General features: G+C 36.6%; 49 protein-coding genes (2 of these 49 cut by a window edge). 29 read left to right on the top strand and 20 right to left on the bottom strand.

Translation table 11 applies throughout. The annotated features are described in order from the left end of the window. Positions 1-540: the 3' portion of a phosphatase PAP2 family protein gene (locus GSB9_01023; GenBank protein ID UKM64475.1), read on the top strand. 30 nt of this gene lie to the left of the window's left edge; the window shows 540 of its 570 coding nt (coding positions 31-570); its start codon lies beyond the left edge, outside the window; its stop codon occupies positions 538-540. Here the strand turns inward: GSB9_01023 and meaB are convergent. Together meaB and GSB9_01021 are read right to left on the bottom strand one after the other, a co-directional pair. Then, entirely contained in the window at positions 517-1,608 is a 1,092-nt protein-coding gene (gene meaB, locus GSB9_01022; protein ID UKM64474.1) for a methylmalonyl Co-A mutase-associated GTPase MeaB, read from the bottom strand. The two genes, GSB9_01023 and meaB, sit on opposite strands and share 24 nt — an antisense overlap. Positions 1,609-1,685: 77 nt before the next feature. Next, positions 1,686-2,240 carry a DUF2911 domain-containing protein gene (locus tag GSB9_01021; protein UKM64473.1) on the bottom strand — a complete coding sequence of 185 codons (555 nt, stop codon included), beginning with the start codon at positions 2,238-2,240 and terminating at the stop codon, positions 1,686-1,688. Positions 2,241-2,415: 175 nt separating this feature from the next. Between GSB9_01021 and GSB9_01020 the strand changes: the two genes are divergently transcribed. Genes GSB9_01020 through GSB9_01018 form a run of 3 tightly spaced genes read left to right on the top strand, consistent with a single transcriptional unit; the run spans position 2,416 to position 5,095 of the window. Beyond that, entirely contained in the window at positions 2,416-2,967 is a 552-nt protein-coding gene (locus tag GSB9_01020; protein ID UKM64472.1) for an RNA polymerase sigma factor, read from the top strand. Further along, a complete protein-coding gene (locus GSB9_01019) occupies positions 2,951-3,523 on the top strand; it encodes a hypothetical protein (protein UKM64471.1) in 573 nt (190 codons plus the stop codon). Before GSB9_01020 ends, GSB9_01019 begins: the two co-directional genes overlap by 17 nt. 12 nt (positions 3,524-3,535) lie before the next feature. After that, complete coding sequence (locus tag GSB9_01018) at positions 3,536-5,095, top strand: hypothetical protein (protein UKM64470.1); 1,560 nt, start codon at positions 3,536-3,538, stop codon at positions 5,093-5,095. A gap of 2 nt (positions 5,096-5,097) precedes the next feature. On the opposite strand, the gene miaA is transcribed toward GSB9_01018, so the two are convergent. The 8 genes from miaA to GSB9_01009 all read right to left on the bottom strand — a co-directional run bounded on the left by miaA (position 5,098) and on the right by GSB9_01009 (position 14,726). Beyond that, positions 5,098-6,036, bottom strand: coding sequence for a tRNA (adenosine(37)-N6)-dimethylallyltransferase MiaA (gene miaA / locus GSB9_01017; protein UKM64469.2), 939 nt, complete (start codon positions 6,034-6,036; stop codon positions 5,098-5,100). A gap of 124 nt (positions 6,037-6,160) precedes the next feature. Continuing rightward, positions 6,161-7,003 carry an ion transporter gene (locus GSB9_01016; GenBank protein UKM64468.1) on the bottom strand — a complete coding sequence of 281 codons (843 nt, stop codon included), beginning with the start codon at positions 7,001-7,003 and terminating at the stop codon, positions 6,161-6,163. 21 nt (positions 7,004-7,024) lie between these two features. After that, complete coding sequence (locus GSB9_01015; protein UKM64467.1) at positions 7,025-8,989, bottom strand: DUF3857 and transglutaminase domain-containing protein; 1,965 nt, start codon at positions 8,987-8,989, stop codon at positions 7,025-7,027. A 2-nt stretch (positions 8,990-8,991) separates the two neighbouring features. Continuing rightward, positions 8,992-10,356, bottom strand: a complete 1,365-nt coding sequence (locus GSB9_01014; GenBank protein UKM64466.1) for a GIY-YIG nuclease family protein — start codon at positions 10,354-10,356, stop codon at positions 8,992-8,994. A gap of 33 nt (positions 10,357-10,389) precedes the next feature. After that, positions 10,390-11,055 carry a YggS family pyridoxal phosphate-dependent enzyme gene (locus tag GSB9_01013; protein UKM64465.1) on the bottom strand — a complete coding sequence of 222 codons (666 nt, stop codon included), beginning with the start codon at positions 11,053-11,055 and terminating at the stop codon, positions 10,390-10,392. A 12-nt stretch (positions 11,056-11,067) separates the two neighbouring features. After that, positions 11,068-12,306: a DUF1015 domain-containing protein gene (locus GSB9_01012; protein UKM64464.1), complete on the bottom strand. Its 1,239-nt coding sequence runs from the start codon at positions 12,304-12,306 to the stop codon at positions 11,068-11,070. 462 nt (positions 12,307-12,768) lie between these two features. Continuing rightward, positions 12,769-13,659 carry a 3-hydroxybutyryl-CoA dehydrogenase gene (locus tag GSB9_01010; protein UKM64462.1) on the bottom strand — a complete coding sequence of 297 codons (891 nt, stop codon included), beginning with the start codon at positions 13,657-13,659 and terminating at the stop codon, positions 12,769-12,771. Between the two features lie 107 nt (positions 13,660-13,766). After that, on the bottom strand, positions 13,767-14,726 hold the full coding sequence (locus tag GSB9_01009) for a Gfo/Idh/MocA family oxidoreductase (GenBank protein ID UKM64461.1): 960 nt from the start codon (positions 14,724-14,726) through the stop codon (positions 13,767-13,769). A 159-nt stretch (positions 14,727-14,885) separates the two neighbouring features. Here GSB9_01009 and GSB9_01008 point away from each other — a divergent pair, with 159 nt between their 5' ends. Next, a complete protein-coding gene (locus GSB9_01008; GenBank protein UKM64460.1) occupies positions 14,886-15,527 on the top strand; it encodes a protein-L-isoaspartate(D-aspartate) O-methyltransferase in 642 nt (213 codons plus the stop codon). A 70-nt stretch (positions 15,528-15,597) separates the two neighbouring features. Here GSB9_01008 and GSB9_01007 read toward each other — a convergent pair whose 3' ends face one another. Genes GSB9_01007 through GSB9_01005 form a run of 3 tightly spaced genes read right to left on the bottom strand, consistent with a single transcriptional unit; the run spans position 15,598 to position 16,936 of the window. Continuing rightward, the gene (locus GSB9_01007; GenBank protein ID UKM64459.1) at positions 15,598-16,185 is read right to left on the bottom strand and encodes a hypothetical protein; all 588 of its coding nucleotides are present in this window, start codon (positions 16,183-16,185) and stop codon (positions 15,598-15,600) included. Between the two features lie 33 nt (positions 16,186-16,218). Beyond that, the gene (gene smpB / locus GSB9_01006) at positions 16,219-16,677 is read right to left on the bottom strand and encodes an SsrA-binding protein SmpB (protein UKM64458.1); all 459 of its coding nucleotides are present in this window, start codon (positions 16,675-16,677) and stop codon (positions 16,219-16,221) included. A gap of 49 nt (positions 16,678-16,726) precedes the next feature. Further along, positions 16,727-16,936: a dodecin family protein gene (locus tag GSB9_01005; GenBank protein UKM64457.1), complete on the bottom strand. Its 210-nt coding sequence runs from the start codon at positions 16,934-16,936 to the stop codon at positions 16,727-16,729. Between the two features lie 302 nt (positions 16,937-17,238). On the opposite strand from GSB9_01005, the gene lpdA reads away from it, so the two are divergent. From lpdA to GSB9_00998, 7 genes are all read left to right on the top strand, one after another. Continuing rightward, positions 17,239-18,639: a dihydrolipoyl dehydrogenase gene (gene lpdA, locus GSB9_01004; protein UKM64456.1), complete on the top strand. Its 1,401-nt coding sequence runs from the start codon at positions 17,239-17,241 to the stop codon at positions 18,637-18,639. A 192-nt stretch (positions 18,640-18,831) separates the two neighbouring features. Continuing rightward, positions 18,832-20,469 carry a T9SS type A sorting domain-containing protein gene (locus GSB9_01003; protein UKM64455.1) on the top strand — a complete coding sequence of 546 codons (1,638 nt, stop codon included), beginning with the start codon at positions 18,832-18,834 and terminating at the stop codon, positions 20,467-20,469. Positions 20,470-20,768: 299 nt separating this feature from the next. Beyond that, positions 20,769-21,344, top strand: a complete 576-nt coding sequence (locus tag GSB9_01002) for an RNA polymerase sigma factor (protein ID UKM64454.1) — start codon at positions 20,769-20,771, stop codon at positions 21,342-21,344. Next, positions 21,344-21,523, top strand: a complete 180-nt coding sequence (locus GSB9_01001) for a hypothetical protein (protein ID UKM64453.1) — start codon at positions 21,344-21,346, stop codon at positions 21,521-21,523. Before GSB9_01002 ends, GSB9_01001 begins: the two co-directional genes overlap by 1 nt. 19 nt (positions 21,524-21,542) lie before the next feature. Beyond that, positions 21,543-22,370: a mechanosensitive ion channel gene (locus tag GSB9_01000; protein ID UKM64452.1), complete on the top strand. Its 828-nt coding sequence runs from the start codon at positions 21,543-21,545 to the stop codon at positions 22,368-22,370. 362 nt (positions 22,371-22,732) lie between these two features. Then, positions 22,733-25,354 carry a glucosidase gene (locus GSB9_00999; GenBank protein ID UKM64451.1) on the top strand — a complete coding sequence of 874 codons (2,622 nt, stop codon included), beginning with the start codon at positions 22,733-22,735 and terminating at the stop codon, positions 25,352-25,354. A gap of 192 nt (positions 25,355-25,546) precedes the next feature. Continuing rightward, the gene (locus GSB9_00998; GenBank protein UKM64450.1) at positions 25,547-26,206 is read left to right on the top strand and encodes an outer membrane beta-barrel protein; all 660 of its coding nucleotides are present in this window, start codon (positions 25,547-25,549) and stop codon (positions 26,204-26,206) included. A gap of 85 nt (positions 26,207-26,291) precedes the next feature. Here the strand turns inward: GSB9_00998 and GSB9_00997 are convergent, their stop codons facing one another. Genes GSB9_00997 through GSB9_00995 form a run of 3 tightly spaced genes read right to left on the bottom strand, consistent with a single transcriptional unit; the run spans position 26,292 to position 29,363 of the window. Continuing rightward, on the bottom strand, positions 26,292-27,071 hold the full coding sequence (locus GSB9_00997) for a S1/P1 nuclease (protein UKM64449.1): 780 nt from the start codon (positions 27,069-27,071) through the stop codon (positions 26,292-26,294). 6 nt (positions 27,072-27,077) lie between these two features. Further along, positions 27,078-28,433, bottom strand: coding sequence for a DEAD/DEAH box helicase (locus tag GSB9_00996; protein UKM64448.1), 1,356 nt, complete (start codon positions 28,431-28,433; stop codon positions 27,078-27,080). Between the two features lie 39 nt (positions 28,434-28,472). Then, entirely contained in the window at positions 28,473-29,363 is an 891-nt protein-coding gene (locus GSB9_00995; GenBank protein ID UKM64447.1) for an aldose 1-epimerase family protein, read from the bottom strand. An 81-nt stretch (positions 29,364-29,444) separates the two neighbouring features. Here GSB9_00995 and GSB9_00994 point away from each other — a divergent pair, with 81 nt between their 5' ends. Further along, a complete protein-coding gene (locus GSB9_00994; protein UKM64446.1) occupies positions 29,445-30,734 on the top strand; it encodes an anthranilate synthase component I family protein in 1,290 nt (429 codons plus the stop codon). Here GSB9_00994 and GSB9_00993 read toward each other — a convergent pair. Beyond that, positions 30,731-31,423 (bottom strand): hypothetical protein, encoded by a 693-nt coding sequence (locus tag GSB9_00993; GenBank protein ID UKM64445.1) that lies wholly within the window; start codon positions 31,421-31,423, stop codon positions 30,731-30,733. The genes GSB9_00994 and GSB9_00993 overlap by 4 nt on opposite strands. 124 nt (positions 31,424-31,547) lie before the next feature. On the opposite strand from GSB9_00993, the gene tilS reads away from it, so the two are divergent. The 16 genes from tilS (at position 31,548) to GSB9_00976 (ending at position 55,538) form a co-directional block, all read left to right on the top strand. Then, on the top strand, positions 31,548-32,861 hold the full coding sequence (gene tilS / locus GSB9_00992; protein ID UKM64444.1) for a tRNA lysidine(34) synthetase TilS: 1,314 nt from the start codon (positions 31,548-31,550) through the stop codon (positions 32,859-32,861). Positions 32,862-32,900: 39 nt separating this feature from the next. Beyond that, positions 32,901-34,523 carry an adenine deaminase gene (ade, locus tag GSB9_00991; protein UKM64443.1) on the top strand — a complete coding sequence of 541 codons (1,623 nt, stop codon included), beginning with the start codon at positions 32,901-32,903 and terminating at the stop codon, positions 34,521-34,523. 3 nt (positions 34,524-34,526) lie between these two features. Next, positions 34,527-35,483: an alpha/beta fold hydrolase gene (locus tag GSB9_00990; protein UKM64442.1), complete on the top strand. Its 957-nt coding sequence runs from the start codon at positions 34,527-34,529 to the stop codon at positions 35,481-35,483. A gap of 105 nt (positions 35,484-35,588) precedes the next feature. Beyond that, entirely contained in the window at positions 35,589-36,044 is a 456-nt protein-coding gene (locus GSB9_00989; protein ID UKM64441.1) for a (2Fe-2S)-binding protein, read from the top strand. Positions 36,045-36,057: 13 nt separating this feature from the next. Then, on the top strand, positions 36,058-38,253 hold the full coding sequence (locus GSB9_00988) for a molybdopterin-dependent oxidoreductase (protein UKM64440.1): 2,196 nt from the start codon (positions 36,058-36,060) through the stop codon (positions 38,251-38,253). Between the two features lie 14 nt (positions 38,254-38,267). After that, positions 38,268-39,290: an XdhC family protein gene (locus GSB9_00987; protein ID UKM64439.1), complete on the top strand. Its 1,023-nt coding sequence runs from the start codon at positions 38,268-38,270 to the stop codon at positions 39,288-39,290. A gap of 10 nt (positions 39,291-39,300) precedes the next feature. Beyond that, on the top strand, positions 39,301-39,927 hold the full coding sequence (locus tag GSB9_00986) for a nucleotidyltransferase family protein (protein ID UKM64438.2): 627 nt from the start codon (positions 39,301-39,303) through the stop codon (positions 39,925-39,927). Next, positions 39,924-42,218, top strand: a complete 2,295-nt coding sequence (locus GSB9_00985; GenBank protein ID UKM64437.1) for an FdhF/YdeP family oxidoreductase — start codon at positions 39,924-39,926, stop codon at positions 42,216-42,218. Before GSB9_00986 ends, GSB9_00985 begins: the two co-directional genes overlap by 4 nt. A 159-nt stretch (positions 42,219-42,377) precedes the next feature. Continuing rightward, on the top strand, positions 42,378-44,897 hold the full coding sequence (gene nirB, locus GSB9_00984) for a nitrite reductase large subunit NirB (protein ID UKM64436.1): 2,520 nt from the start codon (positions 42,378-42,380) through the stop codon (positions 44,895-44,897). Between the two features lie 62 nt (positions 44,898-44,959). Then, positions 44,960-45,337: a nitrite reductase small subunit NirD gene (gene nirD / locus GSB9_00983; protein ID UKM64435.1), complete on the top strand. Its 378-nt coding sequence runs from the start codon at positions 44,960-44,962 to the stop codon at positions 45,335-45,337. A gap of 23 nt (positions 45,338-45,360) precedes the next feature. Continuing rightward, entirely contained in the window at positions 45,361-45,945 is a 585-nt protein-coding gene (locus tag GSB9_00982) for a DUF4202 domain-containing protein (protein UKM64434.1), read from the top strand. 12 nt (positions 45,946-45,957) lie between these two features. Continuing rightward, on the top strand, positions 45,958-47,772 hold the full coding sequence (locus GSB9_00981; GenBank protein UKM64433.1) for a type IV pili methyl-accepting chemotaxis transducer N-terminal domain-containing protein: 1,815 nt from the start codon (positions 45,958-45,960) through the stop codon (positions 47,770-47,772). A gap of 97 nt (positions 47,773-47,869) precedes the next feature. Beyond that, the gene (locus GSB9_00980; GenBank protein UKM64432.1) at positions 47,870-48,544 is read left to right on the top strand and encodes a response regulator transcription factor; all 675 of its coding nucleotides are present in this window, start codon (positions 47,870-47,872) and stop codon (positions 48,542-48,544) included. A gap of 294 nt (positions 48,545-48,838) precedes the next feature. After that, entirely contained in the window at positions 48,839-50,329 is a 1,491-nt protein-coding gene (locus GSB9_00979) for an MFS transporter (GenBank protein ID UKM64431.1), read from the top strand. Positions 50,330-50,580: 251 nt separating this feature from the next. Then, positions 50,581-54,102, top strand: coding sequence for a molybdopterin-dependent oxidoreductase (locus GSB9_00977; protein UKM64429.1), 3,522 nt, complete (start codon positions 50,581-50,583; stop codon positions 54,100-54,102). After that, positions 54,102-55,538, top strand: coding sequence for a rubredoxin (locus GSB9_00976; protein ID UKM64428.1), 1,437 nt, complete (start codon positions 54,102-54,104; stop codon positions 55,536-55,538). The genes GSB9_00977 and GSB9_00976 overlap by 1 nt, the downstream gene beginning before the upstream one ends. Here GSB9_00976 and moaA read toward each other — a convergent pair whose 3' ends face one another. The 3 genes in view from moaA to GSB9_00973 are tightly spaced (at most 39 nt apart) and all read right to left on the bottom strand, a layout consistent with a single transcriptional unit that may run on beyond the window. Further along, positions 55,539-56,546, bottom strand: coding sequence for a GTP 3',8-cyclase MoaA (gene moaA, locus GSB9_00975; GenBank protein ID UKM64427.1), 1,008 nt, complete (start codon positions 56,544-56,546; stop codon positions 55,539-55,541). It lies immediately after the preceding gene. Between the two features lie 39 nt (positions 56,547-56,585). Beyond that, entirely contained in the window at positions 56,586-57,497 is a 912-nt protein-coding gene (moaCB, locus tag GSB9_00974) for a bifunctional molybdenum cofactor biosynthesis protein MoaC/MoaB (protein ID UKM64426.1), read from the bottom strand. A 24-nt stretch (positions 57,498-57,521) separates the two neighbouring features. Further along, positions 57,522-57,671: the 3' end of a four helix bundle protein gene (locus tag GSB9_00973; GenBank protein UKM64425.1), read on the bottom strand. The gene runs 216 nt beyond the window's last position; 150 of the gene's 366 nt are visible here — the last part of the coding sequence; the start codon falls outside the window, past its right edge; it ends in the stop codon at positions 57,522-57,524.

Raw genomic sequence — 57,671 nt, 5'->3', positions numbered from 1 at the left:
AAATTGTTTTTATTTTTAAATAATTTAGGTAACCCAGCCTGGGATAATTTTTGGCTAATTGTAACCGATAAGCTCACTTTTATCCCATTATATGTGGTATTGTTATATTTACTTTACAAAAAATACGGTTTAAAATCGTTATTGGTTTTTGTTATCGTAGTGGCTTTAATGATTACGTTTACCGATCAAATCACTAATGTTTTTAAGCGGGGTTTTGAGCGACCGAGACCTTGTGGAAATACCGATATTATAGACCAGTTAAGGTTTATTGCGGTACGCTGTGGTAAATATGGGTTTTTCTCAGGGCATTCGTCAAACACCATGGCTGTAGCTGTTTTCACGGGTTTGATGCTCCGTCCTTATTTTAAAAACCTAATTTTTATTCTACTTTTTTGGAGTGCTACCGTGGCTTACAGTAGAGTTTATGTTGGTGTGCACTATCCGTTGGATATTGTATGCGGAATGACTTTTGGGGCTATTTCTGGATTTTTGTTTTATAAGTTAACCCAGTATCTTTTAAGAAGGTTTGTTAAAGTCTAAGTTTAAAAGGTAATCGGCTGCCGCAAATGGGGTGATTTTGTTATCGGCCAAGAGCTTTAGTTGGGCTTTTAGTTCGCTTTTCATTTTTGGATTGTTAAAGAATTGTGATTTTAACTGTTCTTCTATGGTTTGTGTGAGCCAATACTCATTTTGTTTTTTTCTTTTTAACTCAAAAAAACCATTGGAAGTTGTGGTTTCAAAGTAATCTAAAATCAAATCCCAAACCTTGTCAATGCCTTCGTTATTGATGGCACTGCATCGTAAAACCTTGGGTTGCCATTTTGAAGCTTTTTCTGGGTAAAGCTGTAAAGCACGTTTAAACTCGCTTACGGCAATCTTAGCCGGTTTTAAATTTTCTCCATCTGCCTTATTGATAATTATGGCGTCTGCCATTTCAATGATACCACGTTTAATGCCTTGTAACTCATCGCCGGCGCCCGCCAATTTTAAAAGCAAAAAGAAATCTACCATACTGTGTACGGTGGTTTCACTTTGACCAACACCAACAGTTTCAATAAGAATAATGTCAAAACCAGCGGCCTCACATAGAATAATGGTTTCACGTGTTTTTCGGGCAACACCACCTAAAGATGTACCGGATGCCGAAGGGCGGATATAAGCATTTTCGTTTTTAGCCAAGTTTTCCATGCGGGTTTTGTCGCCTAAAATACTGCCTTTAGTAATGGTGCTGCTGGGGTCTATAGCTAAAACGGCAACCCGTTTTCCTTTCTTGGTGAGTTGTTGCCCCAAAGCTTCTATAAAGGTACTCTTTCCAACTCCGGGCACTCCAGTTATACCAATACGAATGGAGTCGTTGGCATGGGGCAAGCAGTTTTCCAGAATGTCTTTTGCTTGTTTGGTATGTTTAGGGTTTTTGCTTTCAACTAACGTGATGGCCCGGCTTAAAGCGGCCACATCTTGTTTTAAGATTTTTTCGACTAATATAGAACTATTAGGCTCAACCTTTCGTTTGTTTTGAATTGATTGTATTGAAGCCAGATTCGTAATTTCTGAAACGGAACTGTCCTTTTTTTCTTCGTTAATATCGGGTTTTTTTTTCTTGGTCACGAATGCATCAATGTTTTTCTAATTTACAAAATTATTCAATTGGATTGAAAAACATTTATCGAACTATAATGCCAGGGTTATTTGAGGGGTACGGCAATTTTAACATCGTCCCAAGCCATGGTTAACGATAGGTTATCAGTTGAATTATCGAACGCAATGGTAAACTGCTCAACCACGTGGTTTAAATGTTTCACCGGAACTTCAACGTTTAAAACATCGTAGTTGGGGTCCCACATGGGTTTCATTTCGGCATTAACGCCCCAAGAATATTGTTTGGAGTTGAACATAACCGTCCAAGTAGAATCTTTAGGTACCGTCCACAACGTGTATTTCCCTGCTTCCAATGGTAGGCCATTAATTTTTAGGGGTTGGTTGGTTTCAAAAGTGGTCGCTTCATTGGCTCCTGTGCGCCATACTTGGTTGTACGGTACCAGACCTCCAAAAATTTCACGGCCTTTTTTGTATGGTCGGTTATAAAACACCTTCATTTTTAAATCATTCAGTTTAAATTCTACAGTATCTTTTGGGCTTAAGCGGTGTTCAAAAATATTTTCAACAATAGAAGAGTATAAAAATAAGCCTAAAGCTATTATAGATAAAAGGATTAATAGTCGCTTTAAAAAGGTGTTCATATAGAGCAATTTATAGAGGCACAAAGATAATTTAAAAGGAATAACTACTAAAATGCAAACGTATATTTATTTAGCTTTGTTATGTACCTTCTAAAAAAAATAAAACTTTTTGCAACACCTTATTTTTTTTATCGTCTTTTAATTGAACTAACCAAAAACCATAAGTAAACCCAGCATGTTTCAAGTTGACATTATAGAACAATGTAAACAGAACAACCGAAAAGCACAACTGCAGTTATACAACCAGTACTGCGATGGTATGTATATTGTTGCCAAACGGTTTTTGAAAGATGCTGCCGAAGCCGAAGATGCCGTACAAGAAGGGTTTATAAAGGCCTTTGCTAAACTACATCAATATAAAGGAGAAGTTACTTTTGGTGCTTGGTTGAAACGTATTGTTGTAAATAAGTGTATAGACGTGCTAAAATCAAAGAAACACCAGCTTGTTGAGTTGGAAGAGGTGCACCTTAAAGTAGTCGATACACCAAAAGACGACAAATGGTTGGTAGAAGATGCAATAACAATAACCGATGTTAAATCAGCCATAGATAAACTGCCAGACAAGTACCGCTATGTTGTTATGCTGTATTTAGTTGAAGGTTATGACCATCAAGAAATTTCAGGTATTCTTGGAATTTCACAAGTAGCATCGCGCACGCAATTATCTAGAGGTAAATCAAAATTGCAAACCCTTTTAACACTTAAAAAAAATGGCACAAGATATTAGAGCTTTGTTTGAAAACGACAACCAACCGAACGAAAAAATGCCCAAGAACCATCAGGAGCGATTTTTGAAAAAGCTGGATAAAAGTATGCCAGTCGCTAAAAAGAAATCATTTAATTGGCTATATCTAGCGGCAAGTCTTGTTTTTCTTTTTGGGTTGAGTTTTGGTGCGTTTAAGGTTTTCAATCCGCCTGTAGGAAATGGACAGGTTGAGGTTGCCAATACGCAAAGTACAGAAACTAAATCTTTGGGGGATATCTCTCCCGGATTAAAAAAAGTTGAAGACTATTATTTGGCCAGTATCAATTTAGAGTTGTCAAAAATTGAATACACGCCAGAAACCAAAGAACTCTTTGATGGCTATTTGGCACAATTAAGCGAGTTGGACAAAGAGTACAAGCGCTTATCTTTGGAGCTTACTGAATCTGGGCCAAGCGAGTTAACCGTCAATGCATTAATTGACAACCTGAAACTTCGCTTAAACCTGTTGTACCGATTAAGGGCTCAAATTAAAACATTAAAAACTTCAGAAATAGATGAAGTTGCAAAATCAATCTAAAAAAATCAAAAAATGAATAGTAAAATTATAAAAATCAATCTTTTGGCAATCTGCTTTTTATTAACAGGAAGCATGTTGGCCCAAAACAAGTTAACCAAAGTTTTACAATCTATAAAAGTAGATAAAGATGTGGTTGTAGATTTAAGAACCAGCAATTGCAATATTGTTTTTGATACCTGGAATAAAGACGTTGTTGAGGTTGAAGCCTACATAGAGGGTGAAAAGCTCAGTAATGAAGAGCTCCAGGACGCTTTAAAATCATGGAAAGTAGATGTTGATGCCACGCAAAACAATGTGTCGATAAATGCTGCTGGAGGGGGTTCTAGAAACTGGGTGGTACATGCCAATGGCGATGACGATGTAAAAGTGATTTTAAAGGAATTGAAGTATGAATTAGCTGAAATGCCAGAAATGCCCAATATGGATTTAAACTTGCATGTTCTTGAAGTTCCAAACATCCCAGAGTTGCCAGAACTTCCAGAGTTACCTGAGTTGCCGGAAGGAATCCATAACTTAAATTTTGATTACGATGCCTATAAAAAAGACGGAGAGAAATATTTAAAGGAATACACCGAAAAATTTGAATCGAAATTTGGTAAGGATTTTGAAGAAAAAATGGAGGCTTGGGGCGAAAAGTTTGGAAAACAATGGGGTGAAAAATATGGCAAGCAAATGGAAGCATGGGCCAAACAGTTTGAAAAACAATTTGACGAAGAAGCATTTGCAGAAAAAATGGCCGAGTGGGGCGAACGTTATGCAGAACAGATGGAAAGGCATGCCGAACGTATGGAGGCACAAGCTGAAATGCATGCCGAGCGCTCAGAACGTATGGCTGAAGCCCATAAAGCTCGTGAAGAAGCCCATGAAGAACGTATGGAGGCTCACAAAGAGCGACTGGAAGCTCATAAAGAGCGTATTAAAGAACGGGCAAAATTAGAAAAGGCACGTGAGAAAAAGGTAATTGAGATTATAAAGAGCAATCCAGATGTAGAGGTTAAACGGACTATTAAAATAAAAATGCCTAAAAAGGCAAAGTTAAAGGTAGATGTAAGGCATGGAGAAATAGAGTTTGCTGCAAATGTGGAAAATTTAGAAGCTAATTTAGCCTACACCAAATTTAAGGCACAACGTATTGATGGAAGTTTAACTTCCATCAATGCTTCGTATTCTCCGGTACATGTGGTGGATTGGAACTTAGGTGAACTTAATTTAAACTATGTTAAGAATGCTGAATTGAACAACGTAAAACATTTAGTTTTAAATGCGATATCATCTAATGTTGATGTTAACAAACTTTCTGGAAGCGCCGTTATTGATGGGAATATAGGTAATTTGACCATTGCTGCGATTGACGGTTCCTTTACCAATTTAAATGTTTTATTGCAAAATAGCGATGCGGTAATTATGCTTCCTAACGTAGAATGCAGTGTTAAGTTTAAGGGTACACATTCTCAGTTTTCGCACCCCGAAAAAACATCCAAAGACCATGCCTCTAATTTTTCATCAGGTAGTATGGCCAGTGGAAAAAGTATAGTGGTTAATGCTAAGTACAGTAATGTGGTTATGCAGTAAAATTACTCTTCCTTTAAATCTTCTTTAATTTGCCAGGTCCCGTTTATGGTTTGTATAATAAGCTTCGGGTCGCTTAAATAATCAAACCACAAAGTATCTTCTTTTTTTCTAAACCATGTAAGTTGTCGCTTAGCAAAGCGTCGTGTGTTTTTCTTGATTTCCGATACGGCAAAATCCAGTGTCCATTCGCCTTCAAAATATTTAAATAGCTCTTTGTAGCCTACCGTATTTAAAGCGTTTAAATGCTTTTGAGTAAGTAATGTTTTAGTTTCTTCCAAAAGACCGTCTTCCATCATTATATCCACCCTTTGTTCAATGCGGTTGTAAATGGTCTGTCTATCGGCGGAAAGCCCAATGGTTATAGTGTTGAAGTCGCGTTTTTCTTTGTTTTTTTTTAGGAATGAGGAGTAGGGCTGCCCAGAACCTATACAAACCTCTAAAGCACGGATAACACGATGGGGATTGTCAATGGTAATAGTATTGTAAGCAACGGTATCTAATATTTTTAGTTGTTCCTGTAAATAAGAGAGCCCTTTGTTTTGTAAATCGGCATTTAAGGATTCGCGAATTTCGCTGTCAACTTCCGGAAAATAATCTAATCCCTTTACAACAGCATCAACATATAAACCAGAACCACCAACCATAATAATAACATCGTGCTTTTTAAACAGTTTTTTTAAAAGGCTTAGAGCGTCTTTTTCAAATGCACCGACATTGTAATTATCGTGTATGGATTTGTGATGAATAAAATGGTGCTTGGCCTCTTGGAGTTCGTCTTGTGTTGGTGCTGCGGTGCCGATTTGCATTTCTTTGAAAAACTGGCGCGAATCGGCCGAAATGATTTCAGTATTATAATATTGCGCCAATTTTATGCTTAAGGCCGTTTTGCCAATGGCAGTTGGGCCTATTACAGAAATAAGATATTTTTTGTTGAGGTTGATAACTTTGGTGTATTTTAAGCAGTAAAGTTAGTTGTTAAAAGTGATTATGTCAACATTGCAAAAAAAAAATCTCGCACTGGATTTTATTCTGTATCTCAGTACTACTTTATTTATCAGACTGTTTTTAAAGTTTATCACCGCACTTGTGGCAAAATTGGGCATTGTCTTGGTGGTCTTCAGCCGAACAGTTGGTACAGGACTGAGTGTTTAGGTGTATTTTTGGTGTTGGTTCGGGGTTGGTTTTTTTACTTTGGCTTGTATATTCGGCAGAAACTATCCCTGTTGGAACAGCAATAATACCATAACCAAGTATCATTACTAAAGAGGCAATAAACTGGCCTAAAGGTGTTTGTGGGGCAATATCACCAAAACCTACAGTAGTGAGTGTCACAATACACCAATACACACTTTTTGGAATGTTGGTAAAGCCATTTTCTTCACCTTCTACTAAATACATAATAGTGCCTAGAATTATAGCGACAATTAAAACCGCAAACAGAAAAACCGATATTTTGGCCCTACTGGCCTTTATAGCGTTAACCAAAAGTTGTGAGGCACCTAAGTATCTTGCTAATTTTAAAATCCTAAATACTCTTAATAACCGCAAGGCGCGTAAGGCTGCTAGGGCATGTATTCCACCAAAAATAAGTGAAATGTATTTGGGAATAGTTGATAAAAAATCAACAATGCCATAAAAACTGAAAATGTATTTAAACGGTTTTTTAACGGTAACAATACGGGCAATATACTCGATGCTGAAGAGTATTGTAATTATCCACTCAGAAATATTTAAAATACCATGATATTTGGCATCTATACTATTAACACTTTCCAGCATAACTAATAGTATACTGGCAATAATAACAACAAAAAGCACGACATCAAAAAGCTTTCCCGATGGGGTATCGGCTTCATAAATTATTTCATGAAGCTTTTCTTTCCAGTTCTTTTTTTGATGTCTTTTCATTGAACCTAAAATAATAAAATATTAGCTATTGGTTTTCAATAAAATTAAGGAGTTGTTTTGTTTGTCTATTATCTTGGCCATAAATTCTTTAAGGTATGGATAATACTCGGGAGCATAAAAAGCTTCTTTGAAGCTAAATTTAAGCATTACTGTTACATTATCGCCAATTTGTTTTGAAGAAAAACTAAGCTGCCCAGTATTGTTTGGTAACCTTAAAATATAGTCTTTTGGCAACTCGGCAACCGAATAGTTTTCGTCGAGCTTTAAAGAAAACATATAAAAGTAAGTGTCTTTATATCCAAAATCGATAGGATAGGTCCTCTCTTGTAGTTTGAAGGGGTTAGAACTGAAAAATTTTGTTAAAATAGGATTTAAGTATATGGTTTCGCCAGTAGGGTCGAGGTTGTACTCCACATTGTATTTTTCAGAAAATGTTGGATCGTTTTTGTCCTTTGATTGACTTTCGTGATCTGAAATTTCGATAAATGGCGCATCGTTTTGTAGCTTTTCAATATAGGTTTGTTTATTTGAAAAATACCGTTTTTTAGTGCTTAAGGCATGATACCCTGAAAATTTAGCCATAATGCTTCCCGTTATATTTTGGTTGGCATCAATATTTAAATCGGCTTTATAAAATGTGTTCGATGGTTTTTTAGGAGCAATATCAATCCATTTGCTGCCTATGTCAAAATCCAACAAACGCCCGTATTGGTTCAAACATCTAAAGGGCAGTTCGCCAAAACTTAAATAGTTGTCGGTAGCATCGAGTAAATATGTTTTTTCGTTAATGGTTGCCTGTACAATAAGGTAATTAAAATCGGTTATTACTGGGTATAGCTTTGTTGCAAATCCATTCGCTCTGGTTGATAGCAAAACAGGCCTGGACTTTATACCACTTTCTCTCAATAAATTGTTGAGTAAAATATTTACCGATGATACGTTACCCGATTTGTTCTTAATTAAATCTTTTACAGAGACATCTTTGAAAATTTTAAAATCACCATTCCATGTATAATACTTTTGTACATGTTTGTATATAGCTTTAGCTTTTTCTAAAGGGGCTTTTAGGTTTCTTATGTCTTCTGGTAGTAGTTCTTCTATATCTAAGGTTTTTTTGAGTTGTTTGCCAATGTCTTTTTCCTTTTTTATTTCTTTATCAACGTCCTCCCAAGTTTTCGTGTAATGGTGAACACGTCCATCCATCGATTTAAAGGTTTCAAGCTCATACTCTAACCGCGCTAAATAATTTTTTCTTGTGGTCATGTAGTCTTCTTCAATAAAAGCAGGAATATCTTTCATGGCATAAACCATTTCTGAGCAATCAGCACTTCCTCCACCTGCTTCAATACATTTCTCTTTAACATCACCTTTATGTGTAGCTAGTTTTTGCCCGCCCACTAATTTTATATTGTAAACCCAATTGGCGGGAATACTGGTTCTGTATTCGCTGTATAATTTTGGAATGTCGCCTTGAAATTCCCAACCATGATATTTTCTCATATACGGAGACCTTATTTTGTAGCTGTACGTAATAACCGACCCTTCCTTTACATTTGGGAGCGTAAACTTTACCATGGTTATATTTTCGTTGTATTCTTCCCTATAAATATTGTTTTTGTCAAGTTTGGTTTTTACAACGTTGTCGCCTTCTAAATTATATGTGGTGCCAACGATGTCTTTTACCTGTTCAAAATGATTGCCATCGGTTTTGTAAAGGTAGAGAGTTACCGTAGCATGGTCAAAGCCATCTTTGTTGAAGATTTTTACTTTATGTTTTTCCTCTGTTCTTAAATCATATTCGCGCCCATCAACATGGCTGCTGCCATATTCATATAAAACCAAAGCATGGGCAGTTGAATCTTTAGGATAGGTGTTCATTTTTAAATCCTGTAGAGAAACTCTAAAAACGGGATTGTTTTCTGAAGCTTGTGAAAATGAAAGTAACGAAAAGGCTAATAGTAGGAATAGAAAAGTGATTTTGTTCATGTTTAATCTAATGTTATAATTTTTAGTCGTTTGTTTTTTCTGAGGTAGCTTTGAATGATGTGCTGCACATCCCTGTTGTTTTGCATAGGGGTTATGATGGATTCCAAAATATCAATATTGTTTATTTGATAGTTCAGATTGAAATAGCCTATACCTTGGAAAACACCATTTTTAATAAGTATGGCACTGCGTTCGTCAACAGATCTGCCACGGTCAATAACAACCATATTTTTGTTAGAGTAGCTATTTTTTTCAATGAGCTGTTTTACTCTAACATTGTAAGTTTCGGCAGGCTCTTTTTGAATACAGGCCCCTTTACATTGTTTTATGTCGTAATTGAAACAACTGGTTTTTGTTTTGTACAATCCTGCCAGCTTTTGGCAAAGGTTATAATCTTCTACAGCTTTGCTAATAAAACTTTTGCCGCTTTGCCGATTGCTGAATGTTGTGATGGGTTTTTTGCGTCCGTCAGCAATATCTATTTTTAGGTTTATATAATTGTTGTCGTCTACAAAACTATATAAAGCATGAGTGAATATTGAACGACGTAATGCTCGATTATATATAGGTTTATTCTTTTTTATTTCTTCACTCTCTTTTAAAAGAGCGACCAATTCGCTACCAGTAGATTCATAGGTTACAGCACTTACTTGAGCTTGGATTTTTTTAGATTTGGCATTCGTACCCGTAAAATGCTGGTTGATTCTTTTTTTGATATTTTTACTTTTCCCGATGTAGATAATTTCGCCATCCGATTTATGGATGTAATATACCCCAGTGGTTGAAGGCAGTTCGTCAAGAATATCTAAATGTTTTGGCTCTAATTGATACTTTGGCTTAGATTTAACCGATTGTTTTACAATATTTTTGTTAGTGTCTTTATCAAGCAGGATTTTAAATAATTTAACCGTTGCCAGTGCGTCGCCCGAAGCCCGGTGGCGGTCGGTAACGGGTATGCCCAACGAACGAACGAGTTTGCCTAAGCTATACGATGGCTGCCCGGGTATTAAACTTTTTGAAAGTTCAACCGTACAAAGGGATTGTCGTTCATATTCAAAACCTAATCTTCTAAATTCCGTTCTTAAAATTCTGTAGTCAAACTGGGCATTGTGAGCTACTAAAATGCATTCGTCTGTGATTTCTACTATCCGTTTGGCCACTTCGTAAAACTTGGGTGCGTTGCGAAGCATATTGCTATTTATGCCCGTTAGATTAACGACAAAGGGTTGTATGTCGCGTTCTGGGTTTATTAGGCTTATAAATTGATCGACCACCTCATGGCCATCATATTTATAAATAGCAATTTCGGTTATGCCTTCTTCGTTATACTTTCCACCGGTAGTTTCTATGTCGAGTATTGCGTACAAATAATAAATTTATAGTAGGTTAATATATGGGTTTTAATAGTTCCTTTCTCCAAATATACTACTTCCAATTCTAACCATGGTACTGCCACATTCTATGGCCAATTTGTAATCGCCACTCATCCCCATGCTTACTATTTTTAATTGGCAGTTTTCAGTGGCGATAGTTTTTAATTGGTCAAACGTAGACTTTAAATTGTTGAACTCTTGTTTAATTTGGGTTTTATTTTCTGTAAAGGTGGCCATGCCCATTAGGCCAGTAATTCTTATATTTTTTAATTCTGAAAAGGATTCAGACTTTAATATTTCAGAAGCTTCACTTGCTGGCATTCCAAATTTAGAATCTTCTTCGGCAATTTTTATTTGAAGCAGGCAATCAATAACACGGTCGTTCTTTTTTGCCTGTTTGTTTATTTCCTTTAGTAATTTAAAATTGTCAATGCCGTGAATTAATGATACAAAGGGAGCCATATACTTTACTTTGTTGCGTTGCACGTGGCCTATCATGTGCCACTCAATATCTTTTGGCATGGCCTCGTATTTTTCAACCATGTCTTGTATTTTGTTTTCGCCAAAAATGTGGTGCCCCGCTTCATAGGCTTCCATAATGTCGCTTACGGGTTTTGTTTTCGAAACAGCGACAAGTGTAACGTGCTCGGGGAGCAATGCTTTTATTTCGTTTAGGTTTTTAGAAATGCTCATTTAAATTTACTTTTAAAATTCATAAATGGTTACACCGCTTCTTAATTTAGGTTCAATAAACGTGCTTTTAGGTGGCATGGTCAAGCCGGAATCGGCTATGGCTTTTAATTCAAAAATATTAATAGGAACCAGCCCAAAACCAACAGCAAATTCACCGCTATCGACTTTGCTTTTTATAGTTACTAAGTCATTTTTACCGTGCGAATAAGCTATTCGTGTATCGTTCCGTAAATCGGTTACACCCAAAATAGGCTCTAAAACTGTTTTGTATAATATTTGGGTATCTAAAGCATCCAGCGGTGTTTGGAATTTGTAGTGGCCTTTCCTAAGGTGAAGCGAGTAAAATTCACCATCTAAGTACATGCTAAAATGGTGTTTTTGGTTTGGTTTGTAGAGGTCTGTTCCTCTGTTTTCAATTCTGAAAACGGTATCGAGTTTTATTAAAAATGACTCTTTTGAAAGTCCGTTTAAATCTTTCACCAATCTATTGAATTCGTGTATTTTCAGTTCAGACTCGGGGATTAAAAAGCTCATAAAATAATTATAAGGCTCATGTCCCGTATGGTTTTTGTTTTCTGCTTTTAAAGTTTCTGCCAATAAAACCGATGAAGCCGAGCGGTGATGGCCATCGGCAATATGTATGGTTCTCATGGTTTTAAAAGCATCTTGAATGGCTTTAACCTGGTTTTTGTTGTTAAGTTTCCAAAGGTAATGGGTGTCGCGGTAAGTTGTGGTAAATTCGTATTCAGCTCGCTGTTGTTGTACTTCAGAAATAACTTTTGCAATCTCTTTATTATGGGCATAGGTTAACAGTACGGGTTCGGCATTAAAGCCAACGGTTTTTAAGTAATCTTTAAATAGATTTTCGCGGTGTTCAATGGTGTTTTCATGTTTTCTAATAACGTTATTTTTATAATCATCGGTACTGGCAGCGGCAATTATTCCTGAAAACGACACCTTATCGCGGTTAACAATTTTATAAATGTAATAGCAAGGGGTGCTGTCTTGAATAAAGATACCATCTTCCTTAAATTCTAAATACCTGTTTTTAACTAAACTGTATCGGTCTTTGCCTTTGATGGCTTTGCTGTACCTGTAACCCGGATTGATGATATGTAAAAACGAAAACGGATTATAGTCCAATCGTGCTTCCAGTTCGGCCTGCGTAAAACTCTGGTACGAGCGCGACGCTACTAAACCGACTTTGTCTCGCGTTGGTCTTACAGCTTTAAAAGGAAGAATTTGAGCCATTGGTTTATTTATTATTTATTAAAGTACTGAAGCTATTGTAATCGTCTTTTGAAAAGAAAATGTTTTTTGGAACATATATAAATTGACCCTTTGAAATATATAACAACCAATATTGAGCATTTGAAACCACGTGTTGCAGAGTGTTCGGATCCAATTTTGACTCATTATTGTTTTGTTTAAAATATAAAAAACGATTGTCGAAAGTGAGATTTGTTTCAGAAAAGATAGGTTGATGCCCTCTTGCACGAGACCAAAACCATAAAAATATGAACATGCCCAAGGGATAAGCAACAGCAAAAATCACAAAAAAAGTACTAAAGTTATCTTTTCCGAAATTTGATAGGTGTAATACACCAAAAAGAATCATTAGTGTATAGAGCCACCAAGACTTTTTCAATCGTTTTTCAAGTATTATTTTGCTGTATAATTTTTTTGTTAAACAAAAAGTTTGGGTTTTAATCATTACTTTTCAAACTGTTTAGATACGATTTCGGCTTTTTTGCTGTTAGAATAATCATAAAAACCTTCGCCCGATTTAACCCCTAGTTTACCGGCATTTACCATATTGACCAACAACGGACAAGGCGCATATTTTGGGTTTTTAAAGCCATTGTACATCACGTTTAAAATTGAAAGGCAAACATCCAGACCGATAAAATCGGCGAGTTGTAAAGGTCCCATAGGATGAGCCATGCCCAACTTCATCACCGTATCTATTTGTTCTACGCCAGCCACGCTGTTATAAAGCGTTTCGATAGATTCGTTAAGCATGGGCATTAAAATACGATTGGCTACAAAACCCGGGTAATCGTTCACTTCAACAGGAGTTTTGCCTAGTCCTTGTGAAAGTTCCATAATGGTTTTTGTAACCGCGTTAGTTGTGTTATAACCACGTATAATTTCTACCAATGGCATAATAGGCACTGGATTCATAAAATGCATACCTATTACACGATTAGGATTTGCCGTTGTAGCAGCAATTTGCGTAATGGAAATGGATGAGGTATTTGTGGCTAAAATAGTTTCGCTTGAACAAATTTGATCGAGTTCTGAAAATATTTTAAGTTTTAAATCTAAATTTTCGGTAGCGGCTTCAACTACCAATTCAGCATCTTTTACGCCGTTTTTAATTTCGATGAAGGTCGAAATCCTGTCTAAAGTTTCAGTTTTATCGGTTTCGGTAATTTTTTCTTTGGCCACCATTCGGTCTAAATTTTTAGAAATGGTTTCCAAGCCACGTTTTAATGAAGCTTCACTAATATCAATAAGGTTAACGTTAAAACCGCTTTGGGCAAAAGTATGCGCAATACCATTGCCCATGGTACCTGCGCCAATAACTGCAATGTTTTTCATAAGTTTTATAGTTTAAAATTGCAACCAAACCAGTAACGGTTGAGTTGGAATTCCGTAAAAGTTTCAAAACCTGGTAATGTCACGTTTCTGAAAACAAAACCACCATTTTAAAAGGCAGTAATAATCTGGTTGGCCACACGCAACGCTTCGGTACCGTCGCGTAGGGTTACTTCGGGAGCCCTATTATTATTTATTGCATGAGCAAAAGACTCTAACTCGTCTAAAATGGAATTGTTTTCGGGTATCGGCGGATTGTCGAAATAAATTTGTTTTTTAACGCCTTCAGCATTTTGAAGGATCATATCAAAATCGCCTGGATTTTCGGGTGCATCCTTCATTTTTACCACTTCGCACTTTTTGGTTAAAAAGTCAACCGAAATATAGGCGTCTTTTTGAAAGAACCGTGCCTTGCGCATTTTTTTGAGTGAAATGCGGCTTGCCGTTAGGTTGGCTACACAGCCATTTTCAAATTCCAACCGCGCATTAGCAATATCGGGGGTGTCGCTAATAACGGCAACACCGCTAGCCGAAACATGCTTGACTTTAGATTTTACAATACTTAAAATAATATCGATATCGTGAATCATTAAATCCAATACAACCGGAACATCGGTTCCTCTAGGGTTAAACTCCGCTAAGCGATGCGTTTCGATAAACATGGGCGACTTAATATCGTCTTTTACGGCAAGATATGCCGGATTGAAACGCTCTACATGCCCAACCTGGCCGCGCAGGTTGTTTTGTGCCAATAGTTGCCTAATGTGTTCGGCTTCCTCAACAGTATTGGTAATGGGTTTTTCAATAAAAATATGCTTGCCTTTTGCGATGGCCTGCTTGGCGCAATCGTAATGCGAAAGCGTTGGTGTTACAATGTCTACCATATCTACGGCATCAATCAAGGCATCAATGGAATTAAAAAACCTGTATCCAAATTCGGCTTCTATTTTTTTGCCATGCGTTTCATCGGCGTCATAAAAGCCAACGAGTTCGTATTTTTCAGATTGTTTTAGAAGTCTTAAATGAATTTTTCCTAAATGGCCAGCACCAAGAACACCTGCTTTTAGCATAATTATTACGTTTTCAACAAAAATAAGATATTTAAAAGATGAAACTAAAGAATTTGTTCCAATTTTTGAGGTAAAAACTGTGAAATTTAAATTATGGAAAAATTAGTTTCTACCTTTAAAATCTTTGAGTAATTTTAGCCAACTAAACTCAACAAAAAATTGAAAGATACATTTAAGCATAAAGGATTAAGGCAGCAACTTGTTAATGGGTTAAGAGACAAAGGAATAAAAGATGAAGCAGTTTTAAATGCCATTAACAATATTCCTAGGCATTTGTTTATGGATTCTGGTTTTTTGCATTATGCTTATGTGGACAAAGCGTTTCCTATTGCAGCCGAGCAAACCATTTCGCAACCTTATACGGTGGCTTTTCAAACGGAATTATTACAAATTAAAAAAGGTGATAAAATTCTTGAAATAGGGACAGGTAGTGGTTATCAAACCGCGGTGTTGTGCCAAATGGGAGCTAGAGTATTTAGCATTGAACGCCAAAACGAACTATTTAAAAAAACCAGTAAGTTTTTGCCCAAATTGGGTTATCGTGCTAAAAAGCTTGTTTTTGGTGATGGTTATGTTGGTTTGCCAGAAGAAGCGCCTTTTGACGGTATTTTGGTAACTGCCGGCGCACCTTTTGTTCCAAAACCATTATTGAGCCAATTAAAAATTGGTGGGCGATTGGTTATTCCTGTAGGTAACGATGTACAGGAAATGACCATGTTTACCCGTAAAGGTCAAAAAGAATTTGATAAGGAAGAGTTTGGGGCGTTTCGGTTTGTGCCTCTTTTGGAGGATAAGAATTAGATTACCTGATGTATATAGTTTTTTGAAATTAGTTTACAAGCGTCATCTTGTATATGGCAGTTTTGTGTTTTTATGGTAGGTATTTTTTAGGAATGGGATTTTCATCATTTTCTTGTCCCCAAAAAATATTAACAATCCACCAACGGGTACCATCATAAAACATTTGAATACTGTTAATGCCACGCATGAATGGCTTTTCGTTTTCTTTTGAATGATAGGATTCATAAGTACTAAAAACCTGCACTATGTTGCCAAAATGCTCAACCCTTCGGTGTATTTCTTTTTCAATAAACCCGTTTTCCTGCATCCATTTTTGAGTAGTTTTTTGGTACTCTTTCGGACTCATGTACCGGGTATCGTAAACAAAATCGTCGTTTAAATGGGAAACAATCATTTTTGCTTCTGGCTTAAATAAGTAGTGAAATTGTTTCCAATTTCTTTTTAGTTTAGTTTCTCCCGTATCATTTTCCTTGTCTCCTTGTTTTTCACCCGAAATAGAAGTATATAGTGTTTTTATAGTTTTATCAATACTAAAAACGGCTGTGGTGTCTATATCCGAAACTTTCTTTTTTTCTTTTTTGTCGCCTTTAGTGTCGTCTTGGGCATAAAACTGTAGGGAGATAAAACTGATTAAAATTAGGGTTAATAATTTTTTCATTTTTACGCGGTATTGGAGTAAGAAAATATAAAATTAATTATAAGCTTTTTTTATACGATCTAAATTGCGCTTATTGTCTCGGTCTTTAATGGTTTCGCGCTTGTCGTATAGTTTTTTACCCTTGGCCAAGGCAATAACCAACTTGGCCAAACCATTATCGTTAATGAATAAACGTAACGGAATGATCGTTAGCCCTGTATTTTGAACTTCCTTGTTGAGTTTTTTTAGCTCTCTTTTGTTTAAAAGCAGCTTGCGCTCGGCTTTGGGCATGTGGTTGTAATGCGTGCCATATTTGTATTCTTCAATGGTCATGTTAACAACAAAAAGTTCGCCTTTATCATTAAACTCACAAAAACTTTCAGCAATGGAAGCTTTGCTGTTTCGTATCGACTTTATTTCGGTGCCCGACAAAACAATGCCCGCAGTATATTTGTCCAATATTTCATATTGAAACCGCGCTTTTTTATTTTGAATGTTGATGTTTTTCTGCATGACGCACAAAACTACATAATTTCAAGAGAGAAATATGTAAGGTGCGTTGTTAATTTTTCATTGTAAAGCCCAATTTAACCGTAACTTGCCACATGTCTACTTTGCCGTCGCTTATGTTGCCACGCTTATCAATAACTTCAAACCACCTAAGGTTTTGTACCGATTTTGAAGCTTTCTTAATGGCGTTTTCAATAGCATCATCGCTAGATTTTGCAGATGTGCCAACAATTTCAATCTTTTTATAAATATGCTCATCCATAATGTTGTGGTTTTAGAGTGAATTATTAAGATACAAAAAAAATAACCGATTCTAAAAAAAAGTGATGGGTTAAAGATGAAGCTCTTTTATTTTACTTTAGGTTAATCGATTACACTACAGAAGAGAACTGTATAGAAAACCTGTTAAATTTTTAAGTCATATTTACGATTACAGGAAAATTTTTAGTCTTTTTATTGAAAATCAATATTTCAATTTATAAAGGCCGCTTTTTTATTGACTTACAGCAAAACATTCGTATTTTTGGTTTTGTCTTAAAAATTAATGAATTTCAAAATATAAGTATGAACTCATATGATGTAGCCGTAATTGGCTCTGGTCCTGGAGGCTATGTTGCCGCCATTCGTTGTGCACAATTGGGCATGAAAACTGCCATTGTAGAAAAATATTCAACCTTAGGAGGTACCTGTTTAAATGTAGGGTGTATTCCGAGTAAAGCACTTTTGGATTCTTCGCACCACTACGAAGATGCTGTAAAGCATTTTGAAGAGCATGGTATTGAAATCCCTGGGGATGTAAAAGTAAACCTAGAGAAAATGATCGCCCGTAAACAAGCTGTGGTTGATCAAACTACGGGAGGTATCGATTTTTTAATGAAGAAAAATAAAATTGATGTCTACCAAGGATTAGGAAGCTTTAAAGATGCTACGCACATTAAAATTGATGGGGAAGAGAGCACCGAAATTGAGGCTAAAAACACTATTATCGCTACGGGCAGTAAACCATCAAGCTTACCGTTTATTGAGATTGATAAAGAACGCATAATTACATCAACTGAAGCTTTAAAACTTAAAGAAATACCAAAACATTTAATCATTATTGGTGGTGGTGTGATTGGTTTAGAGCTTGGGCAGGTTTACAAGCGTTTGGGTGCCGAGGTTTCTGTTATTGAGTATATGGACCGCATCATACCAACGATGGATAGCGGACTGTCGAAAGAGTTGAACAAAGTTTTAAAGAAGCAGAAGTTTAAAATCAATACGTCACACAAAGTAAAATCGGTTGAAAGAAAAGGCGATGGGGTTGTTGTAAAGGCCGATAATAAAAAAGGTGAAGAAGTAGAATTTAAAGGCGATTACTGTTTGGTGTCTGTTGGGCGTCGTCCATACACAGACGGTTTGAATGCAGATGCTGCTGGTGTTAAAGTAAACGATAAAGGACAAATAGAAGTAAACGACCACTTACAAACTTCGGCCTCTAACATTTATGCTATTGGTGATGTGGTAAAAGGAGCGATGTTGGCACATAAAGCTGAAGAAGAAGGTGTTTTTGTAGCCGAAACATTAGCGGGGCAAAAACCGCATATTGATTATAATTTAATACCCGGAGTGGTTTACACCTGGCCAGAAGTGGCTGCTGTAGGTAAAACCGAAGAACAATTAAAAGAAGCTGGAGTAGATTACAAATCAGGGCAGTTTCCTATGCGTGCTTTAGGTAGAGCTAGAGCTAGCATGGACATTGATGGATTTGTAAAAGTTTTGGCCGATAAAAAAACAGATGAAATTTTAGGCGTACACATGGTTGGCGCAAGAGCCGCTGATATGATAGCTGAAGCGGTTGTGGCTATGGAATATCGTGCATCGGCCGAAGATATTTCGCGAATGTCGCATGCGCATCCAACCTTTACCGAAGCGATTAAAGAAGCGGCTTTAGCTGCTACAGACGATAGGGCATTGCATGTCTAGTTAATTGATAAAGTACTAGTTTAAAAAAAAGGCTTTTAAAAGCCTTTTTTTTATGCTTAAAATTAATTTGCTTAAGATGTTGTTATTTAGTAACTTACGTGGTGTAGGACAGTTAATAGCTCAACCAACCCTTTAATACCTGTTCTGAATTCTATAAGATGTTATGTTTAACCTTAATAAACACTAACACTTATGAAAACGCGTTTACTTTTTATTATTGTATTTTTCTTCATTACTTTCTCAAATGTTTACTCTCAATGCGAAAGCGTGCCCTCAGGAAAAACTTGTGTACCTGACAATCGATTTGAAACTTACCTAGAATCTATTGGGAAAGGAGACGATATTGAGGATAACGATTTGGTCTTTACCTCTAGAATTGAAACATTAGTTGACTTAAATGTTTCCAATCAAGGCATTAAATCCATGGATGGCATTGAGAATTTTACAGCTTTAGAAACATTAAATTGTAGTAGCAATAATTTACTTGCAAGTCTAAATGTTTTTAATAATACTGCGCTCAAAGAAATTCGTGCTTATAACTGTAATATCATGAGTTTAACATTACCGAACAATAATTTGTTGGCTTATTTAAATATTGGAAATAATAATTTGGCAAGTTTAGACTTAAGCGAATATCCGATGTTAGAATATCTGGCATGCTACAATAACGGGCCACAGGACCTTGGTGATTTAAACTTAAGCGCTAATGTAAATTTAACCGATTTGATAGTGCATAATGCAGGTATAAGCTCTTTGAATATTTCTACGTGTACTAATTTGGAAGTTTTAACGTGTTATTCTAGCTACAATACTTCATATGTAAATAATATTCCTAATTTAGACTTATCTGCGAATACCAGTTTATCTGAAGTAAGGTGCTATAATAGTGGAGTTAACAATTTATCGTTTTCAACTATTGATTATAATTCTTTACTATATCTCGATTGTGGCGATAATAATATTAGTAGCTTAGACACTACTAAATTTCCAAATATTGAAACGTTGTGGCTTTATTATAATAATCTATCGGGGTTAAACTTGACCAATAATACTTCTCTCAAAAGTTTGGATTGCGGAGGAAACCCTTCTTTAAATAGTATAGATTTATCGATGCTACCAAATTTAGAAAAATTCTGGGGCTATGATAATAATTTTACCGGTATTAATGCTTCTGCAAACATGAAACTAGCTCTTTTCAATAGTAATTCCAATTCAAATTTAACAAGCATCAATTTGCCAGAAACGACTACATTAGAAGAGGTTTACGTTTGTTGCTCAAATTTATCAAATCTTGACTTTGTTAGTAATACAGGTATCAAATATTTAGACATTGGAATTAACACTTTTACATCTGCTGATGTTAGTATGTTGCCTAATTTAATTGGGTTTTGGTGTAATCAAAACCAGCTTACCGAATTGAATATTGCCAATGGAAATATTGATGGGCTAGACCAAATGTGGGCTCATGACAACCCCATGTTAAATTGTATACAAGTAGATGATCTAGCAAAAGCTTCCGCAAAATCATCTCCAGAATGGCAAAGAGATGCAGGAGCAGATTTTAGTTTAAATTGTTCTTTAAGTACAAATGAATTTAATGTGTCTAGTATATTAATTTACCCCAACCCTACAACTAGCACAATCAACATTAGACTTGAATTTGATGCTAAATATAATATTGTTAATGTTTTAGGCAAAGTTATAATGAATGGTAAATTAAATCTTGGCAAAAATCAAATTAACTTGCCTATTGAAATTCCTAATGGTATTTACTATCTAAAAGTGGAGGGGACAAAAGTTGGCTTCTTAAAGAAAATAATCAAATATTAAATTAAATCTTGCATTGGTTTTAGTCTTTTTAGAAAAAAACAAAAATTAAAAAAATTAATAAGTCGTAAGTTAATTTTATTTTTTGCGACATTTTGTTTTATGGTGCTTGTTATCAGTTTTTTAAAGATGATAAGAAGCAAAAGGATGTCTTAATTTGTAGTAAATACATGTGGTGTCAATCGATAAATTTTAAATAAATCTACTTTTTTTCATTTTTTATGTGACTTATTAAAAATGCGTGTGTCTAACAACATAAGTAAATAAAATATACTAAGCAACTAAATAGCGATTAGCTAAATTTGAAAACCCTCACAGACATCAAAGATTCATCAGACGAAGATTTGGTTGAAGCAATTGTTAAGACAAACAACACATTGCTTTTCGAGGTTTTGTATGATAGATATGCAAAGTTAGTTTACAACAAATGCTATGGTTTTGCAAGAAATGAAGATGAAGCTAAAGATTTAACGCAAGATGTTTTTTTAAAACTATTTGTTAAATTGTCGAATTTTAAGGGAAAGTCTAAATTTTCAACTTGGTTATATGCATTTGTGTATAATCATTGTGTAAATTATGTGACCCGTAATACGGCAAAAAAGTTTGAAAAAAAATCGGTAGATTATAATGATATAGAAAACCTTTCGGAGGATGAAGAGAATGAGGAAGATTTTTTGGACATGAGAGTTGATAGGCTTAAAGAAGCCCTTGAGCTAATATCTCCCGAGGAAAAAATGATACTGTTGCTAAAATATCAAGATTTCTTAACAATAAAAGAAATCGAAAGTGTTTTAGATGTTGGGGAAAGTGCCGTTAAAATGAGAATTAAGCGCGCAAAAGATAAGTTGATAAAAGTATATGACGAGAAGTTTAATTAATGGAAAATCCGTTTAAACACATTAATCAGCCACTCAAAGAAGTACCTGTAGAACTCAAATCTAAGGTTATGAGCGATATTGCAATGGCTAAGTTGCTGATGGATTTGGCCAAACTTTTTTCCTTTGATGCTGCTAAAATTATTGAACAAACCGTAAAACAAAGAAAAAATAACCCTTAAGTAATTAATATAGCATAGTATGGAAAAATTAACAGCTTGGAACGAAGGTTTTATAGACTCATTATCTACTATGACTGCCGAAATAGCAAAGGTAGTTCCGAATCTGTTGGCAGCATTGGTTATTGTTATAGTTGGTTGGTTGCTAACAAAACTTTTGGTTGGGATTGTTAGAAAAGCATTGAAATTTGCCAAGGCTGATAAATTGGACGACAAAATTAACGAAATTGAAATATTTGGAGGCAAAAAACTCAATTTCGACATTATAAAAATCACGACAGAGTTCTTAAAATGGGTACTGTACATAATGATTTTGATTATTGTAACAGACGTTTTGAACTTGATTATGGTTTCTGAGGAAATAAAGAACTTCCTTGGTTACTTACCCAAATTATTCTCTGCACTTATAATATTTACAATAGGATTGCTTTTGGCCAATTTTATAAAAAAAGCAATCAAGTCCTTTTTTGAATCAATGGACTTATCAGGCTCAAAAATTATAAGTCAGTCTGTATTTCTATTATTGCTATTATTTATATCGATTACTGCGTTAAACCAAGCAGGAGTAGATACCGAAATTGTAACAAGTAATGTTACTATGATTTTGGCGGCCTTTCTTCTGGCGTTTGCACTGGCTTTTGGACTTGGAGCGCAAAAAATAGTAACCGAATTAATAAAAACATTTTACGCCAGAAAAACATATGAAATTGGACAAAAAATACAGTTTGGAGACATTAAAGGAGAGGTTGACTCTATTAACCAAGTTTCCATAACCTTAAAAACTAAAGAAGGAAAATTAATTGTCCCAATTAAAGATATTGTAGAGAGTCAAGTAAGCGTGCAGGATTAACTTTAAGTTAGGGTTAAATTTGGTTGGTTATTATTCTGTATGCCCAAAAACTCTCTACATCTTATAATCCCTTTCCATGAATTTGGAAAGGGTTTTTTTAAATTTAAAAAACAAATCTTATTTCAAATAATTTATTTTTCAAAAGTGTTAGTTTATTAATTCAGACCTTGTTTTTTTAACAAATTGCTAAAAAATAAACTCAAAAAAAGTAATTAAGCAATACTTGTTTTTGCACACTGTTGATTTTTAAAAAAGGTTTATTTTTAAGTACAACGTAAAAAGCCAATATTTAGGTTTTGCTCGGTGTATTTTAAAACACAACTTCAAATTTAAGTTCAAAAACATACTAATTTACTCAGGATATGGTTCAAAAAGGTCAAGAAGCAGAAAAACTAAAGGGGGCTAAGCCCTACAAACGTTGGAAAAAATGGGGGCCTTATTTAGCAGACCGGCAATGGGGTACAGTGCGCGAAGATTATAGTGAACATGGAACATCATGGGAGTTTATAGACCACGATAAAGCACGAAGTAATGCATTCAGATGGGGTGAAGAGGGAATTGCAGGATTTTGTGATGCCAGAGAAATATTATGTTTGGCACCGGCATTCTGGAATGGTAAGGATAAAATTTTAAAAGAACGCTTGTTCGGATTGACCAATAACCAAGGAAACCATGGCGAAGATGTAAAAGAACTGTATTTCCACCAAGCCTCTACGCCAACACATTCCTATTGTAAATTCTTATATAAATATCCGCAAAATGAATTTCCATACAGCGATTTGGTGAGTGGCAATCAAAGAAGTCGAGACGAGTTTGAATACGAGCTCTTAGATACCCAGGCTTTTAAAAACAATGCTTATTTCGACTGTTTTATAGAATATGCCAAGGCTGATGTTGAAGATATCTTATTAAAGATAACGGTTGTAAATAGAGGGGGAAACACGGCTCCAATTCATGTGTTGCCACATCTGTGGTTTCGAAATTTCTGGAAACATAACCAAAGACATACACGCCCAGAAATGAAATCGATATCTGATGACAGTGTGCGCTCAAGAAGCACAAGAAATGGACGTTATTATTTTTATCACGAAAACGGTAAACAGCTATTTTGCGAAAATGAAACCAATAACAAACGTATTTACAACATACCAAACGATGTTGATTACGTAAAAGATGGTATTAATGAGCATGTAGTAAACGGAGAGCCGACTGTAAACCCAGATAAAAATGGATCAAAGTGTGCAATTTGGTATCAATTAAAATTAAAGCCAGGGGAAGAAAAAAGTATTCGCGTGCGTTTAAGTAAAACTAAGTTGAAATCGCCTTGGGAAGACTTTGATGACGTATTTAACCAAAGAACACAAGAGTGTGAAGACTTTTATAACGAGACTCTAAAACAAGATTTGCCAGAAAACTATCGGGCTATAGCAAAAAGTGCTTTTGCTGGTTTATTATGGACTAAACAGTTTTATTACTACGATGTGTTTAAATGGCTGTTTGGAGGGCCAGGCGAAATTAGGCCCAATCGTGTTAATCTTAGAAACTTTAGTTGGCAGCACCTTACAAACCGACATATTATTTCGATGCCAGATAAGTGGGAGTACCCATGGTATGCGGCATGGGATTTGGCTTTTCATATGGCCTCTTTTGTCGAGGTTGACCCCCATTTTGCAAAAGAACAGTTATTGTTGGTGCTTAAAGAAAACTACATGCACCCAAATGGGCAAATTCCAGCTTATGAGTGGAATTTTAGTGATGTTAATCCACCGGTACACTCTTGGGCGGTTTGGCATGTTTATGAAAAAGATAAAAATTGCACCAACAAGCCCGATACGAAGTTTTTAGAAACGGCTTTCCAAAAACTATTGTTGAACTTTACTTGGTGGGTAAACCAAAAAGATAAAAGCGGAACCGACCTTTTTGAAGGTGGCTTTTTAGGGCTTGATAACATTGGGGTTTTCGACCGAAACCACATGCCACCGGGAATTACAAGAATGCAACAAGCCGATGCCACAAGCTGGATGGCCATGTTCGCTTTGAATATGTTGCGTATGTCGCTAGAGCTTTCAAAAACCAATAAGATTTACGAAGAGGCAGCAGCCAAATTTTTTAGGCACTTTTTAAATATTGCTTGGGCCATGCACCATATTGGTAAAAAAGATATTTCGCTTTGGGACGACGAAGATAATTTTTACTACGATGTGGTTGAAATGTCCAGCGGTGTTAGTGATAGACTAAAAGTGCGATCACTGGTTGGGGTTATTCCTATGTTTGCCGTAGAAATTATGCATAAAGACCTCTTTGAGGAACTTAAAGAGTTCAGGATTAGAGCGAACGAAATTATAAGAACCCGTCCGGATTTAGCGTCACTGATTTCTAATTTAGATGACCCTAACGATGAAGGGAATTACCTCTTTTCAATCATGCGCGGTTTTAGATTGGAGCATTTACTTAAACGTCTGCTTGATGAAGATGAGTTCCTTTCAGATTACGGCATCAGGTCGCTTTCAAAATACCATGAAAAGCACCCGTTCGTATTTCAGTATCATGGCTATCACCAAATTCAGTATGAGCCGGGCGAAAGCCGTTCCAATATGTTTGGAGGTAACTCCAATTGGCGCGGACCAATATGGATGCCGTTGAACTATATGATTATACAGTCTTTACGGAAGTATTACAAATTCTATGGGCCAAGCTATCAATATGAATTTCCAACAGGGTCGGGCAATAAACTTAATCTTAAACAGATTGCCAACGCGTTAACCAAAAGGTTAATAAAACTCTATGAACGAAATTCGGAAGGAAGGTTTCAATATCACGCCGATGATGTCGATAAAAAATTTGCCAAAGACGAACATTTTAGGGATTTACATCTGTTTTATGAGTTTTTTGATGGCGATAACGGAAAAGGTTTAGGCGCCTCGCACCAAACGGGATGGACAGCCTTAATTGCCAATTTGATAATGGAAATGGATGAGGATTAAAGAAAGTAAATATAAGTGTTTGGTATGTTAGGGGTTATATGGAAATAAAAGCTTGTTTTTCCACTTATTGATTTTAGATAATACTAGGTTTTAGTGCTATGGTAATTTTTTCATAACAGTAAGTTAATGTAGGTAGTGTTGTGTTGGTATGGTTAATGGTTCATGTTAGACAACATTTAAAAAGCTTATATTATGAAAACAAACTTAATTATTGCCTTACTGTTAGTATGTTCAACCGTTTTTGCTCAAAACACAGATGAAAAGTTTAAAATCCTAAAAAATAAATGGGTTTTGGGTGGTTCACTGAATCTTAATTTTTATGATTCGGAACAAAAACCTTTAAGAGATCAAATTGCTGATTCCGAACATAAGAGTACTTCGTTGGGTATAAATCCAGACATAGGATATTCCGTAAATAACAATTTACTATTGGGGGTAAAATCGGGGTTTAGTTTTGGTAATCAAGAATCTCTCAATTCTCAAGAGTATACCTATGAAAGTAACTTTGAGACACTAAGCGTTGCGCCTTATATTCGACAATATTTTCCCATGGGTTCAAAGCTAGCTTTTAATCTTGAAGGTGGCGCCATTTTTACTAAACGCTGGGAGGACAGTACTAATAATTCCAGCGACGATATTTTAACAAGAGATGCATCCAGTGTGTTTGTGGGGATAACTCCAGGTTTTAGTTTTGTATTGTCTGAGAAGGTTTTTTTATATAGTAATTTGGGCAGTATGGGTTATAACTATAATACGTCGGAAAGCAGTGGTGTTGAAAAATCAAAAAACAACTTATTTTCCTTTAATTTATTTACTACAAACCTAAACTTCGGATTACTTGTGTTTTTATAATCACCAAAATAAGTTTTAATTAAAAAAGGAATTGTCGTGTATCTTGACAATTCCTTTTTTTTAAGTGATGTGGTTTTATAAAAGTTTAAAACAAATCGTTCAAAACTTTGGCGAGCCTAATGCCGCCTTTTTGTAATTGTGAACGCACTGTTCCAAAAAACAAGTAAGAATAGGAGTAGCGTAAATTATCATCGGCTTGGGTTTGTGCATATACTTTACGCGTAATTTTGTGGGTTTCGTTTACCCAATCAATAATGCTGCCTTTTTGAATTTCTTTAATTTCTTCTTTAGTTAAATAATCGGCGTTTTTGGCCAATTCATAATATCCCATGCCGTATTCTTCAATCATTTTGTTGTCCCAAACGCTGTGTAAATTGGTGTCTTTATTAAACCACTGCACATGGAAATCGTTGCCGCCCCTATCTTCTTTTAAGCCAACATGCATGGGTTGGTGCAAATCGCCAATTAAGTGTATTAAAAACTTAAGGTAAAAGATTTTATCTTCGGTATTGGAGTTTTTGTCTTTTATTACAGACTTACAATAATTAATGCCAGAAACTAAATCGCCCTTTGGGTTTTGTTTAGTAATGTCGTAGTCTTCATCTAAAGGCATGTTTATATAGTGCCAGGTATAGAACTCTTTGTAGCGTTCGTCTGATTTTATTTCATCAGCAAAAGTTGATGTAAATGCCAAGGACGCCCTGTTTAGTAGTTTTTTTAATTTTCGCTTGGTTTTTGCTTTTAAATGTTGGTTGGCTATTTCGCCAACAACCCGATGTCCTGTGGCGCCCCAAAAGGGTTCTGCTTTTACAGGTTGGAAAACTATAAGAAGAAATAATACGGTTAAGGCAATTTTGGTTTTCATTTGTGTTTATTTTCTTTTGTTACGTTTATTATAATTCTTGTCGCCCCTAGTTTTGGGCTTTTTATATTTTTTGGTAATTTCCCTACGGTAAGAGCCTCCTAAATTTACTTTTTGGTTTTTAGCCTTTTTCTCGTGGAAAGCTGGTCCCGTGGCATCATCCTCTTTCCTTTTTGTTGGGTTGTTGCGTTCTTTTATTTGAGGACGCTCTTCTGGGATAAGTTCTGTTGAAACTTCAATATGTTCAGGCATTTTCAGAAGAGGAATCTTCATGTCCATTAAAGTTTCAATATTTTCAATGTGTTCTTTTTCCTTTTCCGTTGAAAAGGTTATGGCAACACCTTTGCGTTCGGCACGTCCCGTTCTTCCTATGCGGTGCATATAATTTTCAGGAAATTCAGGTGTATCGAAGTTTATAACATGGCTAACGTTGTCTATATCTAATCCACGTGCCATCACATCGGTAGCCACTAAAATTCGGTTAACCCCTTCTTTAAATTGCTCGATACTGCGCAAACGATAGTTTTGCGTTTTGTTGGAGTGGATAACGCAGAGTTCTTCTTTGAAATGTTCATCGAGTTTTTCAAACAAACGGTCGGCCATGCGTTTGTAAGCCACAAAAACAATCACTTTGTTAAACGTTTCTGTATCACTGAGAAAATCGACCAACAAATTGACTTTAGTGTAAAAATTATGAACATTGTAGCGCTTTTGTTCAATGTTTTCTAAAGGTGTACCGGAAACAGCAATGGAAATACGTTCTGGATTTCTAAAAAAATCATTAATTAATACATCGACATCGTGGGTCATAGTGGCCGAAAACATAATATTTTGTCGGCGAGGTGGAAGAATATCAAAAATATTGATGAGTTGGTGCCTAAACCCTAAATCGAGCATGACATCTACTTCGTCAATCACCAGTTTTTGAATGGATTTTAATTGCAAAGCGCGGCTTACCGCCAAATCGTATAATCGGCCCGGAGTAGCCACAATGATATCTAAACCTTGGCCAACCGCTTGTTTTTGAGTGTTGATATTCGTGCCACCATATACACCTAAAACACGATTGTTAATGTATTTTGAAAGTTTTTCAATTTCTTCAACTACCTGTACCACTAATTCGCGAGTAGGAACCAAAATCAAAACACGTGGGTTGTCTTGCTTTGAAAATTTAAGGTTTTTTAGAATGGGCAACATATAGGCCAATGTTTTTCCAGTACCTGTTTGGGCAATACCTACCATGTCTCGCCCAGAAGCTACTAAGCCAAAGGCTTCGGCTTGAATAGGGGTAGGTGTGTTAAACCCCAAATCGTTTAAGGCATTATAAAGCGGTGTGTTGAGGTTTAGGTCGTTGAATGTAGCCATAATGCTATTTTGTTCGCAAAGTTACGTTTAAAAACGGGTTTACACTAAAAGTGCTTTATGTATTTCAATCGTGTATGTTGCTGTAAAGTCGTTTTTAGGTTTTAAACTCATGATGCCCTCTTTAGTTACAAAGTTTTGGTTGGAGGTTTCGTTATCGGCAATACCTAGCCAAGGTTCTATGCAAACATAATCACCAGTTGGTTTGGCCCAAATGCCTAAGTAAGGAAAATCGCCGTATGAAACCGATAAAATTTCACCGTTATTTTTGCTTTTAAGTTTTACTTTTTTAGACTTTAAATCCTTGAAAACAAGTGCATCTTCATTAAATAAATCATGAGTTAGGTGTAATACCTTACTATTGCTTAAAATCGGTTTGGTTTTTTGCGAAATCAATCCATTTTCCAGGTTTATACAATGTGTTTTGGCGTTTTCAGCATGTTCGAACTCCAAGATATAACCATTATAATTTTCATTGTGAAATACAGGACATTTAAAAGCTGGGTGGCCTCCAACTGAAAAATACATGGTTTTAGAATCTATGTTTTTTACAATATGTTCTACTTCAATAGAAGTACCATTTAGTGTAAAAGACACATATAATTCAAACTTAAAAGGGTAATTCGACAGTGTTTTTTCGTTGTAGCTCAGCTTAAACGTTACCTTAATTTCGGTAAGTTTGTAGATTTCAATATCTGTATTATGCCTTACTAAACCATGTTTAGGCAAATTATACTTTTTGCCTTCAAAAATATAAGTGTCATTTTTTAGCGCTCCAATAATAGGAAAAAGGTTAGGCGCGTGGCTGCTCCAAACATCGGGGTTGGCATCCCACATAAATTCGGTACCATGTTTTACCGATGTAATTTGGCATAGTTCGGCTCCAGTTTTTTTAACGGCTATTTTAAGCAAGTCGTTTTTTAGTGTAAACATGGTTTGTTTCTTTTCATCTAAATATACAAAACTTGTAATTTTTTGTCTATTCTTTCTAACTTTACAGCATAAAATCCACTATTGAGACAAAAACACTACCATAAACCGAAAAAAATTGAACGCTTTAAGAGAAAAGCCTTGATTTGGAGCCAACAATTTGATGATGTGGTTTGGTTAGACTCCAATCAACACAATCAGCGGTATTCAAGCTATGATGCTATTTTGGCCGTTGATGCATTTACTAGTATTCAGACCGATTATAATAATGCTTTTGATAAATTGAAGGAGTTTAATGCTTATATTAACGATTGGATTTTTGGGTATCTAACATACGATTTAAAGAATGATGTTGAAGCACTTGAATCCAATAATTTTGATGGTTTGGAGTTTCCAGATTTGTTTTTTTTTCAGCCCAAAAAAATATTTTTCTTTAAAGGTGATACTGTTGAAGTACAGTATTTAAATTTTGTTGATAATGAGTTTAAAGAAGATTTGTTTGATATTGAAAATAGTGGGCAAGTTCGTGGAAAAGTGGCTAACCCTATAAAGATTAAGCTAAGAACTCATAAGGATGATTATTTTGAAAAGGTCAATACAATATTGGGGCATATTCATCGCGGCGATATTTATGAAACCAATTTTTGCCAAGAATTCTATGCGGAAAACACCCTAATAAATGCGTTTGAAACCTACCAAAAGCTCAACGACATTTCTAAGCCGCCTTTTGCAGCCTTTTTAAAGCTAAAGGATAAATATGCCTTGTGCGCATCTCCCGAACGTTATTTAAAAAGGGAAGGGAATCATGTTATTTCACAACCTATAAAAGGGACAGCAAAGCGGTCGGATAACATAGAGGAGGATAGTAAACTGAAACTAGAACTTTCAAAAGATACAAAAGAGCGCAGTGAAAATATTATGATTGTAGATTTGGTACGCAACGATTTATCAAAAACCGCTAAAAAGGGTGGTGTGCAAGTAGAAGAGATGTGTAAAGTGTATTCTTTTGAACAGGTACATCAAATGATTTCTACGGTAGTTTCAGAAGTTGAAAGCACTACAGACCCTGTTGATATCATAAAAAGTACCTTTCCTATGGGCAGTATGACAGGCGCTCCAAAAGTTTCGGCAATGCAAATAGCTGAATTCCAAGAAGAAACAAAACGTGGCTTGTATTCGGGAGCTATAGGTTATTTTTCACCAGAGGGTGATTTCGATTTTAATGTAGTGATCCGCAGTATTTTGTACAACCAAACAAAAAAATATGTGTCGTATTCCGTTGGTGGTGCTATAACGGCAAAAAGTAATCCACTTAAAGAATATGAAGAGTGTTTGGTAAAGGCTAAGGCTATGCGAACGGTTTTGGAAAACTAGTCTAAATAATTTTTAAACGATTTTACAGCAATACCCAAAATGCGTTCAACACGCTTGGTTTCTATATTTTTTATTTTAGCAATTTCGTCACCCGTTAATCGCCCAAAAACAGACAAATCAACAATATTAGAGACCCCAAGTGGCAGCCATGTATAGAATTTGCCCAAAAGCTTTTTATTGTGTGTTGATGATAGGTCTTTAATTTCAAAAGCATCGACCACAGAAGCATTGTTATTGTCATATAAAAAAAGGTGTTTTTGTTTGCTCTCCTGCTTATACGAAATGTCGTTTAGTTCATCATTCATGATAAAATCGAAGTCCTCATCAATAGTATACTTTTCTTCAAGGGCGTTCAGTTCATCCATTAAAATGGCATGTGTGCTCATGGTGCTTTTGTGGAAAGATTCCTTAGTGAAAAGTTCGTCTAATTCAGCATCAACTATTTTGAAGAGCTTCAGTTTAATTTCGTTTGGTTCGGCATCAATATTATAACCGCTTTCATAATATTTGGCAATGGCTTCATCAATAAAGTCGTTGGAAGTATACATGTTTTTGGGGATGATTCCTGTAGATTGAGCAATATAAAGCCTGTGCTTTACATAAGCTTGGAGGTGTTGCGTAATTGAAACCACTTTTTTGTTAAAGGTCTCTTGTGTTGCTTTATCGTTTAATTCTTTCATTGAGCTCATAACCACGCGTATTAAAGTTAACCTTTTAAAGTTACAAAATTTATCAATGCTTAAAATGATTTTAATCAATCATAATAACAAGAATCATTATTTTTAAAATAGGCAAAGTTGTATATTTGAAATCATGTTAAATCAACTCAAATCCCACATTGAAACCCATTTGCCTTTTTTGAATGACTCGAGGCTTTTAATAGCTGTTTCCGGTGGAATAGACAGTGTGGTTTTAACCTATCTGTGCCATGAACTGAATTTAGATATAGCTATGGCACATTGTAATTTTAGCTTGCGCGGAACAGAGAGTGATGCCGATGAAACTTTTGTAGAAGCCTTGGCCGAAGATTTAAATATAGAAGTTTTTTTGCAACGTTTTGATACTGAGCTGTATGCCGAGGCCAATAAACGTTCTATTCAAATGGCCGCACGCGAATTACGCTATAACTGGTTTGAGGAACTGTCAAGGCAATTAAAATACGATTATATTTTAACGGCCCATCATGCCGATGATAATCTGGAAACGTTTTTAATCAACTTTAGCCGTGGCACGGGCTTGGAAGGCTTAACCGGAATCCCCGAAATAAACGGACGGTTTGTAAGACCGTTGTTGCCGTTTTCAAGTGATGATATTGAACGGTTTGCCGAAAAAAACCGTATTAAATGGCGTGATGATAGCAGTAATAAATCGGTGAAATACCTACGCAACAAATTGCGTCACGAAGTCGTACCTATTTTAAAGCAAATCAACCCGAGTTTGTTGCAGAGTTTTCAATCTACTTTGAGTCACTTGGGCGATGCTTCAATAATCATCCATGAAACGATAGAAGCGTTTTTAGACAAGGCTGCAGAAAAAATGGAAAACGGGCAAATGCGTTACAAGATTTCAGAGTTTAAAGCCTTAAAGCATCCTAAAGCCTATCTTTTTGAAGTTTTTAAAGCTTACGGATTTAATGAATGGAACGATGTTGCCAACCTCTTGGATGCACAACCCGGCAAGCAACTGTTCTCTGCGCAATACAGATTGATAAAGGATAGGGAATACCTCTTGCTGGTTGAAAACCAAGAAAACAACATCACAGAAATTAAAGTTGAAAAGAAACAAAAGGAAGTAGAAATGCCAATGGGCGTGTTGTTTTTTGATGAGGTAGATGCCGTTCTCGAGGAAGATGCTAAAACAATTTTTGTGGATAGCGACAAGCTTCAATACCCTTTAATAATTAGAAAAAAGCAAGTTGGCGAAGTGTTTTATCCCTTAGGAATGAACGGAAAAAAGAAGAAATTAAGCAAGTATTTTAAAGATGAAAAATTTTCATTGCTCGACAAAGAAAATGCAAGGTTACTTTGTTCTGGGAATGCTATTGTTTGGGTGATTGGGCAGCGAGCAGATCATCGATTTCGGGTTGATAAAAACACCAAAAGCATTTTAAGAATAGAACTAAAATAAAGCACTATTCTCGAGGATTGTTCGAGAAGTACAAATAGGATGAGATTACAAGGCAACATTGTAGATATACCAAACCAACGCATTTTTAAAGGAGAAATAGTTTCTAAAAATGGCAAGATAATTTCTATTGAAGAAAAAAATCACACCAACAATACCTATATCCTGCCTGGTTTTATTGATGCCCATATTCATATTGAAAGTTCAATGCTTGTGCCCAGTGAATTTGCTAGAATAGCGGTAAAACATGGCACGGTGGCAACGGTTTCTGATCCGCATGAAATAGCCAATGTATTGGGGGTTGAAGGTTTGGAATTTATGATTAAAAACGGAAAACAAGTACCATTTAAATTCAATTTTGGTGCACCATCCTGTGTGCCGGCAACACATTTTGAATCGGCTGGGGCAACGATTAATTCAGAAGCTATTAAAGAATTACTGCAAAATCCAGATATCAAATATTTGGCAGAAATGATGAATTATCCCGGTGTTCTTTTTGAAGATGCTGAAGTAATGCAAAAAATAGCTTGGGCTAAACACTTTAAAAAGCCTGTCGATGGGCATGCACCGGGGGTTATTGGTGACGATATTTCAAAATACATTGAAGCAGGAATATCAACCGACCATGAATGTTTTACCAAAACAGAAGCCTTAGAGAAACTTCAAAAAGGCATGAATATATTAGTTCGTGAGGGCAGTGTCGCCAAAAATTTTGAAGCACTAATCGATTTGGTGCCCGAGCACTTTGAAAATATGATGTTTTGTAGTGACGATAAGCACCCCGACGATTTAATCTTAGGGCATATCAATCAGCTTTGTGCCCGTGCGCTAACGAAAGGAGTTGATGTGTTTAAAGTGCTCCAAATGGCGTGCATCAACCCGATAAAACATTACAATTTAGATATAGGAAATTTAAACATTGGTGATGATGCCGATTGTATTGTGGTTGAGGATTTAAAGGAATTCAAAATTCGTCAAACCTATATAAATGGCAATTTAGTTTTTGATAATGGTGAAACCTTGTTTGAAAAAATAAACTTTAACACCCCTAATAATTTTAACTGCAATAAAAAATCGGTGTCAGACTTTAAGATTCCGGTAACTTCAAAAAAATTACGTGTTATTGAAGCGCTCGATGGGCAATTAGTGACAAACGGCATTATCGCGCGGCCCAGAATTGAAAACGGATTTTGGGTTTCAGATACAAAAACTGATATTTTGAAAATAGTGGTTGTAAATCGATATCAAAATCAAAATCCTGCTTTGGCATTTATTAAGAATTTTGGGTTGAAGGAAGGTGCTATAGCCTCTTCGGTAGCCCACGACTCTCATAATATTATTGCGGTTGGCGTTTCAGATGAAGCCATTTGTAAAGCGATTAATTTAGTTATTGAAAACAAAGGTGGTATTTGCGCCATTTCCAATACTCAAGAAAAAATACTTCCGCTTCCCGTGGCCGGAATTATGAGCGATAAAGACGGTAAAACGGTTGCAAAAGCATATGCCGAGTTAGATGGCATGGCTAAGCGCATGGGAAGTACTTTAAATGCACCTTATATGACCTTGTCGTTTATGGCTCTTTTGGTTATTCCGTCATTAAAACTCAGCGATAAAGGGGTGTTTAACGGAACCGATTTTAAATTCACATCGTTAGAAGTAAACTAATTTATGCCAATAATTGATTCAACTTACAAACCGCGTTTTTATTTTAAAAACGGATTTATATCAACGGTTTATTCTGGATTAATAAGAAGGGTTTCTATCAAGCAGCAGCGCGAACGTATTACCTTGGAAGATGGCGATTTTTTGGATTTAGACTGGAGTCATTCCAAAGCGAAAACCTCAAAACTCATCATTCTGCTCCATGGGTTGGAAGGTAATGGTCAACGTCCATATATGACTGGAACAGCAAAACTTTTTAATGAGCATGGTGTGGATGCCGTTTGTGTGAATTTTAGAGGTTGCAGTGGTGAAGATAACTTAAAATTTAGCAGTTACCATTCTGGCTTTACTGAGGATTTAGATGCCGTAATACAGCATATTTTAAAGGCTGAAAACTATTCCGAAATCTATTTGAAAGGTATTAGCTTGGGAGCCAATATTATATTAAAATATTTAGGTGAGCGTGATGCTGTTCCGCCTCAAGTAAAAGCTTCAGTTGCTGTTTCGGTGCCATGTTATTTGACAGGGTCGGCAAAAGCTTTACATACTTTTAAAAACAAACTGTATCATGATAGATTTTTAAAACACTTGGTTAAAAAACTGAAATTAAAACAAGGAAAGTACTCTGAAATACTCACGGCTGAAGATTTAAAATCAATACAAACCTTGAGCGATTTCGATACAGTTTATACAGCTAAGGCACACGGATTTAAAAGCGCACAAGACTATTACCAAAAGAGTAGTAGTTTACAATTTTTGAACAATATAAAGGTGCCGACTTTAATAATTAATGCGCTTAACGATTCATTTTTATCCCCAGAATGTTACCCTGTAAAGGAAGCCAAAAAAAATAAACATCTTTATTTGGAAATGCCTAAATATGGTGGTCATGCAGGGTTTGTTGATAAAAATAATGTTTATTATAATGAGCAAAAGGCACTTGAGTTTATGCTAAACCATTAAAAATTTTCAAAATACTATATCAGCTATATTTTTTTGTATTTTTAGAGGGATTGTTTTGATATCTATTTTTGATGTTGCCAACACTTTAAATAAATATATATAAATATGCCTTCTTATAATTTAAGTATTAACAATACATCCTATTCTATAACTGTCGATGCAGATACCCCTATACTTTGGGTTTTACGTGACCATATAGGCCTTCTGGGGACCAAATATGGTTGCGGCATTGGCATGTGTGGTGCCTGTACCGTTCATCTCGATGGAAGAGCCGTAAGGAGTTGCCTCTTGCGTATTTCTGCAATTGGAGATTCAAAAATAACCACAATCGAAGGACTTTCAGAGGATGGAAGCCATCCTGTACAGCAAGCCTGGTTAGAACACGATGTGCCGCAATGTGGGTATTGCCAAAGCGGTCAGATGATGAGTGCTTCTTCACTTTTAAAAGATAATCCCAATCCAACAGATGAGGATATAGATACTGCAATGAATGGGAATATTTGTAGATGCGGCACGTACATCAGGATAAAACAAGCCATCAAAACGGCTTCTAAACTTTAAACCTTCAGAAATCATGACAAAAGTAAAAACACAATATAATCGTCGTTCTTTTTTGAAGATATCTGCAGCGGCCGGAGGTGGTATGCTAATTGGGTTTAGTTGGTTTACGGGTTGCATTTCTGATAAAAATATAAAAGAAACCATAGCCATTCCAAATGAATGGTTTGAAATAAACGGCTTTATAAAGATTGGCGACACAGGTTTGGTGACTATTTACTCGCCAAACCCAGAAATTGGACAAAACGTTAGAACATCAATGCCCATGATTGTTGCCGAAGAGTTGGATGTAGATTGGAACAATGTAATGGTAGAACAAGCACCTCTAAATAACGGTTTTTATAACAATCAGTTCGCAGGAGGAAGCCAATCTATTAGGAGGGGCTGGGATGCACTGCGCATGGCTGGAGCTACGGGAAGAAGAATGTTTTTGGAAGCTGCGGCAAAAGAATGGGGGGTTCCGGTAGCAGATTTAACGGTTTCTCAAGGGATTATAAAAGAAAAAAATGGTGAAAGAACCATAGGTTATGGAGATATAGCATCAAAAGCCATTGATGTTGAAATTCCCGAGGAAGTTGAATTGAAAAACATTAAAGATTTTAAGATTATAGGTCATAGCAAAAAAAATGTTGATGGCTTAAAAATAGTAACAGGAAAACCTCAATTTGGTATTGATTTTAAAAGAGAGGGCATGAAATTGGCTATGATTGAACATTCGCCTGCTTTTGGATTGAAAATCAAGAGTTTTAATGAGGAGGAAATAAAAAGAATGCCTGGAGTTAGTGATGCATTTATTATAGATACTTCAATTAATAACTCAAACGACTCTGGTAAAAACGGTTATCATCAACATATTGCTATTATTGGAGATTCTACATGGCAGCTCATAAAGGCCAAAAAAGCCTTAAAGGCCAATTGGGAAGTGGTTAATGAACTGGAAAATTCCGAAATGCATAGGGTGCAAATGGAAGAGGGTTTGTCATCAAAAAAGATTAAAATAGACAGAAAAGATGGTAACCCAGATGCTGCATTCAGTAAAGCCCAAAAAGTGATTGAGCGCACTTATAGTTCCCCGTTTTTGGCTCACAATACCATGGAGCCTATGAATTTCTTTGCCAACGTAACAGAGGGCTCTGCTGAATTAATAGGACCTACACAAACTCCCGGAGGTTTAGAAAATGCGGTTTCTAAATTACTTGATTTACCAGTTGAAAATATTAGCGTAAATATGACTAGAATAGGAGGTGGGTTTGGTAGAAGGTTATATACGGATTTTGGTGTCGAAGCTGCGGCCATTTCAAAAAAGATAGGTGCTCCTGTAAAACTTATCTATACTAGAGAAGATGATATGACTAAGGGAATATATCGCCCTGCTTATTTATCAACTTACAAGGCAGGTTTGGATGAAAATAATAGATTGATTGCTTTTTCGGTTAAGGGAACCGGTTTGCCATCACCTGCCATATTTTCAAATCGATTTCCTGCGGGTACTGTTGAGAATTATCAAGCAGCATCAATAAAAGGAAATACCAACATTACAACAGGAGCCTGGCGTGCACCAAGATCTCATTTTGCGGCTGCAGCAGAGCAGGCATTTTTAGATGAGGTTGCTGAATTGGCGGGAAAAGACCCTATTGACTTTAGGTTAGAGTTGTTTGAGCAAGCAAAAAATAATCCTGTAGGCGAAAAGAACGATTACGATGCTCAGCGTTATGAAGGTGTATTAAAATTGGTTAAAGAAAAATCGAATTGGGGCGAAGTTAAACCTGGGGTTTACCGAGGAGTTGCCGCCTATTTTTGTCATAATTCTTATGTTGCTGAGGTGGTAGATGTTGTTTTAAAGGATAATCAACCCAAAGTAAAAAAAGTTTGGTGCGCCGTTGATTGTGGTATTGTAATAAACCCTGATGCGGCAAAAAACATGATTCAAGGAGGTGTTATTGATGGTATTGGTCATGCTATGTATAGTCAGTTAACTTTTGAAAAAGGTTCGCCGGTACAAAATAATTTTGATAGTTATCAAATGATACGTCATTCACAAGCTCCTGAAGAAATAGAGGTGTTTTTTGTAGAAAACGAAATTGATCCAACAGGATTGGGTGAGCCTGGACTTCCGCCCGCCATAGCAGCTTTAGCAAATGCACTTTATAAAGCTACTGGAAAGCGATATTACAATCAGCCATTTATGGTGTCTGAACCTATTTTAGGTTAAAATGCAACGAATAAATGACGCACGAATTTAAAAAAATTGTTTCCAAAGCATTCAAAGCCCAAAAAAATAAACTTCGCTCTGTGCTTGCAACTGTGGTGGCTTTAGATGGTTCATCATACAGAAGGCCGGGTGTAAGAATGCTAGTTCTTGAAAACGGAGATATGGTTGGAGCTGTTAGTGGAGGTTGTGTGGAGAAAGAAATAGTATTACAATCGGAAGAAGTTTTTAAAACGGGAAACCCTAAAATAATGACTTATGATGGTAAGTATCGTTTGGGGTGCGAAGGCGTATTGTATATACTCTTGGAACTGTTCCAACCAAACCCTGATTTCGAAGAAATGTTTTTCGAGAGTCTAAAAAAGCGAAATGGATTTCACGTTCGCTCTTTTTTTAGTAAAACGGCTGGATGTGTTTCTGGAATAGGGTCGTTCGTTACTTTAAATAATAAAATATTTTCAGTACAAGGGATAGATTTAAAATATGTAGAGCAACCAAATTTATCAGTTTTTGAACAGCATATGCCACCTTGTTTTAAACTTGTGATTCTTGGGGCAGAGCACGACGCTGTTCAGCTATGTAAATATGCAGCATTAACAGGTTGGGAAGTAACAGTAGTCTCTGGTTATAATGAAAGTAAAAGCATTAAAAATTTTCCTGGTGCCAATGAATTTTTTACTATCTCGCCAGAGGAAGCCTCTGAATTGTTAATAGATAATCAAACCGCTTTGGTGGTAATGACCCATAATTTTGCCAAGGATCTTCGTTATTTGGTAACCTTGAAAAATACTGTGCCGGTTTATATTGGTATTCTTGGTCCAACAAAACGTAAGGAAGAGTTATTGTCCCAGTTTATTGAATATTGTCCTGAAATAAATAGTGGTTTTTTAGATAATATCCACGGACCTGCAGGTATTGATATAGGCTCCGAAACACCACAAGAAATTGCTGTTTCTATCATTTCAGAAATACTGGCGGTTACTCGAAAACGAGATACGATTTCTTTGAGTAAAAAATCGGGAAAGATTCATGAAAGTTAAAACTCACTTCATGAAAAAACCATCCCCTAACATAGCCATAGTTGTTTTGGCGGCTGGTGCTTCCCGTCGTATGGAAAAAGTCAAGCAGTTGCTCCCTTGGGGCGATGTTACCCTCGTTGAACATGTTATTCGTACAGTTTTAAGTGTTAAGGCTAATACCAGTGCAGTAGTTTTAGGCGCTAATAGCGATATTGTTAACCCCCAACTTAAAGAATACCCAATAACTATTATTAAGAACGAGCGCTGGAAAGAAGGGATGAGTAAGTCAATATCTAAGGCGACTTTATTTTTTTTGGATAGGAAGCCTAGGCCAGATGGCATAATGTTTATTTTAGCAGATCAACCTTTTGTAACATCAACGTATTTGAGTGAGATGATAAATTCTTTTACGCCTAATAAAAAGCAAATTTTGGCGACTCGTTATAAAGATGGAAAAAAAGGAGTGCCTGTGGTTTTTGATAAGTATTATTTTAAAGAATTAGCAGATTTAAAAGGCGACAAGGGAGCAAAAATAGTTTTGGAAGCGCATAACGTATGCGTTCAAATTTTGGACGCTCCTTTTGTTAACATGGACATCGATTTAAAAGAAGATTACGAAAAGGCCATAGAAACCAAAAACAAAAAAGATAAAGCATGAGTTTGTCCTCTAAAGATAAAGCCAAAACACCCGAAGTCTTTTTAGATTTAAGGATTACCAAACCTGCTGAAAATACTGCAGGTTTCAAGGCTATAAAATCTGCTGCCGGACACGTTTCTAAATACATGAATCCAGCCGCCGCTTTTAAATTATCAACGAAAATCAATCAGAAAGGTGGTTTCGATTGTCCAGGTTGTGCATGGCCAGACCCCGATGATGAACGGTCGTCATTGGGCGAATATTGTGAAAACGGTATAAAGGCAATTGCCGAGGAAGCCCAGAACAAAACTATTGGAGCCGATTTTTTTAAAAAACATTCAGTAGATGAAATAGCCGGTTGGTCCGATTTCGAAATAGGGAAATCTGGGCGATTGGCAGCGCCCATGTTTTTAGCAAAAGGAGCTACACATTACCAACCCATTTCTTGGGAATCAGCATTTAAAAAGGTTGGAGAGCATTTAATTGCGCTCAACTCTCCCGATGAGGCTGTATTTTATACCTCAGGAAGAACAACCAACGAAGCCGCTTTTTTATATCAGTTGTTTGTGCGCGAATATGGTACATCTAATTTACCCGATTGTTCCAATATGTGTCACGAAGCGAGTGGCAAGGCGCTTTCAGAGACTTTAGGCATAGGTAAAGGGTCGGTAACATTGGACGATTTGCACAAAGCCGAAGTGGTTATGGTTATTGGGCAAAACCCCGGAACCAACCACCCTAGAATGCTCACAGCTTTGGAGAAATGTAAAAAAAACGGTGGTAAAATTATAGCCATAAATCCTTTGCCCGAAGCTGGTTTAATAAAATTCACCAACCCGCAAAGCCCGTTAAAGATGGTGACAGGAGGAACACAAATAGCCGATGTGCATGTGCCAATTACAATTAATGGTGATGTGGCTTTTACAAAAGCTATTTTGTTGAAGCTTTTAGAAAAGGAAGAACGATTGGGGAATGTTTTCGATAAGGATTTTATTGAAGAGCATACGCATGGTTTGGATGCTTTTATTTCAGATTTAAAAACTTATAATTTTGAAGACTGTCTGAAATCATCGGGAGTTTCAAGCGAAATTTTTGATGAGGTTTTCAATTTAATACTGAATAACAACAAAATTATTTGCTGCTGGGCTATGGGCTTGACACAGCACGAAAACGCTGTGGATAACATACGGGAGCTCGTAAATTTATTGCTTTTAAAAGGGAGCATTGGCAAGGAGGGGGCAGGTACTTGCCCGGTGCGCGGCCATTCTAATGTGCAGGGAGACAGAACAGTTGGGATTTGGGAAGCCGCTCCGCAGGCTTTTTTAGATAAAATTGAAACCAAATACGGATTTAAACCCAGTAATAATCATGGATATTCGGTGATTGATGCCATAAAGGCGATGTATGAAAACAAGGCCAAAGTCTTTTTTGGTTTGGGTGGAAACTTTATTTCAGCGGTTCCCGATACGTATTATTCGGCACAAGCTTTGGCCAATTGTAAGTTAACGGTACACGTTAGTACAAAATTAAACCGGTCGCATTTAGTAACGGGTAAAGAGGCGCTCATTCTACCTTGTTTAGGGCGCACAGAAAAAGATTATCAAAAAACAGGACTTCAAATTCAATCTGTGGAGAATTCTATGGGCATCGTATCCTCCACTAATGGGGTTTTAGAGCCGTGTTCAAAATCATTGCTTAGCGAGGTGGCAGTGGTCTGTGGTGTGGCGAGTGCTACTTTAAAGGGGCGTTCTAAAATAAATTGGTTGGCTTATAAGGACGATTATAATTTAGTACGCGACGATATTGCCGATGTTGTTGATGGTTTCAATAATTTTAACGAACGTATTAAAGAACCAGCAGGGTTTTATTTGCCTAACGGAGCCCGTGTTAGAAAATTTAAGACCAAAACGGGAAAGGCTAACTTTTCTATCAATAAATTACCCGATTGGAAGCTAAAGAAAAATGAATTAATGATGATGACCATCCGAAGCCACGACCAATTTAATACGACTATTTATGGCTTAAACGATAGGTATCGTGGAATTTTTAATGAAAGACGTGTTGTTTTAATGAATCCTGAAGATATGAAAGTCCGTGGATTGGAAGAACGTCAAGCGGTTCATTTAAAATCGGTTTATGATGGCGAAACAAGATTTGTTAAGAATTTTAAAGTTGTTGGCTACGACATTCCCAAAAATTGCTGCGCCACGTACTTTCCAGAAACCAACCCTTTGGTTCCGTTAAATAGTTTTGCACATACCGCTAAAACTCCTGCGTCAAAGAGTGTGGCTATAAGTATTGAGGTTATTTAGGGTTTCGGTAAAATCCAAACCGTTTAATTTATTAAAAAGCAATTATCTTTATTTCAATTTGAGAAAATGACAATAATTTGACTACTTAGTAAAATTTATAAGCAAAACGCATATTAAATTAAGTATAAATACTTAGATTTGCTTAATAAATACTTAGATATGCAAAAAATTATTGTAGTTGGAAACGGTATGGTTGGCTACAAATTCTGCGAAAAATTAGTAGAGCAACCAGAAAGTAAGAATTTTAAAATTACTGTTTTTGGTGAGGAGCCAAGGCCAGCTTATGATAGGGTTCATTTAAGTGAATACTTTGGGAATAAAGATGCCAAAGCGCTGGAAATGGCGCCACGAGAGTGGTATGAGGAGCACGGTATTGAGCTTATAACCAACGAGCGGATTACCGATATCCATAGGTCTTCCAAAAAAGTTACATCTTCAAAAGATATCAATTATAAATATGATTATTTGGTCTTGGCTACAGGGTCTTCGCCTTTTGTTCCAAACATTGATGGCATTGAGAAAAAAGGTGTTTTTGTTTACAGAACAATCGAGGATTTGGAAGACATGTTAGCCTATGCCGATAAAATTCAACAGGGACGCGACGAAAAAATTAAAGCGGCTGTTTTAGGTGGTGGTTTATTAGGTTTAGAAGCAGCGAAAGCAGTTATGGATATGGGCTTTGAGCCTCATGTTGTTGAGTTTGCTCCTAAATTGATGCCTAGGCAATTAGATACACGAGGTAGTAAAGTACTTCAGGAAAAGATAGAGTCTATTGGGATAAACGTTCACCTTTCAAAAGCTACCAATAAAATTTTGGGAGATGGGGCTATTACTGGAATGGAGTTTGGCGAGTATGACAAGATAGATGTTGAAATGCTTGTTGTTTCTGCTGGTATTAGGCCAAGAGATGAGTTGGCAAAAACCTGTAGTCTTGAAATGGGTACGCGAGGTGGTATTGTGGTAAACAATAAGATGCAAACTTCAGACCCGGAAATTTTTGCAATTGGTGAGGTAGCCTTGTTCAACCAGATGATTTACGGTTTAGTGGCACCGGGTTACGATATGGCCGATGTTGCAGTCAACCAAATTATAGGTAATACGGATGTGGTGATGGATGATGATATCGATATGTCAACAAAACTGAAGTTGATTGGTGTTGATGTAGCAAGTTATGGTGTGCCGTTTATGCCTGTTGAGAAAGGGTACTCAATCATTTTTGAGAATAAAACCAAAAACCTTTACAAGCGTATAAATGTTAGTCATGATGGAAAAAAATTGCTTGGAGGAATACTAATAGGTGATGCCAGTGATTATAATATGTTCCATCAAATTTATCTAAATGGATTACCCATACCAGAAGATGCTGAGGAATTAGTGATTGGTACACGCGGCGAGGGCGATTCTTCGTTTGGAAGTGTGTTGGATATTCCAGATGTTGCGCAGGTTTGTTCTTGCGAGAGTGTTACCAAGGGCGATATTTGCTGCTCGATAACCGATGGCGATAGCAAAAACTTGGGGGATGTTATCCAAAAAACCAAAGCAACTACGGGTTGTGGCGGTTGTAAACCTATGGTGGTCGATTTGGTTAACGAAACGCTTAAATCACTTGGGCAGGAAGTTAAAGAAGAACTTTGTGAACATTTTAGCTTTAGCCGTCAAGAACTTTACGATTTGATAAAAGTCAATGGCGTGGCCGATTACGAAGAGGCACTTGATTTATTTGGTGAAGGGCATGGTTGCGAGATTTGTAAACCGGCATTGGCCTCTATATTTGCAACCATTACTATGGAGACGCCAAATAAACAACCGGTTATACAAGATACCAATGATCGATTTTTGGCCAATATCCAACGCAACGGTACGTATTCAATAGTGCCAAGGGTTGCGGGTGGCGAAATTACTCCAGAGCATTTAATTGTTCTTGGTGAAGTTGCCAAAAAATACGATTTATATACAAAAATTACTGGCGGACAACGTATTGACTTATTCGGAGCACAAATACACCAATTACCAGTAATTTGGAAAGAATTGATTGATGCCGGTTTTGAAAGTGGCCATGCCTACGGAAAATCGTTGCGTACGGTTAAAAGTTGTGTAGGCTCTACATGGTGTCGCTATGGTATGCACGAAAGTGTATCATTTGCCATAGAGATTGAAAACAGGTACAAAGGATTGCGCTCGCCACATAAATTAAAAGGTGGAGTTTCAGGGTGTATCAGGGAATGTGCTGAGGCCAGAGGTAAAGATTTTGGATTGATAGCCGTTGAGGGTGGATGGAATTTATATGTATGCGGAAATGGTGGTGCCACGCCAAAACATGCCGTGCTTTTTGCAGAGCAATTGGATGACGAAACTGCCATAAAATACTTAGATAGGTTCTTGATGTATTATATTAAAACCGCCGGACCTTTGGTAAGAACGGCCCCTTGGTTAGATAAATTGGAAGGCGGTATTGAGTACTTAAAAGAAGTGGTTATTGAGGACTCATTAGGTATTGCTGAAGATCTTGAAAAAGAAATGCAAGGCCTTATTGGGAAATATGAGTGTGAATGGAAACAAGCCATTGAAAACCCTGAAATGATGAAGCGCTTTAAGCATTTTGTGAACTCAGATGATACTGATGACAACTTGGAGTTTGTACCATTGCGAGAGCAAAAAATGCCTAAAGCTTGGAATTAAAAAATAAAGCCTGACCCTAAGGTAGCACACAAAAAAGTTTAAAAAAACAACACATTGTAATTATGCAAGATATTTTAGAACAGTACAAAACGGTGGCCGAACCAGATGTAAAAGAGTGGTTTAAAGTAGGTTTGATTGAAGATTTTCCACAAAATAGCGGGGCTTGTATAAAGTACAAAACCAAGCAGATAGCGGTTTATAATTTTACCAGAACGGGCAAGTGGTACGCCACGCAAAATTTGTGTCCGCATAAAATGGAAATGGTTCTGTCCTTAGGTATGATAGGCGATAAAGATGGTATTCCTAAAGTGGCCTGTCCCATGCACAAAAAGAATTTTTCGTTGGAAGACGGAAGTAACCTTGGTGGCGAGGATTTAAAAATTGCAACTTATCCTGTTAAAATTGAAAAAGGAAATGTGTATATTGGCTTTTCGGATTAACGATTAGTACAAAATACAGCATTATGAAACCAACCAGATTTGAAACCGCCATAGCTTTAATAGATGAAAAAAACCGTCAAGATACCAATACTTACGATGTTTTTGGTATAAAATATCCAAAAGAACTGTTGTATTCGCAGCGTATGACCCGGAAGCTTTTGCGGTTTGAGCCTAACGCTTCAAAAGCATTGCAAATTGCAGCACGCGCACAGCATATTTGTCGTTGGAAAATTGCCAGGGATGAATATCCAATGGACCGCGTGGGGTATTTAAAATGGCGAGAAACCTTAAAAAAAATGCATGCTGAATTAACTGCCGAGATATTGAATCAAGTTGGTTATGACGATCAGTTTATAGAGCGTGTTTCGTTTTTAATAAACAAAAAACTCATAAAGAAAAATGAAGAGTCCCAAGCGTTGGAAGATACCATTTGTTTGGTTTTTTTAGATTATTATTTTGAGGAGTTTGCCCAAAAACACGAAGACGAAAAAGTAATTGATATTTTAAAAAAAACCTGGGTTAAAATGTCTGATAAGGGGCATGCGGAAGCGCTAAAATTGCCCTTTTCGGAAAAAGGTTTGGCACTCGTAAAACAGGCGATATCCTAAATAGTAAAACAAATGGCAAAAAGCGGTAATTCATTAGACCAACGTACGTTTAATAAATTAAGCCGTTTATACGTAATAGCTTTAAGTGCCATTGCTGTTTCGGTTATTGCTAGTCAAATTCTTATACGAAATCACCTAAACGACCAACAGAGCGATTCTTCGGTAATTAATGTGGCCGGTAGGCAGCGTATGCTAAGCCAAAAACTAACAAAAGATGTGGTTTCTCTTTCAGCAGAACCTGTCTCAGAAAAAAGGTTGCTGCTAAAAGATAAGATTAAGGAAACCCTACATATTTGGGAAGTTTCGCATCATGCACTTCAACATGGCAACGACAGTTTGGGGCTGCCAAAAGAAAATAGTAAAGTGGTTACACAAAAGTTTAAGGCTTTAAACCCGGTTTTCGATACCATTTCTAATGCAACAAAGTCCATTATAGAAAAAATCGAGAATGTACCACCTTTGCCTGTTAGTGCTTTTCAATCTGACATAGAAAAGGTAAAGGCTAACGAAGACGATTTTCTTGCCATGATGGATGATATTGTAAATCAATATGATTTTGAAGCTGATAAAAAAGTGGATTGGCTCCGAGACCTCGAGATTTGGCTAATGGGCTTTACGTTACTCATCCTGTTGGGTGAATTTATGTTTATTTTCTGGCCTACGGCTAAAAGTGTAAAAAATACATTGGCTGAGTTGTTATCTGCAGAACAGCGTGCCAAAAAAATGGCCAAGGATGCTGATGAACTAAGTATTTCAAAAGAGAAATCCATTAAAGAATTGCGGGCTTTAAGTCATGCGATGGACGAAACCTTGTTGTTCGCTAGAATTTTGCCCAATGGCCAATTGGTACACATGGGTAACAAGTTTTCAAGATTGTTTAAGTTTTCAAAATTTGGTAAAAATACACTGATTTGGAATGTGCTCTCAACGGTTGAAAACGAACAACTAGCCGTTGAAGACATCATTTCCAAAAATAAAAAAACAGGTTGGCAAGGTGAGGTTAAGGCAACAACCAAAAATGGCGAAGATGTATGGCTAGAAATGGCTATAATTCCATTTAGCCCAACAGAAGATAAGTCACAGTTGCTAATAATAGCATCGGAAATTACAGAGCGTAAAAAAGCGCAATTGGAAATAGAACGGCTTACAAAACAGAGCTTTGAGGAGAAAATGAGCCAACAAAAAATAATTTCCAGTAAAATAATTGAAAACCAAGAAAAAGAACAAAATAGAATTGCCAAAGATGTCCATGACGGTATTGGGCAAATGCTAACGGGGTTAAAATATAATTTGGAAAGTATCGATGCCAAAGATGTAGAAAAGGCAACCGCTAAAATAGAGCACTTAAAAGCGCTTACATCAAATATAATAAAAGGCGTACGTACGGCTACTTTTAATTTAACACCGCCAGAGTTAACAGACCACGGTATTGTACCTGCAATAGCCAAATTGACCCAGGAGTTGACCAGGCTTACTGGAAAAGAAATTGTGGTTTTTAATAAAACGGATTTCAATCAAAGGTTAGATTCGTTAGCCGAAATAAATATTTATAGGATTGTTCAGGAGGCCATAAATAACGCCATAAAATATGCCGATTCAACGCATATTATCGTGGCATTGTCCCATAGCCAAAACATATTGAGCATTGTAATTGACGATAATGGGAAGGGCTTTGAGCCTTCAAAAGTGAAAAAAATAAAGAATGGCGATGGCGGCATGGGAATGACTTTTATGCGCGAACGTATAAACTATATTGGAGGGCGCTTGTTCCTTAATTCTGAGGTAGGTAGTGGGACGCGTGTAACTCTTAATATCCCAATAAATTAAAAATACTTACTTTTTTAGAAAATACTTATTTTTGTTTTACGGAAATAAAAATTTCATGTGTTGGTAATGGCAGCACTTTAAATAAAATTAAAATATTATGAAAGACGTTATTAATGTAATTCTTGCTGATGACCACGTTTTGGTTAGGGATGGTATTCGGGCGCTTCTAGAGGATCAATCAGGTATTGTTGTAATCGATGAGGCTTCCAATGGAAAAGAGGCTTTAGAGATAGTGGAAAAGAACAAGCCAAACGTGTTGATTGTCGATATTAGAATGCCAGAGATGAATGGAATCGAAGTTGTTGGTGAAATTAATAAACGTCATAAGGATGTAAAAACGTTAGTATTGTCCATGCACGATTCTGAAGAATATGTTGTTAAGGCCATTGAAGCTGGGGCTGATGGTTATTTGCTAAAGGGGGCTAGCAAGGAAGAATTTTTAAAAGCTCTGAACAATGTGGCTTCGGGTGGTAAATATTTTACAGGAGACGTGTCTGCCATAATCATGAATAACTTTGTAAATGGAAATACAAATACCGCGACCACCCAAATCTCCAAAAAGGAGCCTAAAGAAATGCCTTTTAAGTTAACGAGGCGAGAAAAGCAAATTCTTGATTTAGTACTTCAATTGAAAAATAATAAAGATATAGCCGAAGAGCTACAAATCAGCAAGAGAACCGCCGAAGTGCATCGCTTTAATCTCATGAAAAAGCTTGAGGTGAAAAATTTAATGGAACTCACTAATAAAGCAAAAGAGTACGATTTGGTCTAGTTTTATGCCAACTTGCTTAAGTAAACAGGTGTGATATTATTTAAAAAGCTTTTGTTTTAAGTTACGCTGTGCTTTGCTATGTAGTATTTGTCTTTTTTTCATTTATTTTTGGATGTAATTCTTTCATTTTTTATTAAATATTCAAAAATTATCACTCGAAATTATCAATCTGATATAAATACGTAGATACTTAATTTTTTAGGTTTAAAATTAAGTATAAATACTTAGTTTTGCTCTAGGAAAACATAGGGTTTCTGTCTTTTTAAAATTTATAAACCTAAAAATTATATAGTAATGAAAGTGACAAAAGGAGCTAACAAAACGTTGTTTATTAATACATTATCTTTTACGTTTTGTTTTGCTGCATGGCTATTGAACGGAATATTGGTAACTTTTTTAGTAGACAATCAAGTATTTAACTGGAGTGCTGTAGAAATAGGTTGGCTAATAGGTATCCCCGTGTTAACCGGTGCAATTTTTAGATTACCAGCAGGTGTTTTAACCGATAAATTGGGTGGTAAACCTGTTTTCACGGGACTTTTACTACTCTGTGCTGTCCCTATGTACTTGTTGTCTTTTGCTAATGGATTTTGGTCGTTCGCGCTCTGTAGTTTAGGATTTGGTATTGCGGGGGCTAGTTTTGCAGTAGGTATAGCTTTTTCATCAATTTGGTTTCCTAAAGAAAAGCAGGGCTTAGCTTTAGGCATTTTTGGTGCCGGGAATGCCGGTGCGGCCATTACGACTTTAATTGGACCTAAACTTTTAGATGTTCTAACCGATGGAAAGACGAACCTTGAAGGATGGAGGGATATGCCTAAGATTTATGCTGCTTTTTTAGTGCTCATGGCTATAGTGTTTTTCTTTTCAACAAAAAATAAAAAACCAGCATCAAGTACCAAGAGTTTAGCTGGTATGATGCAGCCGCTAAAGAGTGTGCGTGTTTGGAGATTTGGATTATATTACTTTTTGGTTTTTGGGTGTTTTGTTGCTTTTGCTGGTTGGTTGGTGCCATATTACACTAATGTATATGCATTGGATTTAGCTACCGCAGGACTTTTGGCATCATGTTTTAGTTTACCGTCCGGTGTTATTAGAGCTTTTGGTGGGTGGTTGTCCGATAAATTCGGAGCTCGAAAAGTGATGTATTGGGTGCTTGGAGCTTCATTAGTTTTTAGTGCTACTCTAATTATTCCAAGGATGGATATTTATGCTGCTGGCAAAGGTGTAATGGCTAAATCTTCTGGAGTGGTTACCGATGTAACATCAACTTATATTGAATTGGAAGGAAAAAAGTATCCGCTTAAAGGTAAAACCGATAAGTTGGCATCTCTTGAAAACGATTTCAATATTTTTCCTGTTAAAGAATCTTGGCAACAAGCCGTAGTGAAAAAAGGTGATATGGTTAAAAAGAAAGAATTGATTGCAGAGGGAAAAACGCATATATATTTTCAAGCAAACCTTTGGATATTTGCAATTATAGCCATTATTATAGGCTCTGTTTGGGGGATAGGTAAAGCCGCAGTTTATAAACATATTCCGGATTACTTTCCGGAAGAAGTTGGTGTTGTAGGTGGTATGGTTGGTGTTCTAGGTGGATTGGGAGGCTTCTTTTGTCCAATAATATTCGGTTACCTTTTAGAGGGTACGGGCCTTTGGTCGAGTTGTTGGATTTTAATGTTTTTACTATCGGCAATTTGTTTAATCTGGATGCATAGGGTTGTACAAAGAATGGTTAATAAAGCAACACCTCAATTGGTCAATAAATTTGAGAAAAGTATAGATTAAAAAGTGGTTTATGTCGTAAAAAATGAATTTTGTGATAAAAAACGAAATGAATATTTCGCTTTTTTTTGGTAAATCGATAAAATCATTCATGTGTAATTATTAATACTGTATTTTTCAATGGTTGCTTATTTATATGTATAAAAATTAAGTATAAATACTTAATTTTACAATAAAGAAAATGGGGACGTTAATACAATTATTGATTTTTTAATGTTAGTTAAAGAATCTTTTTATTTAAAATGTTTGTCTAAATGGTAAAAAACGAAGTAAAAACAACATGTTCTTATTGTGGTGTAGGTTGTGGTATTGTGGTTAAAAAAGACAATAATGACAAAATTTTTGTTGAAGGCGACAAAGACCACCCTGTAAACAAGGGCATGCTATGCTCAAAAGGCATGAACCTGCATTATGTGGCCAATGACGTTTCCGATAGGATTTTATATCCCGAAATGCGTTGGAGTCGTTCGCACCCGCGTGAGCGTGTGAGCTGGGACGATGCCTTAGATAGAGCGGCAAGTGTTTTTAAATCCATTATAAAAAAACATGGTCCTGATAGCGTAGGTTTTTATGTATCTGGACAGAGTTTAACCGAAGAATATTATATAGCTAATAAACTTACTAAAGGGTTTTTGGGCACTAATAATATCGATACCAACTCGCGCTTATGTATGAGTTCGGCCGTTGTAGGTTACAAGAAAACATTTGGGGAAGATAGTGTGCCTATTTCATACGAAGATATTGAATTGGCCGATTGTTTTTTGATAACTGGAGCAAACCCCGCATGGTGTCACCCTATTTTATTCAGAAGAATAGAAAAGCGCAAAGAGGAAAATCCCGATGTGAAAATTATTGTGGTAGATCCCCGTAAAACAGATTCGGCGAACTTTGCAGATTTACACTTGCAATTACTTCCAGGAACTGATGTTATACTTTACAATGCCATAGGAAGATGCTTGTATAAGCGTGGTTTGATTGATGAAGATTTTATAAATAAACATACTGAGGGCTTTGACAATTACAAAGAGTTGATTTTTAAAACTTCTTTAAAGCAAGCCTCAAAATTATGTGGTGTTCCTGAAAAGGATATTAGAAAGGCGGCGGATATTATAGGGCTTTCAAAAGGGTTTATCAGTATGTGGGCCATGGGACTTAACCAGAGTGTTGTGGGTACCGATAAAAATGTGTCGTTGCTCAACCTTTCGTTGATTACTGGGAAAATTGGAAAACCAGGTTCGGGGCCGTTTTCATTGACCGGGCAGCCCAATGCCATGGGCGGTCGTGAAGTAGGAGGGATGGCGAATCTTTTAGCGGTACATAAAGATTTGATGAATGAAGAGCACCGTCGCGAAGTTGCTCAGTTTTGGGGGGTTGATAAAATTAACCCAAAGCCAGGATTGACAGCAACCGAAATGTTCGATGCACTTGAAAGCGGTAAAATGAAAGCTGTTTGGATAGCTTGTACCAACCCATTGGTAAGCATGCCAAATTCACACCGTATTGAACAGGCCATGAAAAACGCCAAGTTTGTCGTAGTTCAGGATATTTCCCATAAATCGGATACGGTCGTTCATGCCGACTTGGTTTTACCGGCTGCTGCATGGTTGGAAAAAGAAGGTACTATGACGAATTCGGAACGTAGAATTTCATATTTACCCAAAGAAATAAACGCACCGGGAGAGGCAAGACCGGATGTTGAAATATTCTGCGATTTCGCTCGTAGAATGGGCTTTAGGGGGTTCAACTATAACAGTTCGGAAGAAATATATGATGAGTATGCCTCGATGACAAAGGGAACAAACATTGATGTTTCTTTTTTGAATTATGAACGGTTAAAAACCGAAGGAACGTTCCAATGGCCAGTACCGGAATATAGACACAAAGGAACGCCGAGGCTTTTTGAAGATAAACAGTTTTATACGCCGTCAAAAAAAGCACAGTTCAATTTACCTAGCCATATAAAAAATACATCAGTACAGCCTAATGATGATTTTCCTTTGGTATTGACAACCGGAAGAATTCGCGACCAATGGCATACCATGACCAAAACAGGTAAAGTATCACGGCTAAAAACACATTACCCTACGCCTGTTCTCGAAATCAACCCTGTTGATGCGTATTTGAACAAGATAAAAGACGGCGATATTACCGAAATAAAAAGTGAAAATGGTATAGTTAGAGTACGTGCAAAAGTCACCGACGATATTAAAAAGGGCGTGGTGTTTTTGCCCATGCATTGGGGCAAACAGCTTCAAAGCGATTTAAATAGGGCTAACAATTTAACCAATACGCATGTAGACCCAACTTCAAAAGAACCAGATTTTAAGTTTACACGGGTTTCGGTTTCAAAATATAAAAAAGAGGCAGAAAAAATAATCATTGCTGGAGCTGGCGCGGCGGCTTTTAGATTTGTTCAGAACTATAGGGAGTATAATGAAACCGATGAAATACATGTGTTTTCAAAAGAACCCAATTTGTTTTATAACCGCGTATTGTTGCCCGAGTATGTAACAGAAGAATTAAGTTGGGAGCAGTTGTTGAAGATTAAACAAATGGAGTTGGCCAAGCTTAATATCCATTGTCATCCAGAAACTTACATTACCGAGATAGATAAGCAGAGCAAAAGCGTTACCGATAGTAACAACAAATCTCATAGTTTCGATAAACTGATTCTTGCTACGGGAAGTCGGGCTTTTATCCCAAAAGACGTTCAGATTGATTTACCGGGGCGTTTCACGATGCGAAACAAACGAGATGCTGATGAATTTAAAGCATATTTAGATGCTACCGGATTACCGCCCGAAGAGCAACATGTAGTTATTGTTGGAGGTGGTTTACTCGGGCTAGAGTTGGCAGCGGCCATGAAACATAAAAACGTTAAGATAACGATTGTGCAGCGTGGTTCGCGTTTAATGGAGCGGCAGTTAGACAAGGTTTCTAGTAAATTATTGGCCTTGGATGTTCAAGAACGCGGTATCCAAATTTACTTCGATAATGAGGTGAGTACGGTTTTTGACGATGAGGATACTGGCGAATTAAATATCACCTTAAAGAGTGGAAAGTTTATAACCGCTAATGCTATTGTTTATGCTATTGGAACCATTCCAAATGTTGAAATAGCCAGAGAAAATGGTATTGTTTGTAGTAGGGGCGTTAAGGTTAACCAACATTTGCAATCGTCGCACCCCAATATTTTTGCCATAGGTGAAATCGCTGAATTTAATAATCAATTGTTCGGCATTACATCGGCTGCCGAAGAACAGGCCAATATCTTAGCTAACTTTATTGCAGGCGACATCAGTTGCTCGTATAATGGTTCAGTATTGATGAACATTTTAAAATTCAATGATTTAAATCTATGTAGCATTGGTGAAATAAATGTTCCTGAGAATGACGATAGTTATGAAGAAATCATATTTACCGATATTAAAAAGCGCTATTATAAGAAGTGCATCGTAAAAGACGACTTATTGGTTGGAGCGGTTTTAATGGGCGATAAAAACGAGTTTGCCGAATTTAAAACCATGATAGAGAGTAAAATTGAAATGGCCGAAAAGCGAAACACCTTATTGAGGGGCGCTTCAAATAACGAACCCGTAATAGGTAAATTGGTATGTTCGTGTAGCCAAGTCGGGGCCGGAAATATTGAAGAAGCCATAGCAAAGGGCTGTACCGATTTTACAGAGTTGTGTAATAAAACGGGCGCCGGATTAGGCTGTGGAAGTTGTAAAACAGAGGTTAGGGAAATCCTTCATAATTCAAAAGTATTAGCATAATGGAAGAACCATACAGATTAAGAATAAACGGCGGTGTGCTTTCACCGGGCGAGCTTAAATATATTTGTGAAGCGGCAGAGGCACTTGGTTTAGATGCCATATCTTTTGGGTCTCGCCAAGATATTATTTTCCCGGAAAAAATTGATGAAAGTAAGTTTGATGAGTTCGACAAAATAAAATTTGTAAAACCCAAACGAGATGGTGTAGAAAACATTGCATCGTCATATGTGTCTGCTGAGATTTTACCCAGTACATCATGGCTTACCAGTGACAGGTATTTGTACGTTATCGAGCAGTTTAAGCACAAACCTAAATTACGTATTAATGTTACAGATCCCAAGCAGCGTTTGGTACCTTTGTTTACAGGAAATGTAAATTTTATAGCTTCGGAGCACGAAGACTATTGGTACCTTTACGTTAGGCTACCTGAGTGGAAAAAAACAGTAATGTACCCAGCATTGGTTTACAGTTGGGATATGGACAAAATAGAACATGCCATTGAGGATGTTTTGCAAGAAGAACCAGAAAATATTGAAACCCTCTTTGAACTGGTTAGTGATGCTGTTGACACCAACAACCGTACGGTAGATAAACCTTTAGATGTGCCGTTTTACCCATTTCCTTATTACGAAGGGATGAACCGAATTGGAACCGATAGGTATTGGCTTGGGCTTTATTGGCGGAACAACCGTTATGATTTAAAGTTCTTGAAAGCTATGTGCGATTTGTGTTCAGATAGTAAAATTGGTAAAATATCCATTACACCCTGGAAATCTTTTATTGTTAAGGGGATTCCTCTAAAATCGAAGCTGCAATGGGAAAAGTTTTTGGGGAAATTCGGCATCAATGTGCGCCATTCTATGTTAGAAATGAATTGGCATTTACCAGTGAACGACAAAGAGGCGCTTAACTTGAAAAAATACTTAGTGACTAATTTCGACCAAAATGATATTAGTACTTACGGTCTAACCTTTGGAATAACCAGTTTTGATAGCGATACCTATAATTTTACATCAATTGTTATCGAAAAAAATAAGAAACCAGAAGCTATTGGCGATTTTAAAATACGAGATACTTATAACCTCTTGTATGCCAAAAATTTCGACCCTAATACCCGTAAATATATTTTACATGTTCAGGATGTCGATAAGGTAGAGTTGCCTGGTTTGTTAATGGAATTAAGTCAGTTGTATTTTGAGCAATTAGGAAATGAACGTACTGAAGAGGAAATTTCAAAACCACTAAAGGAAATTGTTGAAGAAGAAGTGCACCAATGCTCAGAATGTTTGACGGTTTATAACAAGGCTTATGGCGATGTTACTCAAGGCATAGAACCTAACACGCCTTTTGAAGATTTACCTGCAACATACGAATGTTCGCTATGCGAAGCGCCCAAAAGTAGTTTTGAAAAAAAAGTATTGAATAAACAGGTTTAGTTAGCCTCCAATAGCAATCATGCTACGGTTGTTGTTATGACGCTTGGGTTCTTTTAATTTCTTAAGTGTATCCATGCCCCCACGCATTTTTAATTTAGCTAGAACCGCTTTTTTAATGATGGGCTCAATGGGTTTTCCTGTTCTGAAAGATGTCAATAAATCAGATTCTGAAGAAGAAAACAAACAGTTTTTTAATTGTCCGTTGGCCGTTAAACGCAGTCTGTTGCAGGAATCGCAAAACGGATTGGTAACGGAGCTGATAACTGCAAAACTGCCCTTATAACCTTTTATTTTATAGTTTTTTGATGTGTCGTTTGGAGCGTCTTGCAATCGGACAATATCGTTTTTAGAGAATGCACTGTTCACATGCTTCATAACTTCAGCATAGCTCACCATTTTGCTCATATCCCATTTATTGCCATCAAAAGGCATAAATTCAATAAAGCGAACCGAAACGGGTAAATCTTTAGTGAATTTTATAAAATTGATAATTTCATTATCGTTGAAGCTTTTCATTAAAACGGCATTCACTTTAACAGTAAAGCCTTCTTTTACCAATAGTAAAATATTGTCATAAACTTTTTTAAAATCGTTGCGGCGGGTAATGTGTTTAAATTTATTTATATCGAGCGAATCTAGGCTAACGTTAATTTTATTGACACCGGTCGTTTTTAAAACATCAATAAATTTATCGATAATCACCGCATTCGAAGTTATGGAAAGCTCCACGGGAAGGGTGGCCAATTTTTCTAAAATAACGGGAAGGTCTTTTCTAACCAAGGGTTCTCCGCCTGTCAATCTAATTTTATTAACACCGTGTTTTACAAAGGTTTTGGCGATATCGTAAATTTCCTCGTAAGTCATTAAGTGACTTTTTGGTGACAACGGAATGCCTTCCTCGGGCATGCAATAGGTGCATCGCAGGTTGCAACGTTCGGTAAGCGAAATACGCAAATAGGTGTGCTCCCTGCCAAATTTATCTTCTAATATTTTTAAATCCTTCTTCATTTATTTTCGTTCTAACAACTAACAACTAACAACTAACAACTAATCATGTCTTGCACCCTTTAAAATCCTAAATAGATGCAAAACCGATGGAAAAATGGCATCCATTGACTCTTTGGCTCCGTTGGTTGAACCCGGTAGAGCTAAAACCAGTGTGTTGCCCATGGTGCCGGCAATGCTACGCGACAGCATCGAGTAGGGTATGCGTTGTTGGCCGTAGTTTCTTATAGCTTCCTCAATGCCAGGAACGCGTCTGTCTAAAAGTGGCAATAAGGCTTCTGGCGTAACATCCCGAACAGAAAGCCCAGTTCCGCCCGTATAAATTACCATATCGACACCCTGTTCTTTATAAGCTTTTGCTTTTTGGGTAATGACGTCTTTTTCATCAGGAATAATAACGTATTCTAAAGCTTTCACATCGCATTCTTCCAATTTTTTTATAATGGCTTTCCCAGCCTTGTCTTCTTTGTGGCCCGCAGAAATGGTGTCGCTGCAAACTACAACGGCAGCAGTTAAATCTTTTCTAAAACTGTCTTTAAAATCAGACTTGCCACCTTTTTTGTTGAGTAATTTTATGCTGTGTATTTCAATGCCTTTGTCGATGGGTTTCAGCATATCATACATATTCAGTGCGACAACACTGGCGCCGTGCATAGCTTCAACTTCAACGCCTGTTTTGTAAATCGTTTTTACTGTGAATAGCACGGCAATTTCCAAACCATTTATTTCATATTCCACACCCGTAAATTCGATAGGTAAGGGGTGGCAGTCGGGCAAAATATCAGGAGTGCGCTTTACACCCAAAAGTCCAGCGGCTTTGCTCATGGCAAAAACATTGCCTTTGGGTACGGTGTCATTCTGTATCGCCTCGATGGTTTCGGGTTTGCTCACCTTGATGACTGCTTGCGCTAAGGCAATTCGTAATGTTGTGTTTTTATGTGTAATATCTACCATAATTGTGTGGATTTGATGAATCGTTTAATTGTTTAACTGAGATTTTCGTAAAGCATTTAGCTTATTGGAAATTTTTTCAATTTCACTTCTTAATTCTTGATAAACACTTTCCTTTATAAAGCCTAGGTCTTTTGAGATGATTATTTGGTTTAATACTTCCATTAAGGAACTAAA

This window comes from Flavobacteriaceae bacterium GSB9, assembly GCA_022749295.1.
In the GTDB taxonomy this organism is placed as follows: domain Bacteria; phylum Bacteroidota; class Bacteroidia; order Flavobacteriales; family Flavobacteriaceae; genus Flavisericum.
Note: the sequence above shows the minus strand (reverse complement) of the source record. Positions and strands in the feature narration are given on the sequence as shown.

Excerpts from the sequence above, each read along its gene's own strand:
- GSB9_01020 (UKM64472.1), top strand. The coding sequence starts at position 2,416 with ATGTTTCAAGTTGACATTATAGAACAATGTAAACAGAACAACCGAAAA.
- GSB9_00977 (UKM64429.1), top strand. The coding sequence starts at position 50,581 with ATGGTAAAAAACGAAGTAAAAACAACATGTTCTTATTGTGGTGTAGGT.
- GSB9_00988 (UKM64440.1), top strand. The coding sequence starts at position 36,058 with ATGACAAAAGTAAAAACACAATATAATCGTCGTTCTTTTTTGAAGATA.
- ade (UKM64443.1), top strand. The coding sequence starts at position 32,901 with ATGAGATTACAAGGCAACATTGTAGATATACCAAACCAACGCATTTTT.
- GSB9_00999 (UKM64451.1), top strand. The coding sequence starts at position 22,733 with ATGGTTCAAAAAGGTCAAGAAGCAGAAAAACTAAAGGGGGCTAAGCCC.
- GSB9_00979 (UKM64431.1), top strand. The coding sequence starts at position 48,839 with ATGAAAGTGACAAAAGGAGCTAACAAAACGTTGTTTATTAATACATTA.
- moaCB (UKM64426.1), bottom strand. The coding sequence starts at position 57,497 with ATGGTAGATATTACACATAAAAACACAACATTACGAATTGCCTTAGCG.
- tilS (UKM64444.1), top strand. The coding sequence starts at position 31,548 with ATGTTAAATCAACTCAAATCCCACATTGAAACCCATTTGCCTTTTTTG.
- GSB9_00998 (UKM64450.1), top strand. The coding sequence starts at position 25,547 with ATGAAAACAAACTTAATTATTGCCTTACTGTTAGTATGTTCAACCGTT.
- GSB9_00986 (UKM64438.2), top strand. The coding sequence starts at position 39,301 with ATGAAAAAACCATCCCCTAACATAGCCATAGTTGTTTTGGCGGCTGGT.
- GSB9_01009 (UKM64461.1), bottom strand. The coding sequence starts at position 14,726 with ATGCTAAAAGCAGGTGTTCTTGGTGCTGGCCATTTAGGAAAAATTCAT.
- GSB9_01003 (UKM64455.1), top strand. The coding sequence starts at position 18,832 with ATGAAAACGCGTTTACTTTTTATTATTGTATTTTTCTTCATTACTTTC.
- GSB9_00987 (UKM64439.1), top strand. The coding sequence starts at position 38,268 with ATGACGCACGAATTTAAAAAAATTGTTTCCAAAGCATTCAAAGCCCAA.
- GSB9_00996 (UKM64448.1), bottom strand. The coding sequence starts at position 28,433 with ATGGCTACATTCAACGACCTAAACCTCAACACACCGCTTTATAATGCC.
- GSB9_00995 (UKM64447.1), bottom strand. The coding sequence starts at position 29,363 with ATGTTTACACTAAAAAACGACTTGCTTAAAATAGCCGTTAAAAAAACT.
- nirB (UKM64436.1), top strand. The coding sequence starts at position 42,378 with ATGCAAAAAATTATTGTAGTTGGAAACGGTATGGTTGGCTACAAATTC.
- GSB9_01000 (UKM64452.1), top strand. The coding sequence starts at position 21,543 with ATGGAAAAATTAACAGCTTGGAACGAAGGTTTTATAGACTCATTATCT.
- GSB9_01013 (UKM64465.1), bottom strand. The coding sequence starts at position 11,055 with ATGAGCATTTCTAAAAACCTAAACGAAATAAAAGCATTGCTCCCCGAG.
- GSB9_01012 (UKM64464.1), bottom strand. The coding sequence starts at position 12,306 with ATGGCTCAAATTCTTCCTTTTAAAGCTGTAAGACCAACGCGAGACAAA.
- GSB9_00997 (UKM64449.1), bottom strand. The coding sequence starts at position 27,071 with ATGAAAACCAAAATTGCCTTAACCGTATTATTTCTTCTTATAGTTTTC.
- smpB (UKM64458.1), bottom strand. The coding sequence starts at position 16,677 with ATGCAGAAAAACATCAACATTCAAAATAAAAAAGCGCGGTTTCAATAT.
- GSB9_00993 (UKM64445.1), bottom strand. The coding sequence starts at position 31,423 with ATGAGCTCAATGAAAGAATTAAACGATAAAGCAACACAAGAGACCTTT.
- GSB9_00982 (UKM64434.1), top strand. The coding sequence starts at position 45,361 with ATGAAACCAACCAGATTTGAAACCGCCATAGCTTTAATAGATGAAAAA.
- GSB9_01010 (UKM64462.1), bottom strand. The coding sequence starts at position 13,659 with ATGAAAAACATTGCAGTTATTGGCGCAGGTACCATGGGCAATGGTATT.
- GSB9_01001 (UKM64453.1), top strand. The coding sequence starts at position 21,344 with ATGGAAAATCCGTTTAAACACATTAATCAGCCACTCAAAGAAGTACCT.
- GSB9_01021 (UKM64473.1), bottom strand. The coding sequence starts at position 2,240 with ATGAACACCTTTTTAAAGCGACTATTAATCCTTTTATCTATAATAGCT.
- GSB9_00980 (UKM64432.1), top strand. The coding sequence starts at position 47,870 with ATGAAAGACGTTATTAATGTAATTCTTGCTGATGACCACGTTTTGGTT.
- GSB9_00981 (UKM64433.1), top strand. The coding sequence starts at position 45,958 with ATGGCAAAAAGCGGTAATTCATTAGACCAACGTACGTTTAATAAATTA.
- GSB9_00990 (UKM64442.1), top strand. The coding sequence starts at position 34,527 with ATGCCAATAATTGATTCAACTTACAAACCGCGTTTTTATTTTAAAAAC.
- GSB9_00985 (UKM64437.1), top strand. The coding sequence starts at position 39,924 with ATGAGTTTGTCCTCTAAAGATAAAGCCAAAACACCCGAAGTCTTTTTA.
- GSB9_00976 (UKM64428.1), top strand. The coding sequence starts at position 54,102 with ATGGAAGAACCATACAGATTAAGAATAAACGGCGGTGTGCTTTCACCG.
- GSB9_01007 (UKM64459.1), bottom strand. The coding sequence starts at position 16,185 with ATGAAAAAATTATTAACCCTAATTTTAATCAGTTTTATCTCCCTACAG.
- nirD (UKM64435.1), top strand. The coding sequence starts at position 44,960 with ATGCAAGATATTTTAGAACAGTACAAAACGGTGGCCGAACCAGATGTA.
- GSB9_01005 (UKM64457.1), bottom strand. The coding sequence starts at position 16,936 with ATGGATGAGCATATTTATAAAAAGATTGAAATTGTTGGCACATCTGCA.
- GSB9_01016 (UKM64468.1), bottom strand. The coding sequence starts at position 7,003 with ATGAAAAGACATCAAAAAAAGAACTGGAAAGAAAAGCTTCATGAAATA.
- GSB9_01018 (UKM64470.1), top strand. The coding sequence starts at position 3,536 with ATGAATAGTAAAATTATAAAAATCAATCTTTTGGCAATCTGCTTTTTA.
- GSB9_01019 (UKM64471.1), top strand. The coding sequence starts at position 2,951 with ATGGCACAAGATATTAGAGCTTTGTTTGAAAACGACAACCAACCGAAC.
- GSB9_00989 (UKM64441.1), top strand. The coding sequence starts at position 35,589 with ATGCCTTCTTATAATTTAAGTATTAACAATACATCCTATTCTATAACT.
- GSB9_01015 (UKM64467.1), bottom strand. The coding sequence starts at position 8,989 with ATGAACAAAATCACTTTTCTATTCCTACTATTAGCCTTTTCGTTACTT.
- lpdA (UKM64456.1), top strand. The coding sequence starts at position 17,239 with ATGAACTCATATGATGTAGCCGTAATTGGCTCTGGTCCTGGAGGCTAT.
- moaA (UKM64427.1), bottom strand. The coding sequence starts at position 56,546 with ATGAAGAAGGATTTAAAAATATTAGAAGATAAATTTGGCAGGGAGCAC.